The organism is Zoogloea sp., assembly GCF_041911615.1.
Classification (GTDB): Bacteria; Pseudomonadota; Gammaproteobacteria; order Burkholderiales; family Rhodocyclaceae; genus Zoogloea.
Genome location: NZ_JAYROR010000120.1, coordinates 1 through 54060 on the forward strand (window position 1 = coordinate 1; position 54060 = coordinate 54060).

Below are 54060 nucleotides of genomic sequence, written 5' to 3' on the forward strand. Positions count from 1 at the left end.
AGCCCGGCGAGGCCGTCGGGCCAGGTGAGCAGGGCGCCGTCGGGGGCATTGGCGGCCGCTCCGCCGCGGCTGGCGAAGTAGTGCAGGCCGGCCCAGGCCGAGACCCGCGCCGCGCCGGCGCCGTATTCGTCGCGGCACACGTAGTCGAGCCAGGTGTGCAGCGTCGGCGAGGCGTAGCCGCTGGCGACCAGCCAGTCGCGAAAGGTGACGCCGTCGAGGCGGCGCCAGTCGGGGTCGGCGGACGAGCGCACCAGCGGCACGCAGAACAGCCGGCGCCCGTCGCGACCGCGACGCCGGGTGAGGTCGGCGACGAAGGCCAGAAAGCGCCGGTGCTCGGCCGCCTCGGCGGGGCCGACGGCGTCGGTGGGGAGCAGGCCTTCGTGCCAGACGCCGTCGAACAGCAGGCGTTCGTCGGGGGCGTGCACCAGCGCGGTTTCGGCGAAGCGCGGGCGCGCGCCGAACGGGTCGGCTTCGATGACGCCCTGCTCGAAGAGGATTTCCCGCACCGCCGTCGATTCGAGGGACGGCAGTGGCAGGTAGTGGGCGCCGCGGGGATGGGCGAGCGGCCCGGCGGGGCTGTCGAACACGCCGCCGGCGGCGTTGCCGAAGGGCTCCGGACCGTCGAGCAGGATGAAGTCGGCGTGTCCGGCGCGGGCGAGCCGTCGCGCGGCGGTGAGGCCGGCGATGCCGCTGCCGAGGATCGCCACGTCGCAGCGCTGTTCGCCGGCCGGCGCGGGCAGCGCGGCGCCGTCCCGCAGGGCGTGGCCTTCCGCCATGCCGGGGTATCGGATGTCGAGCGGGATGCCGAGCCCGCGCAGGCGCTGACAGCCGGGCAGGGCCAGCGCGGCGAGGGCGGCGCTGCCGGCCTGCAGGACGCGGCGACGCTGCATCAGCGCACCACGTTGCGCCAGTCCTGCTCGAAGTAATGCACCAGGCGCTGGCTGTTGAGCCGGTTGGGCTCGACCGGCAGCGGACGCATGTCGGGCGGAAACTGGAACATCAGGCGGGTGGTTTCGGCGTCGAGGAAGCGGGTCGGCACGTCGTAGCGGGTGGGCGGCGCGAAGCCGGGGCGGCGGGTGGCGAGGTTGAAGCCCCACTCGCCGAAGGAGGGCACGTAGGCGTGGTAGGGGTGGGTGTGGAAGCCCGCTTCGCGCAGCGTGGCGTCGATGCACCAGTAGCTCTGCGGGGCGAACCACGGCGAGGTGGATTGCACCACCAGGGCGCCGTTTTCCGACAGGTGGCGGGCCATCAGACGATAGATCGGCACCGAGTAGAGCTTGCCGAGGCCGAAGTTGGAGGGGTCGGGAAAGTCGGCGACGATCAGGTCGAACACCTCGGCGTTCGTCTCCAGCCACTGGCCGGCGTCGGCATTGACGACGGTGACGCGCGGGTCGGACAGCGCACCGCCGTTGAGGCCGGCGAGTTCCGCGTTGTGGGTGAACAGCCCGGTCATCGCCGGGTCGAGGTCCACCAGCGTCACGTGGGTCACCTTGGCGTGGCGGAGGATCTCGCGCAGCGCCAGCCCGTCGCCGCCGCCCAGCACCAGCACGCGCTGCGCCCACGGCATCGACTGCAGCGCCGGATGCACCAGCGCCTCGTGGTAGCGGTGCTCGTCGCGGCTGGAGAACTGCAGGTTGCCGTTGATGTGGAGCCGCATGTCGTCCTTCCAGCGGGTCACCACGATGCGCTGGTAGGGGGTGGTGGTGGCGTAGATCACCTCGTCGCCGAACAGGCCGCGTTCGGCCCAGCGGGTCAGCTGCTCGGCGCCGACCAGCCCGGCGGCGAGCAGTGCCATCGTCACCAGCCCGCGGGTCAGGCGCTGGCGGGGCCGGGCGATCTCGGCGCGGTAGTGCCACAGCGTCCACAGCGCCACCGCCGCGTTGGCCATGCCGAACAGGAAGCCGGTGCGCGACAGCCCCAGTTTGGGCGCCAGCACCAGCGGAAACAGCAGCGAGACCACCAGCGCGCCCAGGTAGTCGAAGGTCAGCACCCGGCTCACCAGCTCGGAAAACTGCGCCTGGCGCCCGTGCAGCACGCGCATCACCAGCGGAATCTCCATCCCGACCAGCACCCCCAGCGCGAACACCAGCGCGTACAACACCGTGCGAAAGGGCGCCGACAGCCACGCGAAGAGCAGGAACAGCAGCGTCGCCGACACCCCGCCGACGAGGCCGACCAGCAGCTCGATGTCGATGAAGCGGGTCAGCGCGTCCTCGTCGCGGACGTACTTCGAGAGGTGCGAGCCGACGCCCATCGCGAACAGGTAGCAGCCGATGATCGACGAGAACTGCAGCACCGAGTCGCCCAGCAGGTAGCTCGACAGGGCGCCGGCGATCAGTTCGTAGGCCAGCCCGCAGGAGGCGACGACGAACACCGACAGGATCAGCAGGCGGTCGGGGACGGGCGGGGCGGGTGCGGTATCGGACATGGGCGCCGAGTCTACCCGCAAGCCTGCCCGGCCGCGCTTGCCCGGCGGGAAAAATGCTGGCTAAATGCCCGGCTGACAGTCAGGAGCCCCGGTGATGGACGCCTTCGTGAATTATCTCGCGCATCTTGTTTCGGGGCTCGGCATGGTCGGCCTCTTTGCGGCGGTTTACATGGCGGTCACCCCGTTCCACGAGCTGACGCTGATCCGCCAGGGCATCGTCGCGCCGGCGCTGTCGCTGGCCGGTGCGGTGGTCGGCTTCTCGCTCACGGTGGCCTCCAGCATCCTGCACAACGACAGCTACCCGCTCTTCCTGATGTGGTGCGCCACCGGGCTCACCGTGCAGGTCGCCACCTACGCCGTGCTGAGCCGCCTCTTCCCGCGCCTGCCCGACCAGCTCGCTGGCAACAACGTGGCCGCCGGTGCCACTGCCGGCGTGGTGTCGCTGGTGGTGGGCATCGTGAACGCCGCGTGCATGTCGTGATCCCTGAAATCGACGCAGACTACGCGCGCCGGCCTGCCCGCGCTGCGGCCACGACTGGACGATCCGCGAAGGGAAGGGCGTGCCCATGGCCGAGCAGATGCTCACCTGGGATCGCTGCCCCGGCTGCGGGGCGCCGATGAACGACGATCTGCTCGCGCTGGCCCTGGCCCGCGATGCCCAACGTAAACCGTAACAGGAGAAACCATGAGTCTCGGATCATTCATCAGGAAGCAGTTCGTCGACGTCCTGCAGTGGAACGAGGAGGACGACGGCACGCTGGCGTGGCGCTACCCCATGGAGGACTTCGAGATCCAGTACGGCGCCAGCCTCACGGTGCGCGATTCGCAGCTGGCGGTGTTCGTCAATGAGGGCCAGATCGCCGACGTGTTCGGCCCCGGCCGCTACACCCTCACCACCCAGACCATCCCGGTGCTCACCAACCTCAAGCATTGGGACAAGTTCTTCGAGTCGCCCTTCAAGTCGGACGTCTACTTTTTCAGCACCCGCCTGCAACTGGGCCGCAAGTGGGGCACGCCGCAGCCGATCACGATCCGCGACACCGATTTCGGCATGGTGCGCCTGCGCGCCTTCGGCATGTACTCGTACAAGCTGGCCGACCCGAAGCGCTTCTTCACCGAGATCAGCGGCACCCGGGCGAGCTACACCGTCGATGAACTGGAGCAGCAACTGCGCAACCTCGTGGTCGCCACCATGAGCGCCACGCTGGGCGGCGCCGAGCTGCCCTTCCTCGACATGGCCGCCAACCAGATCCTGCTCGCCGAGCGGATGCGCGCGGCGATGACGCCCACCTTCGAGCGCTACGGCCTCGCGCTGGACAACTTCGCGGTCGAGAACATCTCGCTGCCCGAAGAGCTCCAGAAAGCCATCGACACCCGCATCTCGATGGGCATGGTGGGCGACCTGGGCAAGTTCACCCAGTACCAGGTGGCGAACGCGGTGCCCCTGGCGGCCCAGAACGAAGGTGGCCTGGCCGGCGTCGGTGCCGGCCTCGCGGCGGGCGTCGGGATGGGGCAGGTGATGATGGACGCCCTGCGCGGCAGCCAGGCCCAGGCGCCGGCCCCCGCCGCCCCGGCCGCCGACGACCCCGAAGCCCGCCTCGCCAAGCTCAAGTCGCTGCTCGACAAGGGCCTCGTCACCCAGGCCGACTACGACACGGCGAAGGCCGAAATCCTGAAAAAGCTGATCGGCTGACCCGCGCCCCGCCCTGACCGTGTTCAAGCTCGCCTGTCCCAGCTGCGGCGCCGAAGTCGCCTTCCGCTCGCCCACCTCGGCGCTGGCGGTGTGCGCCTACTGCCGCAGCACCCTGCTGCGCGACGGCGAGGCGGTGCGCGACGTCGGCAAGATGTCGGCCACGCTCGAGGACTACTCGCCGATCCGCGTCGCCACCGCCGGCATCTACGCCGGGCGGCGCTTCGGCGTGGTCGGGCGCATCCAGCTGCGCTACGACGACGGCTTCTGGAACGAGTGGTATCTCGTCTTCGACGACGGCGGCACCGGCTGGTTGTCGGACGCCTCCGGCCAGTACGCCGTCACCCTCGACACTGGTCTCGCCGGCGATGCGCCGCGCTTCGCGCAGATCGTCCCCGGCGGGCTGTACCGCTGGGACGGCGTCGCCTACGCGGCGTCCGACCTGCGCACCGCCCGCTGCACCGGCGGCGAGGGCGAACTCCCCTTCCGGGTCGATGCCGGCTGGACGGCGAAGGTGGCCGACTACCGGCAGTCCCACCGCTTCCTCACCCTGGACTACTCCGACGGCGACACCCCGCGCCGCTATGCCGGCAAGGCGGTCACCCTGGCCGACCTCAAGTGCCAGTTCCTGCGTAGCGCCGCCGACATCGCCGCCAGCGCCGGCAAGCTGCCCGGCCGGGCGGCCAGCCTCGAATGCCCGGCCTGCGGGGCGTCGATCGACTGGCGCCCCGCGGTGGCGGCCCACCTCCACTGCCCCGCCTGCGGCACCGAATCCGACGCCACCGGCGGCACCGCCCAACTGCTGGAAGCGGCCCGCCGCGAGGCCCTCGTGCCCACCACCCTCGCCCTGGGCGACGCCGCCACCATCGACGGCCAGCGCTACACCCTGATCGGCCTGATGGGGCGGCGCACCACCGGCAGCGGCGAGGCATGGACCGAATACCTGCTGTTCAGCGAGGCGGCCGGCTTCCTGTGGCTGGCCGAAACCGCCACCGGCTGGCAAAAGGTCAAGGTGCTTGACGCATTTCCGGAGGCCGTCTCGGCCAGTGGCGTGCGCTTCGCCGACGCCGCCTACACCCGCACCGATGGCTACACCGCCGAGGTCACCCACGCGGCTGGCGCCTTCAACTGGCGGGTCAAGGTCGGCGACCGGGCCAGCGTCACCGAATACGCCGGCGGCCGTGGTCTCCTGGTCAGCGAGCGCACGCCGGCCGAAATCACCTGGGCCAAGTCCCAGCGCGTCACCGCCGCCAGCGTCGGCGCGTGGTTCGGCAAGCCGGCCCTGGCCGCCGCGGCCATCGCCAGCGCGGGGGACGCTGCGCCGGCCGCGCCCGCCGAGCCCTTGTACGGCCTCGCGGCCAGTTTCTCGGCGGGGCTCTTCGTCCTCAACCTGCCCATCGCGCTCTTCGGCCACAACGGCGGCGGCGTGATGTTCCTGGTGGTGATCGGCCTGGTGCTCCTGTGGGCGCCCCTGTTCAGCGACAGGTTCGGCGACGCCTTCGAGGACGGCCCATGAAGCGGGCCGGTTACATCGTCTACGCCATCCTGGTGGTCGTGGCGGTCACCCTGGTCAATCTGGGCAGCCAGTCGAGCAGCAACCAGCGCTGGAGCAGCGGCGGCTCCTCCGGCGGCAGCTGGTCGTCCGGCGGGGGCGGCCACAAGTGAGCGCCCACCCGCCCCGCGGCCGCCATCTGCTGGCCGATCTGTCCGGCGTCGCGCCCGAACGCCTCAGCGACCCCGACGCCCTCGAAGCGCTGCTGCGCGCCGCCGCCCGCGCCGCCGGCAGCACCGTGCTCGGCGGCCATTTCCACCCCTTCGGGCCCGGCCAGGGCGTGACCGGCGTGCTGCTGCTGGCCGAATCCCACCTCAGCATCCACACCTGGCCCGAGCACGGCTTTGCGGCGCTGGATGTTTTCATGTGCGGCGCCGCCCGGCCCGAGCTGGCCATCGACGCCATCGAAGCCGGCCTCGCCCCGGCCGCCTGCGTGCGTCGCGAGGTGGCACGGGGCTGAGGGCGCCGGGTCTCAGCGTTTCTTGGTCAGCATGAAGTTGCGGAAGGCCGGGGCAAACTCCGAAAGCATGATTTGCTCGTGGCCGAATAAGTGCCTCGCGCTGTCCTTCAGTTCCTCATCGACGTAATTGGCCAAGCCCAGCACCATCACCTCGCCATGACGGTTGGCGGCGGCCCCCTCCAAGCCTTGTAGCAGCGCGGAGGTAAACAAACCGTGCTTCAGGCTCGTGTGCTCGCGGGCTTCGTTGGCCGATGCCGAGATCACCGCCCGGCCGCTGAAGGAGGCAAAGCGGTTGAGCGCCTCCTTGAAAGCAGGCAGCGAGAACTTGCCCGACGCGCAGGTATCCAGCAACACCACCGCCTTGCTGGCCTTGATGTCCGCCAGCAGCTCGCGCAGGCGGCTGCCCGACAGGGATTGCGCCAGCAGCGCGGCCCGGTTGGTGTAGCGCACCTCGTAGGGCTGGTAGAGGTAATCGCCGCGGTCGTCGTGGCTGCCGTGGCCGGCCAGGTAGACCACCAGCACGTCTTCCGGCTGCGCCTCGCGGGCCACCGCCTGCAGGGCCGCCACGATGTTGTCGCGGGTGGCCTCCAGTTCGGTGAAGAGGTAAGGCCGGGCCAGCTCCACCAGCGTCGCGTCGTGGTGCCGGCGCAGGGTGTCGGCCACGCTGCGGGCGTCGTCGGCGGCGTAGCTCACCCCGTCCCGCAGGCTGGGGTCGTCATAGCGGCTCACCCCGGCCGCCACCACATACAGGCGGGGCTTGCGCAGGGGCAGCACCGTGGGCTCGGGCACGTTGATTTCCAGCGTGCGGGTCTTGGAGAGCAGGGTGTTGCCCGCTGCGTAAAAGCCCACCTCCAGCTTCACCTCGCCGGGCTGAAAGCGCAGCCGCTGGTTGAAGGGGCCGCCCGCGGGCACTTCGCGGCTGGCCGCCTGCTCCACCCCATTCACCCGGATCGACGGGCGCCCGAGGCCGCCGCTGCGGGGCGTCACCGCCACGCTCAAGTCGTATTCGCCACTGCCCAGCGGCGTTAGCGTCACTTCGCCCAGCTCGGGCGGCAGGCCCTGGGCCAGCGCCGCGCGCACGTCGCCCACCGCCTTCAGCGCCGCGGTAATGGCGGCCTCGTTGCCGTCCAGCCGGGCGGTGAGCAGCGCCGGGCGGTAAAACTGCTCGCGCAGCTGGGCTGAACTCACAAAATCGGCCGCCTGGTCGCGCCCCTGGTTGAGGGTGTAGCCGAAGAGTTTTTCCGCCTCCGGCGACGAGGCGGCAAAAAATCCCTCCGGGGCCCACGCTATCCAGCGCTCGCCGTCGGCGTGCACGAACAAGGCCAGGGCTTCACTGCCGTCCTGCGTGCGATACCAGCGAATCGTGCCATCGCCCAGGGCCGCCACCACGAAGCGGCCGTCGGCACTGAGGTTCGCCAGCCAGGCGACGCCGGGCACCGGTTTGGCCCACAGCGCCTTGCCGGTGGCGTCGAACCAGCGCAGGGTCCAGTCGGTGCCCAGCGCAAAGTGGCGGCCGTCGGCGGCTACCGCCAGGCTGCGGGACATGTCGTAGGGGGCTAGGGGCAGGGGCTGGCCGGCCAGCAGGGGGCGGGAAGTGCTGCGCCAGCCCTCGATCCTCAGGCTCTCACGGCGGGGCGGCTGGAGGTCCGGCGTCGGGTCGGCCCGCTCTAGGCGCAATTGGCGCCAGTCGAACACCCGCGGGCTTCGTTGCCAGGCACCTTGACGCCAGACCTTGTGCTCAAAGGCCAGCCGCTCGCCGTTGGCGGCCAGCCGAAAGCCCTCGAAGTTGCCCCGGTGGTCGACCAGCGGCGGGCCCTGGGTCGGGCCTATCCGCCCGGCGCCATCGACGATGCCCCAGCTGGGGTCGCCGGCGGCAAACAGCAGGCGCCCGTCGGTCAGCGGCTGCAAGTCCATCACGGCGTTGGTGGCGACTGCCCAGACGGCCTGTTGGCGGCCGCTGTCCGGATCGAAGACGCGGATCGGCCTTTGTCCGCCCACGTCATTGGTCCCCGCCGCGAACACCCGGCGCCCATCCGCCGACCACGCTACCCTGCCGAGATTGCCGTTGTAGGCGGCACTGGTGTTGAGGCCCATCAGCGGGCGCAGATTGAGGCCGGAGACGATGCGCAGCGCGGTGCTGTCTTCAAAGCCCACCGCAATGCGCGCCCCGTCCGGCGAGAAGCGGGCGAAGAAAGGTCGGCGGCCCCCGTCGCTGGGCTGGGGCGGCACGAGGCGGCGCAGGGCCGCGTCGTACAGGCGCAGCTTGCCGTCCAAGGCGGTGCTCACCAGCCGGCCGGCGGGGTCGAAATCCACGCTGTAGCTTTGGCCCCCGTAGTCCTCGTCGCGCCCCAGCTCGGCAAAGGGCGGGGTGGTGGCATGGACGCGGATGCCGCCTGCCCCCAGTGCGATGGCCAGGCGCTGGCCGTCCGGCGACCAGGCCAGGTGATGCACCACATCGGGCAGGCCGCGGATGCGCCCGAGCAGCCGGCCGTTGGTGCGGTGGAAGAGGAACACCGAGTCTTGCCCGGCGATACCGGGCGTCGTCCACCCCCCCCACCGCCACCGTCGCCGCGTCCGGGCTGATCGCCACCGCGTAGAGCTTGCCCTCCTGATTCGGCCCCACCGGCACCCGCAGGGTCTGCAGCAGGCGGCCGTCCCGAAGATCCCACACCCGCGCGGTCTTGTCGTGGGAGGCGCTGACCCCGTAGCGCCCGGCCCGGTCCACCGCGAAGCGGTTGATCGACGCGGTGTGCATTCCGACGTCCAGGGTGGGGAAGGGCTGGGTGGCGGCGGGGGCTTCTTCGGCGGCTTGGGCAGCGGCCGGGAGCAAGATGAGCAGCGCGGGCAGCAGCAGGCGGAGCAGGCGAGTGGCAGGCATGATGGTCACGCAGCGGGCATGGGGCGAGTGCCCCAAGAATACGTCGGCATCCGCCGATTTGCCACGGGGGCGATGACGCCCGCAAGGGGGGCCGCGGGGCTCGCCGCAGGCGAGGTGGGGTCGTAGAATCGGGGCTCCTTCGCAACGCCGTCAGCGCCCGCCATGACCCCCAACGCCGTCCCCCTGCCCGAGTCCTACCGTCTCCTCAACCACGGCCCCACGGTGCTGGTGGCGTCGGCCCACGGGGGGCGGCGCAACGTGATGGCGGCGGCCTGGAACATGCCGCTGGATTTCGACCCGCCGAAGGTGGCGGTGGTGATCGACAAATCCACCTTCAGCCGCGAGTTGATCGAGGCCGCCGGCGAGTTCGTGCTGGCGGTGCCCACCCGGGCCATCGCCGACAAGGTGGTGGCGCTCGGTTCCTGCTCGGGGCGCGACGGCGACAAGTTCGACGCCCTGGGCATCGACACCCTGCCGGCCGCGCAGGTGGGCGCGCCGCTGCCGGGCGGCTGCATCGGCTGGCTGGAGTGCAAGGTGATCGACGAGCCTCACATCCAGCGCACCTACGACCTGTTCCTGGGCGAGGTGGTGGCCGCCTGGGCCGACCCGGCGGTGTATGCCGCCGGGCGCTGGCATTTCGAGGCGGGTGGCGACGCCCTGCGAAGCGTCCACTACATCGCCGGCGGCGCGTTTTTCTCCACCGGCGATGCCTTCGATGTCAAGGCGTGACCCCATGACCCTGAACCTTGTCTTCGACAATTCACAACTCGCCCATATCATCGACCAAGCGATGATTTATCAATGCGCCTGCCCCGGCCAGGTGGCCCAGCATATCCTTGGTCTGCGCGAGCTGTTCCGCTACCAGACCCGTTGCCGGGCGACGCGCACCGAGGATTTCGGCATCCACGCCCGGATCATGGAATCCGTGCAGAAGACCCACGCCGAGATGGAGATCTGCCTGGCCGACGTGCTGGCCGCAGAAGGTTGGGACATGGCCACCCTCACCATGCCGGAGAGTCTGCGCAAGCTGCGGGACGACCTGTTGGCGGAGGAGTGAAAGCAGGTTTTCTGCGGGTGCTTCAATTTCGTTGTGCACCGCACAAAAAAGGCTTGCAAAAGTTTTTGCTGCGGTGCAACATGGCGCCATACCGAAACCAGTTCGGTGATCGCAAGCCCAACCCAAACTTGAGGAGATCATCATGTCCGCCACCCCCGAGCAATACGTCGCCGCCGCCAAGTCCAACGTCGAAGCCGGCCTGAACAGCGCCTCCACCTTCGTTGCCGCCGTGTTCACCGCCGTCGAGCGCGTGTCCACCCTGAACCTGGCCACCGCCCGCACCGCCTTCGACGACAGCGTCGCCTTCTCCAAGGCCGTGCTGGCCGCCAAGGACCCGAAGGCCGTCGCCGCCCTGAACCTGGGCGCCGTCACCCCCGCCGTCGAGAAGGGCGTTGCCTACGGCCGTAGCCTGTCCGTCATCGGCGGCGACACCAAGGAAGAGCTGACCAAGCTGGTCGAAGCCGAAGCCGCCATCCTCGGCAAGAACTTCGACACCGCCCTGGAAGCGCTCTTCAAGAACGCGCCGGCCGGTTCCGAAGCCGCCGTCAAGGCGGTCAAGACCGCCCTGGCCAACGCCAACTCCGCCTACGAAGGCGCCACCAAGGCCGCCAAGCAGGTTGCCGCTGCCGCCCAGGCCAGCGTCGAGAAGGCCGCCGATGTGGCCGTCGAGAGCGTCGAGAAGGGCACCAAGGCTGCCGCCTCCGCCCTGAAGGTCGCCTGAGACGCGATCGGGCGCGGTGGTCTCGAACCGCCGCGCCGTTCCCGGTAGTATCCCAAAAGGCCCCACGGGGCCTTTTTGGCATTCAGGAGGCGCCCGATGGGTCGTCGCAAGTCACCGCTGGTTTCCGCCTTGTTCAAGCTCACCCGGGCCGGGCTGCGCCAGGGCACGCGCATCGGCCAGGCCGCGGCGGAGCAGGGCATCAAGTCGGGCAACCGGCTCGCCGAGCGCGCCGGGCGGGCGCTGAAAGCCGTCGCCACGCCCACCGACGCGCCGCGTCCGGTGGCCGGCGGACGCTGGTACGAAGGCCGCTGGGGCCTCGGGCCGCTGGCGATGCGGCGCTACCGGCTGTTTGTCCCCACCGGCGGCAGCGCCCGCAAGCCCTTGCCGCTGCTCGTACTGCTCCACGGCTGCGCCCAGGACACGGCTGCCTTCGCGGCGGTGACGCGGGCCGCCGCCACCGCCAAGGCCCGCGGTTTTGCGGTGCTGATGCCCGAGCAGGCCCAGGAGGCCAATCCCCAGCGCTGCTGGAACTGGTTCGGCAGCGACCTGCGGGTCGGGGTCGAGGCGCAGATCCTGATGGCGATTGTCGACCACGCGGTGGCCGAGCATCCGCGCATCGGCGGGCCGCTGTTCGCGCTGGGGCTGTCGGCCGGCGGCGCGATGGCGCTGACCCTGGGGCTCGACTACCCGACGCGCTTCACGGCGGTGGGCAGCCATTCGGGCGCTGCGCCCCACAGTGCGCGCAACCCGCTGCAGGCCGGGCAGGCGATGCGCGGGCGTCGCTCGCCGGACGTCGATGCACTGGCGAGCCGGCTGGCTGGCCGCACGCCGCCGCCGCTGTTGCTGATCCACGGCGACCTGGACCCGGTGGTCGCCTTCGACAACGCCCGCGCCGCCGCCGAGCTGTGGCTCGACCTGCTGCCCGCCGGTGCGCCGGTCCGCGAGCAGCACACCGAACGCCAGCGCGGCGCCCGCCGCGCCCTCAGCCGCAGCGACTGGCTGCACGCCCGCCGGCCCTATGTGCGCCTGCTGCGCGTGCACGGCCTTGCCCACGCGTGGAGCGGCGGGGCCGCCGGGCAGGCGTTCTCCGATCCCAGCGGGCCCGATGCGCTGCGTCTGGCGTGGCAGTTTTTCGCGGCGGTGATGGAACGGGACGGCGCCCGGCCCGTCTGACCCGATTTGGCCGGGAGATTGTCATGTCCGACGCCGCATCCGCCGAACGCCTCCGAGACCGCGCCGCCGGCGCCGTGATGGGCGCCTTCATCGGCGACGCCCTCGCCCTCGGGCCGCACTGGTACTACGACCTCGACGCGCTGCACGCCGACTACGGGCCGTGGATCGACGACTACACCGCGCCTCGGCCCGGGCGCTACCACGCCGGGCTGAAGGCCGGGGATCCGTCCCAGGCGGGCATCCTGCTGACGCTCACGCTGCGCTCGCTGGTGGCGCGGGGTGGCTACGACGAAGCGGACTTCTGCCGCCGTCTCGACGCGGAATTCTTTCCGCAGCTCGACGGCACGCCCATGGCCGGCCCCGGCGGCTACACCAGCCAGTCGATCCGCGAAGCCTGGCGCAAGCGCGTCGTCGATGGCCAGCCGTGGGGCGCCTGCGGCGGCAACGCCGACACCACCGAAGCGGCCGAGCGCATCCTCGCCATCGCGGTGCGCTACGCCCGCCAGCCCGCCGAGCTGGCCGCGGCGGTGGGCCGCAACGCCGCGCTGACCCAGACCGACGGCACGGTGCTGGCGATGACCGTCGCCTTCGGCGCGGTGCTCGGGATGCTGGTCGAGGGGCACGCCCTCGACGGCGAGCTGTCGGGCAAGTTGATGGCGCGGGTCAAATCCGGCGAGCTGCCCTTTCATGCGGTGACGAGCGGCAACCTGGAGGCGCCGCGCCCCGGCGCCGAGGCCGATCCGGCGGGGCGCTTCCCGTCCCCGGACGCGCTGCTCGGGCCGTCGAACATCGCCCGCGCCGCCCTCGATCCGGACGTGCGCATCGAGCCGGCCTGGAAGGCGTCGCTGGTCTATGGCCTGCCCTGCGCCGTGTATCACCAGTTTCCGGCGGCGTATTACCTTGCCGCGCGCTTCGGGACGGATTTCGAGCCGGCGGTGCTGCACGCCGTCAATGGCGGTGGGCAGAACCTGGCCCGGGCGATGCTTACCGGGGCGCTGGTGGGCGCCCGCTGCGGGCTGTCGAGCATTCCGCGCCGTTTCATCGACGGGCTCGCCGACGCCGACGAGCGGGTCGGGCTGGCGGAGCGGCTGGCTGCCGCGGTTTAGGCCGCCGGGCCGCCTCAGCAGCGGCCTTTCTTGGCCTGGCCGGGCGGGCAGAAATGCGCGTCGTTGCCGCGGTCGGGGCGCGGTTCGCAGCGCCCGCGGAAGTTCTTGCGGCCTTCGTAGCGATGGCAGTTGTCGCGCCACCAGGCTTCGTCGCGCCAGCGGTCGCCGTCCCAGTAGCGGCCGTCGCGGTCGCGGTCGCCGATGTAGAGCGACACGCCGGGGGCGCGGATCGACAGGTCCAGGTCGACGGCCTTCGCCGGCGTGGCAGCCAGGATGGCCAGCAGGGTCAGGGGCAGGAGCATGGGGGCGCGCATGGGCAGTCCTCGCAAGGGTTCAAAGCGCCAACTATAAATCGAGATATGCCCGTCGGACGGGGACGACAGACTCGAAGGGCGTGCTGCACGCCGCATCCCGACGTCGTTACAATGGCGCAAAAAACTACGTCGGCATCAGGAGACAGCCCATGGCCGTGATTTTCGCCAAGACCGCCCGCGGCCACGCCGAGATCGAAACCCGCGCCGGGGGCCTCAGCCCGCGGGTGCGCCGGGTGCTGATCTTCGTCGATGGCAAGCGCCCGGTGGAGGTGCTGCGTGGCATGCTCCAGTCCGACGATCTGCAGCACACCCTCGGCCTGCTCGAGGAAGAGGGCTACATCGAGATGGTCGGCGTGGCCGGGCCGGGTGGGCGGGCGCTGCCCCTCGACGCGGTGCTGCCGTCGGCCACCACCTTCCGCCTGCATCCGCCCGGCGACGATCCGGTGCGCCTGCAGCAGGCCCGCAACTTCATGCTCAACACCCTCAACGCCTTCGTCGGCGCGCTGGGCACCAGCTCGCTGCAGGAGCGCATCGACGCGGCGCGCAACCAGGCCGAGATGCGCGCCCTGTTCGACGAGTGGTACCACGCCATCGTCAGCTCCCGCGACGGTCGGCGTCAGGCGGAACATCTGCGCGGCAAGCTGCTCGAAGTGATCTGAAGGCGCCCGCCCGGCGGGTTTCCGGCCGACGCGCCGCGGCGCTTGCCGTGGGTCAAAGACGGCGGTGTCCGCGCTTCGCTACAGTGAGGCCGCCATGGACGATTCCAGTCTCGATTTCGACATTCCCGGCCGCGAGCTCGCCGTCACCGCAGAGGCGCTCTATCTCGCCAACCTGATGATCGTGCCCGGCCTGTCCTTCCTGGCCCTGCTGTGGCTGTGGTGGCGCGAGCGCGGCCAGGCGCCCGAACTGGCCCGCGGCCACCTGCGTCAGACCGTCGCCGCCAGCCTGTGGGCGGGCGTGCTGCTGGTGATCGCCAACGGGGCCATCCTGCTGGCCGGCGGTTACGCCTCGCCGCACACCTGGATCATCGTGATCCTCTACTTCACCACCTGCCATTCGACGCTGATCTTCTGCGGCGCCATCGGGCTCGCCAAGGCGCTGGCGGGCAAACCTTTCCGCTTTCCGCTGATCGGGCCCAGGCCATGACGGCGCGGGTGATTCCGATCAAGCCCGTCGGCACCGCCGCCGCGCCGCCGGACGGCGGCCGCCAGCGGCTGCGACGCTGGGCCCAGGCCGGGTTCTTCGTGCTGTTCGTGCTGGCGCCGGTGTTCAACCTGCTGCGCTACGACCTGGTCGCCGGCCACGCCTGGCTGCTGGGGTTTGAATGGCACGCCGGGCTGGAGGATTTCTCGGCCGGGCGCATCGATGCGCTGGGTGCCGTGGGGCGGGTGATCGGCCGGGTGCTCCTGCCGATCCTCGCCACCGGCGCACTGCTGATCTGGGTGTCGTGGAAGTGGGGGCGGCTCTATTGCGGCTGGCTGTGCCCGCATTTCTCGGTGGTCGAGACGATCAACGCCTACATGCGCCGGGCCACCGGCAAACCCAGCGTGTGGGAGCCGCGCCGGCTTCCGCCCCGCGAGCCGGACGGCCGTGCGGTGCGCTACGACAAGCGCTGGTGGTTCGTCACCGTGCCGCTGGCGGTGGGGTTTGCCTTCGTGTGGGCGGTGGTGCTGCTCACCTACCTGCTGCCGCCGTTCCGGGTGTACGGCGACCTGCTCGCCGGCACGCCGACCCGCAACGAGTTCATCTTCATCACCGCCGGCACGCTGGTGCTGTCGGCCGAGTTCCTGTTCGCCCGCCACCTGTTCTGCCGCTATGCCTGCGCGGTGGGGATGTTCCAGAGCCTGGCCTGGATGGGCAACCGGGACGCGATGGTGGTCGGCTTCGAACGCGACCGCGCCGCCGACTGCGCCAGCTGCTACAGCGCCTGCGACCACGTCTGCCCGATGCGCCTCAAGCCCCGCAACATCAAGCGCACGATGTTCACCTGCACCCAGTGCGCCCAGTGCGTCAGCGCCTGCGAGACCACCCAGCAGGACAACCCGCGCGGCCCGCTGCTGCAGTGGGTGGCCGGCGAGGCGGCGCGCCACAACGAAGCGGCCTTCGCCGCGCCCCGACCCGAAAGGAAGATCCCGTGACCGGCTTCAACGACTTCGCCATCGCCCGCGCCCTGCACGTGCTCGCGGTGCTGCTGTGGATCGGCGGCGTAGCCTTCGTGACGCTGGTGCTGCTTCCCGCCTGCCGCGATCTGGCGGAGCCCGCGGACCAGCTCGCCCTGTTCGAGCGCCTGGAGCACCGTTTCGCCGCCATCGCCCGCGGCAGCGTGCTGCTGGCGGGCGCCTCGGGTCTGTGGTTGGTGTGGCGGCTGGGGGTGTGGGAGCGCTTCGCCGATCCGGCCGGCTGGTGGTGGATGCACGGGATGGTGGCGGTGTGGACGGTGTTCGCGCTGATGCTGTTCGTGCTCGAGCCCTTCGTGCTGCAGAAGGTTTTCGCCGAACAGGCCCGTCGCGATCCGGTCGCCCTGATGGCGCGCATCGCGCGCCTGCACCGCGTGCTGCTGGCGGCGAGCCTGGCGGTGCTGCTGGGGGCAGTGGCCGGCAGTCACGGCGGCTGGCACTTCGGCTGAGCGGCCGCGGGCTTCAGTGCTGACGTAGCCAGCGGACCACCGTGGCGTAGAGCCGGGACGGGTCCACCGGCTTGGCGAGAAAGTCGTTCATGCCGGCCTCGGTGCAGCGCTGACGGTCTTCGGCGAAGGCGTTGGCGGTCATCGCGACGATGGGCACGTGGCGCCCCCAGCCTTCGGCGCGAATGCGCCGGGTGGCTTCGAGGCCGTCCATCTGCGGCATCTGCATGTCCATCAGGATCAGCGCGTATTCGCCGATCACCGCCATCGCCACGGCTTCGCGGCCGTCGTTGGCCACGTCCACCGCCAGCCCCAGGTCGCCGAGCAGTTCGCGGGCGATTTCCTGATTGACCGGCTCGTCCTCGGCGAGCAGCACCCGCGTGCCGTGGAGGGCGCCCACCAGCAGGGCTTCGAGGTTGTCGGCCTCGTCGTCGGCGGGCGCGGCAGTGGCGACCGCCTTGCGCAGCCTGGCGGTGAACCAGAAGACGCTGCCCAGGCCGGGCGTCGAGTGGGCGCCCGCTTCGCCGCCCATCATCTCGGCGAGCCGGCGCGCGATGACGAGGCCGAGGCCGGTGCCGCCGTGCTTGCGGGTGGTGGTGTTGTCGCCCTGCTCGAAGGCGGTGAACAGGCCGGCGAGCACCGCGGGGGTGATGCCGATGCCGGTGTCCTCGACTTCGAAGCGCAGCAGCGTGTCGTCCGCGCCGTCCTCGAGGACGCGCAGGCGCAGCACGACGCTGCCCCGGTCGGTGAACTTGACCGCGTTGCCGGCGAAGTTGAGCAGCGCCTGGCGCAGCCGTGTCGCATCGCCGATCAGGCGTGGCGTGCCGGGCGGCACGTCGACGATGAGCTGCAGGTGCTTTTCGGCGGCACGGGTGTCGACGAGGCCGGCGGCGTCGCGCAGCAGCTCGCCCGGGTCGAGTTCGAGCTGTTCGAGCTGGAGCTTGCCGGCCTCGATCTTGGAGATGTCGAGGATGTCGTTGATGACCTGCAGCAGGTGGCGGCCGGCGGCGTCGATCTTGTCGAGCTGGGCTGTCTGGCGGGCGTCCAGGCTGGTGCGGCGCAGCAGGTGGGTCATGCCGATGATGGCGTTGAGCGGGGTGCGGATCTCGTGGCTCATGTTGGCCAGGAAGCTGCTCTTGGCGTGGCTGGCGGCTTCGGCCTCGGCGGCGCGGCGTTGCAGCTCGCCGTGCAGGACGGCGATGCGGGCGTCCAGCGCCTTGCGCTCGCGGTTGTCGACCATCGTGGTGCTGCTGAAGGCGGGGCTGCCGTCGGCGTGGCGGATCATCTCGGCGCTGACCCGCACCGGCAACACGCTACCGTCCTTGCAAACCACGTCGAACGCCACGTCGTCGATGCGCCCACTGCGGACGAAGGCCGCGAACTGCTGTTCGAAGCGGGCCCGCTCGTGGGGGGCGAGCACGTCGCGGATGTTGAGCTTGCCGACCACCTCGTCGCGGCGGTAGCCGAGCATCCGCAGCTCGGAATCGTTGATGGCGATGAAGCGCCCGGCCGGGTCGAGGGAGTGGTAGCCGCAGGGCGCCTGGTTGTAGAGGGCGTCGATCTCGGCGCTGCGCTGACGCACGAGCGCCTCGAGGTGGTTGCGGTGCTGGTCCAGTTCGGCCTCGGCGCGCTTGCGCTCGGAGATGTCGGAGTGGGTGCCGGCCATGCGCAGCGGGGCGCCGTCGGCGTCCCACTCGACGACGCGGCCGCGGGTGAGCACCCACTTCCAGCCGCCGTCCTTGGTCAGGCAGCGCAGCTCGGCCTCGTGGAAGGGCGCGCGTCCCTGGAGATGGCGCTCGATGGCGGCGGTGGTGGCGGGAAAGTCGTCCGGGTGGACGTACTTGGGCCATTCCTCCACCGACAGGTTGCGCTCGCCCTCGGCGAAACCGAGCATCGATTCGAAGCGGGCGCTGACCTCGAAGGCGCCGGTCTGCAGGTTCCACTCCCAGAAGCCCTGATTGCTGCCTTCGAGGACGCGGGCGTAGCGCGCCTCGCTGGCGCGCAGCTGGCGTTCGGCCTCGCGCTGGGGGGTGATGTCGCGCAGCGCGACGCAGATCCAGCGCTCGGCCGTTTCGGTGTCGAAGGCGCTGGCGTGAAAGGCGGCGACGAAGCTCTGTCCGTCGCTGCGGCGGCTGCGCGTCTCGCCCTGCCAGCGGGTGCCCGCCACGGCGTCGGCGAGGCCTTCGGGCGGCGTCTCCCACAGCGTGCGCCAGTTGCGGCCGAGCAGCGCGGCGGGGGTGTAGCCGAGTAGTTCGCACGCAGCCTCGTTGGCGGCCACCACCTCGCCGTCCGGGTGGCAGCACACCAGCGCCTCCGGGCTGTGCACGAACAGGGCCGACGCGACGTAGGCCGGCGGGGAGTGGGGCATGGTGGAGGCGCTCCGGGTCGTAATGGGAAGGATTTACGGCGCGGTGGGGTAAAGCTTTGACCCGGTTTGTAACATGCCGTGGCGTGCCGCACAGGCGGTGAGAAACATCTGCCCCGCGGCCGGCACCCGGCGGGGCGCGGCGCGGGGGCGACTCAACTCGAGCAGCTGACCGCCAGCCCGGCGGCCCAGTCGGGGGGCGGGGCGGCGAAGCGCTCGAACTGCGGCTGCTCGTCGAAGGGCCGCGCGAGGCAGGCGCGCACGGCTTCCACCTCGCTGAAGTCGCCGGCGCGGGCGGCGCGGATGGCGGATTCGGCGATCCAGTTGCGCAGAACGAACTTCGGGTTTGTCGCGTCCATCGCCGCCTGGCGCTCGGCGTCGGGACGGCCTTCGGCGCCGAGGCGGGCGCGCCACAGGGCGAGCCAGGCGTCCAGGGCGTCGCGGTCGAGGGCGAGGTCGCGCAGCGGGGCGTCGGCGGCGGCCCGCTCCGCTTCGTCCACGCGCGCCGGCAGGCGCCCGAGGCGGCGGAAGAACTGGGTGAAGTCGAGGCGCTGCTGCTGCAGCAGGGCGAAGGTGTCGCCGACGAAGTCCTCGTCGCCGGGCAGGGCCTGGGCGAGGCCGAGCTTGGCGCGCAGCAGGTCCATGAAGCGGGCCTCGAAAGTGGGCGCGTAGCTCGACTCGATGGTGGCCTGCACGTCGTCGGGTTCGCCGATCAGGGACGACAGGGCGTGGCCGAGGGCGTAGAGGTTCCAGTGCCCGATCTGGGGCTGGGCGCGGTAGCTGTAGCGGCCGTGGTCGTCGGAGTGGTTGCAGATGTGGCCGGCGTCGAAGGCGTCCATGAAGCCGAAGGGGCCGTAGTCGAGGGTCAGGCCGAGGATCGACATGTTGTCGGTGTTCATCACGCCGTGCATGAAGCCGACCGCCTGCCACTGGGCGATGAGGCCGGCGGTGCGCCGTGCCACGTCGGACAGCAGCGCGGCGTAGGGGTTGGCGGCGGCGCGGCAGTCGGGGCGGAAGCGGTCGATGACGTAGTCGGCGAGCTGGCGCAGTTCGGTCGGCCGGTTGCGCGCGGCCCAGTGCTCGAAGGAGCCGAAGCGGATGAAGCTGGGGGCGAGACGGGTGACGACGGCGGCGGTCTCGATCTCCTCGCGGCGCACCGGCGCCGGCGAGCCGACCACGCACAGCGCGCGGGTGGTGGGGATGCCCAGCGCGGCCATCGCCTCCGAGCACAGGAATTCGCGGATGCTCGAGCGCAGCACCGCGCGGCCGTCGGCAAAGCGCGAGTAGGGCGTCTGGCCGGCGCCTTTGAGCTGGATTTCCCAGCCGCTGCCGGGGCCCGCCACTTCGCCGAGCAGGTGGGCGCGGCCATCGCCGAGCTGCCCGGCCCAGACGCCGAACTGGTGGCCGGAGTACACCGCCGCGAGCGGTTCGCTGCCGGGCAGCAGGCGGTTGCCGGCAAAGGCCTGGGCAAACTCCGGGCGGGCGAACTCGGCGGGGTCGAGGCCGATCAGCGCGGCGGCGTCGGGGCTGGCGGCGACGAGATGGGGCTCGGGCAGCGGCTCGGGCGGCAGGCGGGTGTAGAAGGCGTCCGGCAGGCGCGCGAAGGCGTTGTCGAAGGGAAGGGTTTCGAGGGTGGCCATGGTCGGTTGGGGAGGGCTGTCGTTGTTGTGGGGGCGCTGCGGATCGGACCTGCGGGCGGCGGGCTTTGTTCCGCCGCCGTCGGCGCGGCAGGATAGCCCGAAGCGGGCCGGCGCCGGGGCGTTCGGGCAAATTGCCCGGCGACGATGGGGTAATCTGCGGGGCGCGCGGCGCCCGCCGGTGCGCGCGACCCTGCCCGCCGCCTGAGGCGGCGCTCCGTTCCCTTCCGTTCCCTTTTCCGCGCCGTGCCCGCATGAAGGATTGCCCGACCACCCCGCCCGCCGCCCCGGCCGCGGTGGACCTCAAACGCCACCTGCTGCTGCGGGTGAGCCTGTTCGCGCTGGCCGTCGGCGTGGTGGCCACGGTGGTGGTGCTCCACCAGACCCGGGCGCGCATCCGCGATCACCTGGCCCGCACCGGCGTCACGGTCGAGCGGCTGATCGCCGGCGAGGCCGACCAGTTGCGCGATGCGTTCCGGCGCAGTCTGGACGGGCTGGCCCTCACGTCGCTGGATGGCATCGGCCCGCTGCTGGGCATCTGCGTGGCCGTGGAAGATCTCTACAAGCGTCCGGTGGTGAGCCGCTGCTTTCACGACGACGGCGAGGCGCCGACGCCGGTGCGCTGGCTGCTGGCGCGACTCATCGGGCCGGAGGTCGCCTACCGCGGGGTGATCGGCCAGTACCCGGGGGTGAAGGTGGGCGAGTTCGTCGTCACGCCGGATCTCGACAGCGAGGGCCGCGCCGCGTGGGTGCAGATCCGCACCGTGCTGGGCATGAGCCTGGCGATCCTGCTGCTCAACCTGCTGATCTACCGCCCGGTGCGCCGCGCCCTGCGGCCGGCCGACCAGATCCTGGCGGTGCTGGGGCGGATGGAGGCCGGCGACCTGTCGGCGCGGATGCCGCGCCCGCGGCTGATCGAGCTGCGGCGCATCGCCGCCGGCTTCGACCACCTCGCCGCGCAGCTCCAGAAAACCCTCGCCGCCCAGCGCCAGCTCGCCCAGCGCCTGCTGGCGGTGCGCGAGGAGGAGCGCCGCCGGCTGGCCCGCGAGCTGCACGACGAATTTGGCCAGTGCCTCGCGTCGGTGGGGGCCGAGGCGGCCTTCATCGCCGCGCGGGCGGAATCCACCGATCCGTCGCTGCTGCCGGCCGCCCGGGCGGTGTCGGCGGTGACCGGTCACATGATGGAAAGCCTGCAGGGCATCCTGCACCAGCTGCGGCCGGTGGGGCTGGAGGAGTTCGGCCTGACTGCGGCCCTCGAGCAGCTGGTGGCCGGCTGGCGGCGGCGCATGCCGGGCTGCGATTTCGCCCTGACCGTGACGGGCGCCGTCGATGGGTTGCCCGACGGGCTCACGGTGAGCCTCTACCGCATCGTGCAGGAGAGCCTCACCAACGCCCTGCGCCACGGCACGCCGGGCCGGGTGGCGGTGGACCTCGCGCGGGACGCCGCCGGCTGCCGGCTGCGGGTGGAGGACGACGGCGAGGGCGATGCCCCGCCGAGCCCCGGCAGCGGGCTGGGCGTGCTGGGCATGTGCGAGCGCGTCGAGGCGCTGGGCGGGCAGTTCGCCCTCGAACCCCTGGCGCCCCGCGGGATGCGGGTGCGGGTGGATTTTTCGCCCGAGGCGCTGCAAGCCACGGAGCCCACCCATGACTGAGCACACCCGCCTACTGCTGGTGGATGACCACGCGGTGGTGCGCGAAGGCTACCGTCGCCTGCTGGAAACCCGGCCGGACCTGCAGATCGTGGCCGAGGCGGCCTCGGCCCGCGAGGCGCAGGCGCAGTTTCGCGACCACGCGCCCGACGTGGTGGTGCTCGACCTCGGCCTGCCCGACATGGGCGGGGTCGAGCTGATCCGTCGCCTGCTCCAGCGGGACGCGGGGGCGCGCATCCTGGTGTTCTCGATGCACCGGGAGCCGCTGTTCGCCACCCAGGCGCTGCGGGCCGGCGCGCTGGGCTACGTGACCAAGAGCAGCCCGCCGGACGTGCTGGTGAGCGCGGTGTACCAGGTGGCGGCGCGGCGCCAGGTAATCAGCCCGGACATCGCGCCGGAGCTGGCGCTGGCCCTCATCGACCGCCCGAAGGCGCCGCTCGCCGAGCTGGCCCCGCGGGAGTTCGAGATCCTGCGCCTGCTCCTCGACGGGCTGGGGGCCGAGGAGATCGGCGCCCGCCTGTCGATCTCGGCCAAGACGGTGCAGAACTGCCACTACCAGATCAAGAGCAAGTTGGGTGTGCGCAGCGACATCGAGCTGACCCGGCTGGCGCTGCGTCTCGGGTTGATCTGAGCCGGCTCAGGCCGTGGCGGCCGCGGCCCGCTGGGCCTCGAACAGCGCCTGCAGGGTGTCGAGCGTCAGCTCGGCGATGGTCTGGCCGGCGTCGTCGAGGATCTCGTAGAGCAGTTCGCCGGGCAGCGGCCGCATGCTGAACAGCACGATCGCGTCCTCGGCGCCGCCGCCTTCCCGGTGGGGTGTCTCGCTGGCCGGCGAGACGGTGTAGCTGCCGGTGGGGCGCACCTCGCGCAGGCGGCCGTCCAGCTCGTAGAGCCGGTGTTCGCCACGGATCACGAAGGTGTGGTTGAGGGCCTTGTGGCGGTGCAGGACGATCTGCCGGCCGGCGTCGAAGCGGAACAGCACGTCGGCGATGCGGCGCGCCATGTCTACTTCGAGGATCGAATAAGCGAAGTGGGGAAAGTCGCCGAAGGGCTGCCAGCGGATGGCGTCGAGGTCGAAGGCGTGGGGCATCGGGGTCTCCTGAAGGGTTTGGGTTTGGCCGGATGGCCGACGCCAGTAAACCCCGCCGGGGGGCGGGCCGCCGAGGTCAATCTGCCCGCCCGGGCCCGGGCAGACAGCCCGACGGGGGCGGGCCTCCCGGCGTCGGGCAAATTGCCCGTCCGATCCGGGGCAGGATGCCGCCGACGGCCCGTCGTGCCGGCCATAAAGTGGCTCGGGAGACAGGCGCCGCGGTGGCGCCGTCCGCAACCGACGGAGACCGATATGCGCGATCTGAAGCGGGTTGCCGTGCTGCTCCTGCTGCTGGCCTCCGGCGCGGCGGCCGAGGCCGGCAACCCGTTCTGCGGTGGCCCGGTGCCCCAGGCCGGCGAGCCCACCGACCTGGCCCACGTGGTGGGCGACCAGACCCTGGAATACCTCGCCGACCAGCCCGCCAGCCTGATGGTGTGCAGCAAGGGCTATCTGTTCGAGAAGTGCGGCGACCACGCGACGGCGATGAAGATCTTCGACCGCTGCATCGCCGCCGGCTACATCGGCGCGATGATCTGGAAGGCGCTGATGCTCCAGGACGGCGCCGAGGTGCCCCGCGATCTCCCCGGCGCCGCCGAACTGATGCGCCGCGCCGCCGAATCGGGCGATTCGCCCTACGCGGTGCTCGGCAAGCTCCACTACGCCAGCGCGCTCCACGAGGGCAAGGGCGTGCCGAAGGACGAGGCGGCCGCCCGGCGCTGGTTCGAGGCCGCCGCGGCCGACGGCAACCCGGACGCCATCGAGTTTCTGCGCACCGGCTACCACGTGGGCGACCGGGACGGCGCGGCGCGGGGCGTGGGCGTGCCGCCGCCGGCGCAGGCCACCCCGTTGCCGGGTGATGTGCAGGAGTCGGCCGCCCGCCCGATGGAGCGCATCGGCGCCGCTGCACCGATGGCCCACCGGCTGAGCCAGGCCCCCGTGTCGCGCCCCGCCGCGCCGCCGGTGGCGCCGAACACCGATTTGCCTCCCGCGGCCAACGCCGCGCCACCATCCGTCCGCCCGGGCTTGCGCCTCGATCCGGTGGTGCCGTCTGCCGCACGGCCGGCCTCGAACTCCGCCGGCGGCCTGCTGGCGGTGCTGCTCACCGCCTTTGCTGCCGGCGCCTTCGGTCAGGCCTGGCGCGGCCGGCGCGTCACCCCTTCCCTTGTCCTTTCCGGAGCCTGAACCATGAACCCTTCCATCGACGGCCTGATGTACGCGGCCAGCCAGCTGTTCCTGATCCCCGTGCTGGCCGCCATCGGCCTGCTCTTCGTGTATGCGTTCTACGCCCTCGGCGCCTTCCTGTGGCAGATGGCGCAGCGTCGTGCCGGCGTGGCGGCCGGTTTCGAGCTGGCGGTGGCACGCCGGGCCGACCCGTGCCTGCAGCCGGCCCAGCTGGAATCCATCGCCGTGGCGCGGCTGGAGCGGGTGCGCATCGCCACCCGGGTGACACCGATGCTCGGGCTGGTGGCGACGATGATCCCGATGGGGCCGGCCCTCACGGCGCTGGGCGAGGGTGACCTGGGCGACGTGTCGCGCAGCCTGACGGTGGCCTTCTCGGCGGTGATCCTGGCGCTGATCGCGGCGGCGCTGACCTACTGGATCGGACAGGTGCGCCGACGCTGGTACGCCGACGATCTGCTCGCCATCGAGCAGGGCGACCTGGCTGCCCGCCCCGCCGGCGAGGGCGCGCGATGAGCGGCCTGCGGCGCCGGCTGACGGAAGATGCCGACGGGGACGACCCGCTGCTGTCGGTGGTCAATTTGATCGACGTGTTCCTGGTGCTGGTGGCGGCGCTGCTGCTGGCGGTGGCGAAGAATCCGCTCAACCCCTTCACCGACGAGCGCGTGACGGTGATCCGCAACCCGGGCACGTCGGGCATGGAGGTGGTGGTGAAGGAGGGCCGCAAGATCGAGCACTTCCGCGGCGACGGGGCGAGCCAGTCGGCGGCGGGCGGCGTGCGCGCCGGCAGCGCCTACCGGATGCCCGATGGCGGGCTGGTGTACGTGCCGGAGTAGCGATGCGTGCGCCGGGGGCGCTCAGCCGAGGCTGCGCGGCACCCGGACCTCGAATTCGGCGCCGCCGTCGGGGTGGTTGCGGGCGGTGATGGTGCCCCGGTGGCCGGCGACGATTTCCTGGACGATCGCCAGACCGAGGCCGGTGCCGCCGGCCCCGGTCTTGGTGGCGCTGCTCTGCACGAACTTGTCGAAGATGTGGTGCTCCTCGCCGGTCGGGATGCCGACGCCCTGGTCGCGCACCAGCAGGGCCAGCGCCTCGTGCTTGCCGACCATCGCGTCGCGATAGGTCACGGTGATGGTGCCGCCGTCGGGCGAGAACTTGATGGCGTTGGCGAGCAGGTTCTGGAAGGCGTGGTGGAACTGCTGGATGTCCAGCGCGGCGACGGTGCTGGTGGTGTGGGTCTCGATGACCAGGTGGAGCTTCTGCTGGGCGATCAGCGCGGCGAGGTCGCCCTGGACGCGGCCGACCACCACCGCCATGTCGGCCGGGCTGAGGTTGAAGTTGACCCGCCGGGCTTCGAGCTTGGCGAGGTCGAGCAGGTCGTTCACCAGGTCGGCGAGGCGGCTGCCGCTCTGGTGGATGCGCGCGAAGTAATTGACGATCTTTTCGTTGGGCACCTGGCCGCTGCGGGTTTCGCCGAGCCGCGCGTAGGACAGGATGCCGTGCAGCGGGGTGCGGAACTCGTGGGACATGTTGGCGAGGAATTCGCTCTTGAGCTGGTTGGCCCGCTCGGCGCTTTCCTTGGCGCGTACCAGATCGGCGGTCTGGGCGGCGACGAGTTCGGAGAGGTGGTCGCGGTGGCGCAGCAGCTCGGCCTCGATCTGCTTGCGGGCCGAGATGTCCTTGGAGGTGCCGCGGTAGCCGAGGAATTCGCCGTCGGCGCCGAACACCGGCCGGCCCGCGAGACTGAGCCACGAGAGGCCCAGATTGCCGGTGCGCACGCAGTATTCGAAGTCGCGGAACTCCTCGCGGCGGGCGATGGCGGCGTGGTAGCGCGCCCATTTTTCGGTGTCGGCGAGGTCTTCCTCGAGGGCGAAGTCCTCACGCCGCCGGCCCTGCACCACGTCGATCATCTCGCCGCCGCGGGGGCCGCGGCCGAGGTAGGCGGTGAAGCGCATGTCGGCGTCGGTCTCCCAGTACCAGTCGGACGATACCGCCGAGTAGTCGCGGAAGCGCTGCTCGCTTTCCTTGAGGGCTTGTTCGCGGTCGCGCAGGGTGGTGATGTCGGAGCCGACGATCACGACGCCTTCGAGCTTGCCGCTGCGCTCGTACAGCGGTGCGGCGCGCAGCATGAAATGGCGCGTGGCCCCGCCCGGCAGATGGCTGGTGAGGCAGGTTTCCATCTCGACGCTGCCGCGCTGCAGGATGGTGCGGAACAGTACCGAGCCGGCCGGGACGCTCGGCGCGGCGGCCTGCAGCGGGGCCAGGGTCTCGGCGGCGAGGAGGGCGTCGGGCGAGGTGCCGATCAGCGTCGCCGGATCGATGCCGAGGCGGCGCCGCAGGGCGGCGTTGGCGCGGCTGATGGCGCCGAAGCGGTCGACTACCAGCAGCAGGCTGTCCATCGTGTCCATCACGTTGGTGACGAAGGCGCTCAGCCGCGCCTGTTCGGCGCTGTGCTGTTCGAGCAGGCGCGACTTGGCGCTGATCTCGTCCACCATCGCGTCCATCATGCCGGTGACGACGGTGATCTGCTGTTCGAGGGTGGTGTTGGCCTCGCGCAGGGCTTCGACCTCGGCGCGCAGGCGCTGGAGTTCGCCCCGGACGGTGCTTTCGCTGCTCGCCTGCGGTTCGGCCAGGACGACGCAGAAGTCGTCGCCCACCTGACGTACCGGCAGGCTGGCCTGTTCGTCGGCGGTGGCGATCTGCAGGCCGTGGGCGGGGCAGATCAGGTTGCCGTTGGCGTCCTCGGGGCTGTGGTCGAGGCGGTGGCCTTCGTGGGGGCAGGCGGAGGGCACGGCGACCCAGCCGCCGTCGCGGGGCACCACGAGGATGTGCAGCGGTTCGTTCTGGCCGGGCAGGGTGACGGTGCCGCACATGCGCGGGCTGCCGACCACCTGGCGCAGTTTGTGGATGGGGAGGATCAGCGGCGCGTTCACGCCCAGCGCTCCCGGATGCGGGCGGCGGCCTGCTCGACGGCGGCAGCGACGGGGGCCGACAGGCCCGGCGAGAAGGCGGCGAGGTGCGCGATTTCGGCGCCGACGAGGCGGATTGGCGGTACGCGTTCGAGGGCGGCGGGCAGGAGCCGCAGCAGGCTGCCGACTCCGGCGCCGTGGAAGCCGCTGTCCACCTCGTCGGCGGCGCCGGCGGCGATGGCGGTGGCGTCGAGTTCATGCAGCGAGCCGGGCGGGCCGAAGCCGCGTACGGCGTCGACGACGATGGCCGCGCGGCAGCCGTCGAAGCAGCCGATGGCGGCGAGTCCGGCCAGGTCGGCGCGCATCAGGCGCACGTCGGCCGGCAGCGCCGTGGCGGCGAGGCGGGCGTGCACCGCCGGGCCGAAGCCGTCGTCGCCGTGCAGTTCGTTGCCGAAGCAGACGATGTGAAGGGGCTCAGACGCCATAGCGGTGCCGTTTGCCGCTGCCCACGAAATGGACGGTGCACACCAGGCAGGGGTCGTGGGAGCGGACGATGTGGCCGATCTCGACGGGGTCGGACGGGTCGGCGAGTTCGAGGCCGATGACGCTCTGCTCCCAGTGCCCGTGCTGGCCGGCGCTGTCCTTCGGCGAGGCGTTCCAGGCGGTGGGGGTGACGATCTGGTAGCGGCTGATGCGCCCGTCCTCGACCTGCAGCCAGTGGCCGAGGGTGCCGCGGGCGGCCTGCACGAAGCCGTAGCCCTCGCCGTGGCTGAAGGCGTCGGCGGGAGGCGGGAGGTAGTGGGGCGTGTCGAGCTGGCGGGCCAGTTCGGTCAGATGGTGCTTCATCCAGTACAGCGTGTGGCCGGTGCGGCGCAGGCGCGCGAACTGCCGCAGCCAGGCGTTGGGGCCTTCGCGGCCGAGCAGGTCGGCGAGCAGGCGGTCGCCGCTGGTGAGCAGCTCGGCCAGCGGGCCGGTCTCGACCACCTTGTCGCCGTAGCGCGGGGCCTTGGCCCAGGTGTAGCGGTCGGTGTCGGGCTGATAGTCGGGCACCGTCTCGCCGATGAAGGGGTGGCGGCCGCCGGGGTAGGGGCGGTACCAGGCGTGGCGGACGTGTTCGTTGACCTGAAACTGGTCGAAGGGGTCGAGGCGGCCGTCGTCGGCGCTGTAGAGGCCGCCGGCGAGCAGCGTGGCGGGGGCGTCGTAGGGCGGCTGCCAGCGCGCCGGGTCGTGCCAGGCGCCGGCGGACAGGAAGTGGCGGGCGCCGCCGCCGATGGTGTGGAGGCCAATGGCGCGGGCGAAGCGGGTCAGCAGGCCGATGGCGCTGGTGGCGTGGGGGGCGGCGTCGAGCCAGGTGAAGAAAGCGTCGGCGCCGTCGAGGGCGAGCCAGTTGTCGAGGCTGTCGCCGATGGCTTCGCGCTCGTACCAGTCGATGGCCTGGTCGACGAGGTCGTTGCAGTCGATGAGGTCGCGTGCGGTGGCGCCGCGGGTGATGCCGCCGGGCAGCATGTACGAGGAATGGGGCCACTGCCCGCCGAAGATCGCCACCAGCTCGACGATCTTGCGCGAGGTGGCAAGCGTGGAGCGCACCACCCGCCCCTTGAGCGGCGCGAAGGCGGCTTCGGCCTCGGCGTACAGCGGCTGGGCGGCGTAGCGGGGGTTGAGGAAGTCGGGCGTGAAGAACAGGAAGCTCTGGCGCAGGTCGCTCTGGACGTTCTCGGCCATCAGGCACAGGTTGCGCACCAGGGTGGCCTGGGGCGGCACCGGCAGCCGGGCGAGCCGTTCGAGGGCCAGCGCGGCGGTGTAGAGGTGGGCGGTGCCGCAGATGCCGCAGACCCGCGGCGTGATGACGAGGCCGTCCTTGGGGGCGCGGTCGATCAGCAACTGCTCGAAACCGCGGAACAGGGTGCCGACGCAGCGGGCGTCGACCACGCGGTTGCCGTCCAGGTCCACCTGGAATTCGAGATCGCCTTCGACGCGGTTGAGGTCGATGTTGAGGGTGGTACGGGCCATGGCGGGGCTCAGGGTTCCATGTCGCGGTTCTTGATGCGCAGGGGCGCCGCGGCGTGGGCGAGGTTCTTGTAGGCGATGTAGTGGGCGCGGGAGACGCCCAGCGGCAGCGCAATGGGCACGGCGCCGATCTTTTCGGTGCGGAACAGGTCTCCGTCCCGCGGGAAGCCCGGCGAGGTGCAGCCGAAGCAGGGCACGCCGACGCGGGGCTTGCTGCTGCGCCGGTTCCACAGCTCGCTGTTGCAGTTGGCGAGGGTGTTGGGGCCCTGGCAGCCGAGGTTGAAGAACAGGCAGCCGCGGCCGCCGAAGTTGACCTCCTCGAGGTCGTACTCGTGGTACTCGTTGCGCGTGCAGCCCTGGTGGACGGTGCTGCCGTAGAAGGCGCGCGGGCGGTTCAGGAAGTCGAGTTCGAGGGGCAGGCCCTGGGCGATCATCGCCAGGCTGCGGGTGATGGTGGTCGGGTGGGTCGGGCAGCCGGCGAGGTTGATGACCGGCAGGCCGGCGCCGGAGCGCCAGTCGGGCGGCAGCAGGCCGCCGGGCGTTTCGCGGTCGAACTGCATGCCGGTGCAGTCGGTGGGGTTGGGCGGCGCGGCGGGAATGCCGCCGAAGGCCGCGCAGGTGCCCACCGCCACCACGTAACGGGCGCGCCGGGCCAGCGCCTCGGCGATCTGCAGCTTGGGGCGGCCGCGGTAGCTGTCGAACATGCCGGTGCCGTGGGGGCCGGTGATGAGGCTGCCCTCGACGCACAGGATGTCGAGGGGCTGGGTGCCGGCCTCGACGGCCGCGATCAGCGCACCGAGCGCGCCGGCGGGTTCGGCGGTGAGCGACGGGTGCCACAGGATGTCGAGGGTGCCGGCGCGGACCAGGCTCTCGACGGAAGGGCTGTCGGCGGTGAGCAACGACATGGTGTCGCCGCTGCAGGCACCGGTTTGAAGCCAGAGCAGGGTTGCCATCGTGACACTCCACCGGAACGTAGGGGTTGCACTCGGAAGTGAGCCGGCGGACGCGAACCCGGGCAGGCTCGACCGCTTCCCGGGGTTTACGTCAGTCGCGTCGGCAGGCTTTAGGCCTGTCTATACCAAAGGATATAGGTCAACCGTGTGTCAGATGCCCGAAATGGGTTCCAGTTCCGCGATCTCGGCATCGGAGAGCAGGCGCGACCGGGTGAAGAAGGCGCGCCCCTTGCCGCAGTCGAGGGAAAAGTCGCCGCCGCCGCCGGGCTGCACGTCGAGGGTGAGCTGGCTGCTGCCGTAGTACTGGAACTCCTGGTGGCCGAGCCAGAACTCGGCGCCGCCGACCTGGCCGAGGCACAGCATGGTCTGGCCGGGCGTGACTTCGCCGACCTTGTAGCAATTGGGCACGCTGCCGTCGCAGCAGCCGCCCGAGAGCAGGAACATCAGCGGGCCGAATTCGGCACGCAGTTCGTCGATGAAGGCGAGGGCGGATTCGGTGGCGACGATGCGGGGGATCATGCTCAAGCTCCGGATAAAAAAGCGGGACGGGATCGCTCCCGCCCCGCAACACCTTGCCTTACAAGAGAACGACAGGCCGCCCCGGGGCCGGGGCGGCAGGCCGGCCGGACGCGCGCCAGGCCGGCCGGTACTGCATCAGAAGAAGCCCAGCTTGTTCGGGCTGTAGCTGACCAGCAGGTTCTTGGTCTGCTGGTAGTGGTCGAGCATGACCTTGTGGGTTTCACGGCCGATACCGGATTCCTTGTAGCCGCCGAAGGCCGCGTGAGCCGGGTAGGCGTGGTAGCAGTTGGTCCATACGCGGCCGGCCTTGATGTTGCGGCCCATGCGGAAGGCACGGCTGCCGTCACGGCTCCACACGCCGGCGCCGAGGCCATAGACGGTGTCGTTGGCGATGGCGAGGGCTTCGGCTTCGTCCTTGAAGGTGGTCACGGCCAGCACCGGCCCGAAGATCTCTTCCTGGAAGATGCGCATCTTGTTGTGGCCCTTGAACAGGGTCGGCTGGACGTAGTAGCCGCCAGCCAGTTCGCCGTCGAGGTGAGCCTGGTCGCCACCGACGAGCACCTGGGCGCCTTCGCCCTTGCCGATCTCGAGGTAGGCCTTGATCTTGGAGAGCTGGTCGGCGGAAGCCTGGGCACCGATCATGGTGTCGGTATCCAGCGGGCTGCCCTGCTTGATCAGCTTGACGCGGGCGACGGCGCGTTCGATGAACTTGTCGTAGATGGATTCCTGGATCAGGGCGCGGGACGGGCAGGTGCACACTTCGCCCTGGTTGAAGGCGAACAGCACCAGGCCTTCCACGGCCTTGTCGAAGAACTCGTCGTCAGCGGCGGCGATGTCTTCGAAGAACACGTTGGGGGACTTGCCGCCCAGTTCCAGGGTGGCGGGGATCAGGCTGGTGGCGGCGGCCTGGGCGATCACGCGGCCGGTGGCGGTGGAGCCGGTGAAGGCGATCTTGGCGATGCGCTTGCTGGTGGCCAGCGGCATGCCGGCTTCGCGGCCAAAACCGTTCACGATGTTCAGCACGCCCGGGGGCAGCAGGTCGGCGATCAGCTCGACCAGCACCAGGATGGAGATCGGGGTGGATTCGGCGGGCTTCAGCACGACCACGTTGCCGGCGCCGATGGCGGGGGCCAGCTTCCAGGCGGCCATCAGGATCGGGAAGTTCCAGGGGATGATCTGGCCGACGACGCCCAGGGGCTCATGGAAGTGGTAGGCGACGGTGTTCTCGTCGATCTCGGACAGGGAGCCTTCCTGCGAGCGCAGGCAGCCGGCGAAGTAGCGGAAGTGGTCGACGGCCAGCGGGATGTCGGCGTTCAGGGTTTCGCGGATCGGCTTGCCGTTGTCGACGGTCTCGGCGTAGGCCAGCTTTTCCAGGTTGGCTTCGAGGCGGTCGGCGATCTTGAGCAGCAGGTTGGCGCGCTCGGCGGCCGGGGTGCGGCCGAACTTGTCGGCGGCGGCGTGGGCGGCGTCGAGGGCCAGCTCGATGTCTTCGGCGGTGGAACGGGCAGCCTTGGTGTAGGGCTTGCCGGTGATCGGGGTGATGACGTCGAAGTACTCGCCCTTGACCGGGGCAACCCACTGGCCACCGATGAAGTTGTCGTACTTGGACTTGTATTGAACCTTGGCGTCGGCAGAGCCGGGAAGTGCGTACAGCATGTAAGTCTCCTCCTGAATTTGGGTCGAGAACGCCTGTCGCAGCGTTGAACTCTTTTCAGCAGGGTACGTGCCAGTCCGGAATCAGCTTCGTCTATTGGGTCAAAAGTCTTACTTATCAGCGGCTTGGGTTTTCGTCAAAAAATTGTGCGGCGCAGCGTCCAGGGTGCAAAAGTGTCTTGAAATGGAGCAGGTGCTCCAAATGCCATGTGCACGGTGGAGCACCTGCCCGCCGCGTCAGCTCCCCTTCGACTGGGTGGAGCGGCTGGTGCCCGTGACGACGCCCGCCTCGTCGAAGTGGACGTTGAAGAACACGTCGGCGCTGAATTCCGGCGGCAGCCGCCAGTCCCACACCTCTTCCTTCTTGAGGGCGAACTTCTGCACCGAGCGGGGCTTGCCGAGCAGGCGGCGCACCTGGTCGCGGGTCCAGCCGGGCTGCACGCGGGCGAAGTTCTGCGGGGTGAGCACGTTCTCGAAGCTGCGCAGCACGTTGTCGGGCCCAATGGTGGCCATGAAGCATTCGGTGCCTTCGGGCTGGCGGGTGTATTCCCAGGTCACGCTGCCGTCGTCGTTGCGCCATTCGATGCCGGGCTTGCCGAGCTTGTCGCGCACGTCGTAGCCGGTGGACTGGCCGGGTTTGAGGTCGTGGGTGGTCACCGCGTCGCAGGCGGCGAGGCCGAGCAGGGCCAGCACGCCGAGTAGCAATGAGCGCAGTTTACGCATCGGTGGGTCTCCTTGGGTCGAAATGGCGCCCAACCGGCCAAAATGGCCGGGCTTGGTTACAATCGCTCCATTCTGGCATGAACACCCTTTGTGGAGGATGGACAGGTGAAAGCTCGGGTAACGATTCGGTTCGTCGCTGCGGCGACCATGGCGGCCAGTTCGCTGGCGATGGCGGAGACGGTGGTCAAGATCGGCTTCGCCGGTCCGCTCACCGGGCCCATCGCCCACGTGGGCAAGGATGAGCAGTTTGGGGCCCAGCTGGCCCTCGACGACGCCAACGCCAAGGGCGTCACCCTGGGGGGGCAGAAAGTGCGCTTCGAGCTGATGGCCGAGGACGACCAGGCCGATCCGCGCACCGCCACCACCGTCGCCCAGCGGCTCGTCGATGCCGGTGTGAAGGGCGTGGTCGGGCACGTCACCTCCGGCGCGGCGATTCCCGCCTCGCGCATCTATGAGCAGGGCGGCATCCCGTCGATCACCCCGTCGTCCACCAGTCCCAAGCTGACCCGTCAGGGCTTCAAGACCACTTACCGCGTCATCGCCAACGATCTCCAGCAGGGGGCGGCGATGGCCGGTTTCGCCGTCGATGTGCTGAAGGCCCAGCGCATCGCGGTGATCGACGATCGCACCGCCTACGGCCAGGGCCTCGCCGACGCGCTGGTGGAAAGCCTCAAGGCGCGCGGGGTGAAACCCGTCGGCCGAGAGTTCACCAACGACAAGGCCACCGACTTTGCCGCCATCCTCACCAAGCTCAAGGCCGCCAAGCCCGATGCGCTTTTCTACGGCGGCATGGACGCCCAGGGCGCGCCGCTGCTCAAGCAGATGAAGCAGCTCGGCATCACCGCAAAATACCTGGGCGGCGACGGCGCCTGCACCGCCGAGATGATCAAGATCGCCGGCGCCGCGATGAGCTCCGACGTGTATTGCACCCAGGCCGGCATTCCGATGGACAAGATGCCCGCCGGCAAGGTCTTCAACGAGCGCTTCACGAAGCGCTTCAACGTGCCGGTCCAGCTCTACGCGCCCTACAGCTACGACGCGGCGACCGCGCTCATCGAGGCGATGAAGCTCGCCAACTCGGCCGAGCCGGCCAAGTTCCTGCCGCTGATGGGCAAGGTCAGCTTCAAGGGCGTGACCGGCAACATCGGGTTCGATGCCAACGGCGACTCCCGCGAGGGCGGCGTGGCGCTTTACCAGTTCAACAAGGGCAAGTGGGAAGTGCGCCCCTGAGGCGCCCACGGGCGCCGTGCGGCCAGATGGCCCTGAAGTTGCTTGATCGCAGTCAATTGCACTGAACCGCTCTCATCTGAGGAGAAAAACGCATGAAAATCACCCTTGTCGCTCTCGCCGTGCTCGGTCTTGGTGCATCCGCCGCGCAGGCCCAGGAAGTGGTCAAGATCGGTGCCGCCGCGCCGCTCACCGGCACCCAGTCGCACCTGGGCAAGGACATCGAGAACGGCGTGCGCCTCGCCGTGGAGGAATACAACGCCAAGGGCGTGACGCTCGGCGGCAAGAAGGTGAAGTTCGAGGTGATGGCCGAGGACGACGCCGCCGATCCGAAAACCGCCACCAACGTCGCCCAGCGCCTCGTGGACGCGGGCGTCAAGGGCGTGGTCGGCCACCTCAATTCGGGCGCCTCGATCCCCGCCTCGCGCATCTACAACGACGGTGGCGTGCCGCAGGTGTCGCCGGCCTCGACCAACCCCAAGCTCACCCAGCAGGGCTTCAAGGCCACTTTCCGCACCATCGCCAACGACGTGCAGCAGGGCCTCGGCATCGGCCGCTTCGCCGCCACCAGCCTGGGCAAGAAGGTCGCCGTCATCGACGATCGCACCGCCTACGGCCAGGGCCTCGCCGACGAGGTGGAGAAGGCCGTCAAGGCCAGCGGCGGCACCGTGGTGACGCGCGAATTCACGAGCGACAAGGCCACCGACTTCCTCGCCATCCTCACCCGCATCAAGGCCAAGAGCCCCGACGTGATCGTCTACAGCGGCATGGACACCCAGGGCGGCCCGATGCTCAAGCAGATCAAGCAACTGGGCATCGGCGCCAAGTTCATCACCGGCGACGGCGGCTGCACCGGCGAGATCATCAAGCTGGCGGGCGACGCGATCGGCCCCAACGCGTACTGCACCCAGCCCGGCCTGCCCCTCGAGAAGATGCCGGGCGGCAAGGATTTCAACGCCCGCTTCAAGAAGCGCTTCAATGCCGATGTGCAGATCTACGCGCCCTACGCCTACGACGCCGCCTCGGCGATCATCGAGGCGATGAAGGCCGCCAACTCGTCCGACCCCGCGAAGTACGCGCCGGCCATCGCCAAGGTCAACTTCCCCGGCGTGATCGGGACGGTCGCCTTCGACGCCCGGGGCGACATCAAAGATGGCGCGGTCACCGTCTACCAGTTCAAGGCCGGCAAGTGGGACGCCGTGCACTGAGCCACGCCTGAATCTGCCGGGCTGGCCGGACGCGTGGCGAGTGCCGCGGCTGTCCCGGTCGGCCGCGGCGGCGGCGTGCGCCGGCACCGGGCGCCTGGTCTCCCTCGAGGGCGGGCGCCGTGCCGGAGCCTTTCTCCCTTCTTCCGGGCTGCATCCATGGAAACCCTCCTCCAACAAACCGTGAACGGCCTCGTGGTCGGTAGCGTGTATGCGCTGATCGCCTTGGGCTACACGATGGTCTATGGCATTCTGGGCCTCATCAACTTCGCCCACGGCGACGTGCTGATGGTCGGCGCGCTGGTCGCCCTCGAGGCGATCCGCCTGCTCCAGACCCACTATCCCGAACTCGGCCTGGTGCCGACGCTGCTCGCCGGCCTCGGCGCGGCCGTGGTGGCGTGCATGATCCTCGGCTACACCATCGAGCGCACCGCCTACCGCCGCCTGCGCAATGCCCCGCGGCTGGCGCCGCTGATCACCGCCATCGGTGTCTCTTTCCTGCTCCAGACCATGGCGATGATCATCTGGGGCCGCAACTACCACACCTTTCCGCAGCTGGTTTCCACGACGCCCATCGAGCCGGTGGCCGGCGTGTTCATCACCCCGGTGCAGATCGTGATCCTCGCCGTATCGGCGGTGCTGATGATCGGCCTCGTGCTGCTGGTCAATAAAACCCGCCTCGGCCGTGCCATGCGCGCCACCGCCGAGAACCACCGCGTCGCCAGCCTGATGGGTGTCGATACCAACAAGATCATCGCCGCCACCTTCATCATCGGCTCGGCGCTGGCCGCGGTGGCGGGCGTGATGTACTCGTCCAACTACGGCATCGCCCACTACGCGATGGGCTTCATGCCCGGCCTCAAGGCCTTCACCGCGGCGGTGCTGGGCGGCATCGGCAACCTCGCCGGGGCGATGCTCGGCGGCATCGTGCTGGGGCTGGTCGAGTCCATCGGCGCCGGCTACATCGAGGACATGAGCTTTGGCTTCCTCAACTCGAGCTACCAGGACATCTTCGCCTTCATCATCCTCGGCATCGTGCTGATCTTCCGGCCCACCGGCCTGCTCGGCGAGCGTGTCGCCGACCGCGCCTGACCGAGGACAACTCCGAACCATGAACGAACTCGCCCTCGCCATTCCCTGGCTCGGCAAGCGCAACCCGGCGGCGGCCCGCTGGGTGGTGCTCGCCATCGCCTTCGGCGCCCCCTTCTTCGCCATGCTGTTCGGCAAGACCTGGGTGCGCATCCTCGACTTCGCCATGCTCTACGTGATGCTGGCGATCGGCCTCAACCTGGTGGTGGGCTTCGCCGGCCTGCTCGACCTGGGCTACATCGCGTTCTACGCGGTGGGTGCCTACACCTTCGCCTTCCTGGCCTCGCCGCACTTCGAGCTCCACCTGCCGTTCTGGCTGGTGCTGCCGCTGGGGGCGGGCTTTGCCGCGCTGGCCGGGATCATCCTGGGCCTGCCCACGCTGCGCCTGCGGGGCGACTACCTCGCCATCGTCACGCTGGGCTTCGGCGAGATCGTGCGGATCTTCATGAACAACCTGAACCACCCGGTCAACATCACCAACGGGCCCCAGGGCATCAACATGATCGACCCGCTGGTGCTGTTCGGCTGGGACATCTCCAAGCCGCTGAAGATCGGCGACGAGATCACGGTCAATTCCCTGCTGCTGTACTACTACGTGTTCCTCGCCTTCGTGGCGCTGTCGGTGCTGCTGGTGCAGCGCCTGCAGGTGTCGCGGGTCGGTCGGGCGTGGGCGGCGATCCGCGACGACGAGCTGGCCGCCAAGGCGATCGGCATCAACACCCGCAACATGAAGCTGCTGGCCTTCTCGCTCGGTGCCACCTTCGGCGGCGTGTCGGGCGGGCTGTTCGCGGCCTTCCAGGGCTTCGTGTCGCCGGAGAGCTTCTCGCTGATGGAATCCATCGCCGTGCTCACCATGATCGTCTTCGGCGGCATGGGCAACCTGGCCGGCGTGATCGTCGGCGCCATCGCCCTCACCGCGCTGCCCGAGGTGCTGCGATACGTGGCGGTGCCGGTGCAGCAGACGCTGTTCGACAAGGTCATTCTCGACCCCGAGGTGCTGCGGATGCTGCTGCTGTCCCTGGCGATGATCTTCATGATGCTGCTGCGCCCGGCCGGGCTGATCCCCGCCCACAGCCGCTATTCGAAGCCGGAGCTCGTGGTGGGCAAGGAGGGCAAGGCGTGATCACCCTCCTCGAGGCAAAGAACATCACCAAGCGCTTCGGCGGCCTCACCGCCCTGTCCGACGTGTCGCTGACCATCCGCAAGGGCGAGGTCTATGGCCTGATCGGCCCCAACGGCGCCGGCAAGACCACCTTCTTCAACGTACTCACCGGCGCCTACGTGCCCGAAGAGGGCGAGCTGGTCTTCAACGGCACCGAGCTGCCCACCGGCAAGCCGCACCTGGTGGTGGCGGCCGGCATCGCCCGCACCTTCCAGAACATCCGCCTGTTCCGCGAGATGACCGCGCTCGAAAACGTGATGGCCGGCCACCACATCCGCTCCCGCGCCAACCCCTTCTCGATCCTGCTGCAGACGCGCCAGGCGAAGGAAGAGGAACACCTCATCACCGAACGCGCCTTCGAGCTGCTCCGCTACGTGGGCATCGAGCGCTTCGCCGACACGGTGTCGAAGAACCTCTCCTACGGCGACCAGCGCCGCCTCGAGATCGCCCGCGCGCTGGCCACCGAGCCGCAGCTGCTGGCCCTCGACGAGCCCGCCGCCGGCATGAACGCCACCGAAACCGCCAAGCTCCGCGAGCTCGTCCAGACCATTCGCCACGACGGCGTGACGGTGCTGCTGATCGAGCACGACGTGAAGCTGGTGATGGGCCTGTGCGACCGCCTCGCCGTGCTCGACTTCGGCCGCAAGATCGCCGAGGACGTGCCGGCCGAGGTCCAGAAGAACGACGCCGTGATCGCCGCCTACCTGGGCGGCCACGGCACCGCCAAGGCGGAGGCGAAGGCATGAGTACCCCGATCCTGCAACTGCGCGACGTGAAGATCGCCTACGGCGCCATCGAGGCGGTCAAGGGCATCAGCCTCGAACTCGCCGCCGGCGAGCTTGTCTCGCTGATCGGCGCCAACGGCGCCGGCAAGACGACCACCCTCAACGCCATCGCCGGCACCCTGCCCGTCGCCGGTGGCGAACTGCGCTACGACGGTCGCCGCATCGAGAAGCTGCCGGCCCACAAGCGCCTGCGCCAGGGGCTCGCGCTGGTGCCCGAAGGCCGCGGCATCTTCACCCGCCTCACCGTCGAGGAAAACCTGCGCATGGGCGCCTACTGCCGGCGCGACGACGAGGCCATCGAGGCTGACATGGAGCGCGTGTTCACCATGCTGCCGAGGGTCAAGGAGCGCCTCCAGCAGGTGGCGGGCACGCTGTCCGGCGGCGAGCAGCAGATGGTCGCCATCGGCCGGGCGCTGCTGTCGCGGCCCAAGCTGCTGCTCCTCGACGAACCCTCGATGGGGCTCGCGCCGCTGGTGGTCGAGAAGATCTTCGAGGTGATCCGTTCGGTGGCCGCCGAGGGTGTGACCATCCTGCTCGTCGAGCAGAACGCCAATCTGGCGCTGGAGTTCTCCCAGCGCGCCTACGTGATGGAATCGGGCCGCATCACCCTCACCGGCAGTGGCGAAACCCTGCTGGCCGATCCGAAGGTGCGCGCCGCCTACCTGGGCGAGGTCTGATCCGCGCCATCCGGTGCGCTGTTGTCGGATTTCTTTACACCAAACCCCATTGTGGGTAATCCGGTGGGGCTGAATGCCGTGCTGTGTGCGGTTTGTCACAGTCTGGCGCGCTAGTTGCTAGTGTTGGTTCCGACGCCTTCGGCATTCATGTCGAAGGCCTAGAACAATAACGACACCCGCAACGCCAACATGCCCGTCGCCCTCAAAACCGGCCCAAACCGCCTTGTTCCCACCGCCCTTGCCGCCCTGTGCGCCGCCGTGCTGGCCGTGCTGCCGGTGCAGGCGGAAACCCTCTCCGCGGCCGATGTCGTCGCGCGGGTGAGCACCGTCGGTGCCACAGGGTTCAGCGTGGGGCCGGTGGCCGGCGTCAATGTGGTGCTGGGGCTCGATGCGGGCGAAACGCCGTTTGTCGGCGGCGGCGTGCCGGTAGCGGCCAGCGCCGAAGTCAGCGAACCGGCGCTGGGCATGCTGGTGGCCCTCGGGCTGGGGCTGCTGGCCTTGTCGCGGCGGCGCCTGGGGCGCACGGGCAAGCCGGCTCCGCTGATCGAAAAGCTGACGAAAGGCCTTTTCCGGTCTAGGCTTTAACCAGTTCCCCGCGCGGTTTCCTCTTGATCATGTCGCTTCTGTCGGTCGGCGCGGTGCCGGCCCGTTCCTCTTCGGGTGCAAGCCTGTCGGCGGCAGCCGCGTCGCGCGGCGCCACTGCGCCGATGTCGGACGCCGAGCAGCGGACGGTGGATCAGCTCAAGGCGCGCGATCGCGTCGTGCGTGCCCACGAGATGGCGCACATGGCGGCCGGCGCCGGGCTCATCACGCACGGCGCCAGCTTCACTTACCAGACCGGTCCCGACGGCAGGCGTTATGCCGTCGGCGGCGAAGTGGGCATCGACGTCTCGCCGGGCCGCAATCCCGCCGAAACCCTGGCCAAAGCCGAGCGCATCCGTGCCGCCGCGCTGGCGCCGGCCGAGCCGTCGGGCCAGGATCGCCAGGTGGCCAGTGAGGCCGATCGCATGGCCGTCGAGGCGCGCATGGCGATCGGCGCAGGCGAGGGCGATGGCGCGACGGCCGGCGATGCCGGCGCGTCCCAAGCCACCCCCGCGCAGGATCTGGGCCTCCGCTATGCCGCGGCGGCGGGCGGTACCGCGCCCCGCGGCAACCGCATCGATACCTACGCCTGAGCCGCGCCGGCGGTGTGGGCGCACCACTCCACGAGATGCCAGCGTCGCGGCGCGATCGGCCACAGCGCGTAGGCGTGGGGCCGATTGCCGTCGAGGTGGAAGGTGCCGTGATCGACCACCGTCAGTTCGCCGCCGGCCCAGAAGCGCGCCAGGGTTGCGTCCAGCGGTTCGGCGGTCGTGGGCGCACAGGCGGCAGTGCGCGCGGGCGGGGTGGTGGTGGAGATCACGTCGTGGTAGCTGGCCCAGGCGTGGTCGGCGAGGTGCCGGGCGAGGAGCGTCGCCCAGTCCGCGCAGGGGGCGCTGCACTGGCCCAGCACGTTGGAAAACAGGACCGCCGTATCGGGGAAGCGTGCCGCCAGCCGGGCCAGACCGTCGGGCGTCGCCAGGGCGTCGAGCCGGTCGAAGTGCAGCGCCACCGCGTCCGGCCGGCGGCTTAGCAGCCAGCGGGCGAGCGGGTCGGGCTCGAGCGCGGTGACCGTCTCGAAGCGCGCGAGAAAACCCGCCGGCAGCGCGTAGCCGGCGTTGGGGCCGACGATCAGCAAGTGGCGTCGCGTGGGCTGCCAGCCGTCCAGCCAGTCCGCGACGCAGGCGTGAAAGCCGGCCCACCGCCGGCGATGGCGCGCGGCGCGCAGGTGGTAAATCAGCCCGCCGCTCGGGTCGAGCAACTGGTCGCGAAGCGTGGGGGCGAGCGGTGGTGGCATGGCCTGCCGATTATGCCGCAGGCGCGGTGCGCTGCTGGTCAGAGGGGAGCGGGAATGCGATCCTTCGGGCTTTCGTCCTTGCCCGGAGTTGCCCATGAAAGATCCCCTCCACGAAGAACAACTCGCCTCCGAACCGGTTTTCCAGGGCCGTATGCTGAAGGTGTTCCGCGACGACGTGAGGCTGCCCGACGGCAGCGTCGGGGTGCGCGAGTACGTCAAGCATCCGGGTGCGGTGGTGGTGATTCCGCTGTGCGCCGACGGCCGGTTGATCTTCGAGCGGCAGTTCCGCTATCCGCTGGGGCGGGCCTTTCTCGAACTGCCGGCGGGCAAGATCGACCCGGGCGAGGACATCCTCGCCTGTGCCCGGCGCGAACTCCAGGAAGAAACCGGCTACGCCGGCGACGACTGGGCGCATCTGGGCGTGATGCACCCGTGCATCGGCTATTCGGATGAGCGCATCGAGATCTTCATGGCGACCGGCCTGCGTCACGTGGGACACGCCTGGGATGAGGGCGAGTTCCTGGAGATCACCTACCTCACCCTGGCCGAGGCGCGTGCAGCGGTGTTCGACGGGCGCATCACCGACGCCAAGACCATCACCGCGTTGTACTGGGCCGAACGGGCGCTCGACGGGCGCTGAGTCTCAGCGGCGGCGCGGCGTGGCCAGCAGGCCCGCCATGCAGGCGTGGAGCATCGCGGCGTTGATGAGGTGCCAGCCCAGGTGGGTGCCCAGGGGCCACGCCGCGCACACCCGCATGTCGATGGCCCGGCAGATCAGGCTCAGCACGAACAGCGCGGCGGCCCGGTTCAGCCAGCGGGCCGTGGTGGCGGCGCGGGCGCGCACCCGGGCGGCGCAGTACAGCAGCAGCGCGAACGGCGGAAGGTAGATTTCCGAGCCGTTGATGGGGAGCGGCGGCAGCAGTCGGGTGGCGCCCACGAATCCGCCCGCGGCCAGCAGGAACAACGCGACGCCGCCCCAGGCGGCCCGCTCGCCGCGCCCCAGGAGGCGGACCTGGAAGCGCTGGAAATACACCACCACGAAAATCGCGATGAAGCCGATGTCGAGCAGCGCCGCCCAGCGCGTCGCGACGGTGTGGAACACCAGGCTGCCCAGGCCGACGGCCGCGATCAGCCCGATCAGCAGCCGCGTGTCGCGGGCGCCGCCGCGTCCGGCCCGCTGCCACAGCAGCAGCGCCACCGCCAGGAAGGCGAGGTTGCTGAGGGCGTTCGCGGGTTCGGACCACAGCTCGGGGCCGGTGCGCTCGCAGTAAACGTCGATGTGTTCGTGCCAGTTCATGGGGTTGCTCCGGCGTGGCGGTGGAAGCGCAGCCACCACAGCGCGGCAAAGCCGAGCCCGACGGCGAGGTTGGCCACCATGCCGGCGGCGAGGCCTTGCACCGAACCCCACAGGGCCGGCGCCACGATGCCGGCGGTGAGCGAACCGACCAGCATCTGCAGGAAGCTCTGGCAGCTCGCGGCGAGCCCGCGGTGGGTCGGGAAGTGGTCGAGGGCGAGCAGGGTGAGGCTGGGCATCGCCACGGCCATGCCGAAGGTGTAGAGCATGACCGGCAGCACCGACTGGGGCAGGCCCGGCGGCAGGGTGTGGGCGACGGCCAGGTTGAGCGCCGCCGCGGTCACCATGATCGCCAGCGCGATGGCGATGGTGCGCGCGGGGGTGAGCCGGCCGGCGAGGCGGGCGGAGGTGGCCGAGCCGAGCATCATGCCGCTGACGGTGGGGATGAAGAACCAGCCGAAGCCCGTTTCGGGCAGGCCCAGGTGCTGGATCAGGAACACCGGGGCCGACAGCACGTAGAGGAAGAAGCCGTTGAAGTTGAAGCTCACCGCGAAGGTCAGCATCAGGAAACCGGGCGAGGTGAACGCGCTCCCGTAGCGCCGCGCCAGCGGGCCAGGGTGGAGCGGATGGCGGGCTTCGGGCGGGAGGGTCTCGGGCAGCTTCCAGATCGTGAGCGCGGCAAGCACCAACCCCAGCAGGGCCAGAAAGACGAACACCGCGCGCCAGCCGAAGGCGCTGAAGATCCAGCCGCCGAGGATCGGGGCGAGCGCCGGGCCGAGGGCGAAAGCCATGCTCACGTGGCTCATCAGGCGTTGGGCGGCCGGGCCTTCGTGGAGGTCGCGCACCACGGCGCGCCCGACCACCATCCCGGCGCCGGCGCTCATGCCCTGCAACGCGCGGCCGATCAGCAGCACCTCGATGCTGCCGGCGAACACGCACAGCACCGACGCCGCCGCGAACAGCAGCATCGACACGACGATCACCCGCTTGCGTCCGAGGGCGTCGGAGATGGCGCCGTGCCACAGCACCATCACCGCCATCGGCAGCATGTAGGCGGTGAGGGTCTGCTGGGTCTGGACGGCGCTGGCGCCCAGATCGGTGCCGATGGCGTGCAGGGCCGGGAGATAGGTGTCGATCGAGAATGGACCGACGGTGGCGAGCGCCGCAAGCAGCGCCGCCAGTTGGATGTAAGGCATGGGGGCTTTCATGGCCGGGGTGGCGTTCGACACCCCGGGGGCGGCGGGGTTCTTACTCGACGGCCTGGACCTTGCTCACGAAGTAGCCGGTTTCGCCGAAGCAGGTGGACGGGATGCCGAGGTGCTGCTCGTAGCTGATGGCGACGCGCTTGCCCATGACGGCGTTGATGTCGGCGGCGACTTTGTCGTCGCGCACGGTGAACTGGAAGATTTCGGGCAGGCTGCCGGGAATCGCGACGATCGCCAGCTCCCCTTCCCAGGTCTTGCACAGCCAGCCCTTCTGGGAAAACTTCTGGACGTAACCGGCGCGCTCGCCCGACGAGTAACTCCAGCTCAGCACCAGCCAGGTGTAGGCCGCGGCCAGCGCGGCCAGCAGAACGATGAAGCCGATGAACCAGGCCAGCCAGTTCTTGGCGCGGGGCGCGCCGGCGGAGGGAGTCGATGCCACGGTGATGCTCCTGCAGGATTAGACGAATTCGGTGAGGCCGCGACGGCTCTGGATGGCTTCGGCGACATGGGCGGCCTGGATGCCGGCGGCTTCTTGCATGTCGGCGATTGTACGCGCGACTTTCAGGATGCGATGGTAGCCGCGGGCCGACAGGCGCAGGCGTTCGACGGCGGTGCTTAACAGTTTGTGACCTGCGGCGTCGGGCTGACACCAGCGCTCGATCTCGGCACCGGCGAGGCGGGCGTTGGGCTTGCCCTGGCGGACCTGCTGGATCGCCCAGGCGCGGGCGACCCGTTCGCGCACCGGGGCCGAGGCTTCGCCCGTCGGCGCCGCCTGCAGGTCGGTGACCGGCAGGGCCGGTACTTCGAGGAGCAGGTCGATGCGGTCGAGGAGCGGGCCGGAGAGCTTGCCCCGATAGCGCGCGACCTGGTCGGGCGTGCACCGGCAGCGGCCGTCCGGGTGGCCGTGGTAGCCGCAGGGGCATGGATTCATCGCGCAGATCAGCTGGAAGCGGGCCGGGAACTCGGCCCGGCGGGCGGCGCGGGAAATCGTGATGTGGCCGGTTTCGAGGGGCTCGCGCAGGGCTTCGAGGACGCGGCGGTCGAACTCGGGCAGCTCGTCGAGGAACAGCACGCCGTGGTGGGCGAGGCTGATCTCGCCCGGCCGCGGCGTGCTGCCGCCGCCTACCAGCGCGGCGGTGGACGCCGAGTGGTGCGGCGCGCGGATCGGGCGGATACCCCAGCGTTCGGGACGGAAGCTGCCCTCGACCGAATGCACCGCGGCGCTCTCGAGGGCTTCGGTGTCGTCCATCGGCGGCAGCAGACCGGGCAGGCGCTGGGCGAGCATCGACTTGCCGGTGCCCGGCGGGCCGTAAAACAGCAGCGAATGCTGACCGCTGGCGGCGACTTCGAGGGCGCGCCGGGCCTGGACCTGGCCTTTGACGTCGGCCAGGTCGGGGTAGTCCGGTGACTGGGCGAGGGGCGCGCCGGCGTAGGCGGCGATGGCGGTGTGCCCGCACAGATGGGCGGCCACCGCGAGCAGGCTGGGCGCCGGCAGGATGGTGAGGTCGCGCACCAGGGCGGCTTCGGCGGCATTGGCGGCTGGGAGGATCAGCACCCGGCCGCGTTCGGCGGCCTGGCGCGCCAGGGCGAGGGCGCCGCGCACCGGGCGCAGCTCGCCGGAGAGCGACAGTTCGCCGGCGAATTCGTAGTCGCCGAGCCGGTCGGCGGGGATCTGACCGGAGGCGGCGAGGATGCCGAGGGCGATCGGCAGGTCGAAGCAGCCGCCTTCCTTGGGCAGGTCGGCGGGGGCCAGGTTGACGGTGATGCGACGCTGGGGAAATTCGAACTGGCCGGTTTGCAGCGCGGCGCGCACCCGGTCGCGGGCTTCACGTACTTCCACGTCGGGCAGACCGACCAGGGTGAAGGCGGGCAGGCCGTTGGCGAGGTGAACCTCGACGCTGACTTCGGGGGCGGCGAGGCCGACGAGGGCGCGGCTGCTGAGGACGGCCAGGCTCATGATGATTTCCGCATAAAAGGCGGAGTTTACCGGGCGGCTCTGTAAATTCCTACAGCGGCGTGCGGGTTCAGCGCCCGACCGGCAGGGTCAGCTGGGGGCCGGGGCCGGTCTTGCCGGCGAGTTCGAGGCGCGACAGCTCGACCAGCAGCGAAAACGTGGACTTGGTGTCCTGGTCGGCCTCATCCACGTAGAACCACTGGCCCTTGTAGCGCACCGCGACGTGGGCGGTGGTCGGGCGTTCGGCGCTGCTCTTCACGTGGAACAGGTCGCGCATGATCTCGTGCCAGTCGTATTCGCGGCCGGCGGCGTCGCGGGTGACGGTGGCGAGGCCGCGGGCGCGGTGCTCGGGCGGCACGTCCACGCCGTGGCTCACGTAGTACAGCGCCTGCAGCAGCGAGCGGGTCTCCAGATCGAGGCTGGTGGCGCCGCCTCGGGGCAGGGCCGAGCGGAAGGGAATCAGGGCTTCCTGGGTGATCTTCAGTTCGGTGGCGCCTGGGCGCAGGTGGAAGGCGTCCTCGAAGGCGCGCATCTCGGGTGCGTTGATCTCGTCCGGGTCGAGGCGCATCACCGGCACGCTGACCTTGCGGATCAGCCGCCAGCCGCGGCCGCCAGGCGTGGGTCGGTATTCGAGACCGTGCTTGGTGGCTTCGAGGAGGTCGGCGGCGGAGACGGCGCCCGCCGGGAGCGAGCCGCCGACCTGTTCCTCCTGCTCGGCCAGGCCAAACACGATGGCGCCCCGGTCCTGCAGGGCCTGGAGGGCGGCGACGCCGCGCAGGAAATCGCTTACCGGCGGTGCCTGGCGCGGCGTGGGGCCGCTGGCGGTCTGGGCGTTGGGCACCCAGTTGAGGTTTTCGAGGTAGAGCCGGAAGACCTTGGAGATCGGCCAGGTGGTCTTGGCCAGGTAGATCACGCCGTCGAGCGGCAGCGGGGTGAACAGCTTGCGGGTGAAATCCTGGTCGTCGAGCGGGGTGAGGCTGATCGTCGGGCGGTCGGCGATCATCGCCTGGGCCTGGGGCAGCACCGCGCTGAAGCTGGCGCGGCTGGCGTCGCCGCCCACGGCGGCAAAGAAGGGCAGCAGGCCGACGCTCTGGCTGCGCTCGAACTGGGCGGCGATGGCCGACACCGCGAGGCTGCTGGGCGTGTCGGTGTAGCGCAGGCGCACGATGTTGAGGAGGAGCTGCTCTTCGGTGGTGCGCTTGACCACCTCGTTGTATTGCAGGCGGGCGTCGTCGAGGCTGGCCGGGCCGAGGCTGGCGCAGCCGCCGAGCGCGAAGCCCAGGCAGGCGGCTAGCGCCAGGCGACCGAGGGGGACGCGAAGCATCATGGCGCGGGACGGGAAGACGGAGCCCGCAGCGTGAGCGCCGCGGGTTACAGCCGTGCGGCTCATTCCTTGAAGGCTTCGACCGCGATCAGCAGGCGCACGTCGTCGCCCACCGACGGGATGTACTTGGTCATCCCGAACGCCGAGCGCTGGAGGGTGCCGCTCAGGTCGGCGCCGCAGGTCTCGCGCTTGTTGAGCGGGTGGGGCGCGCAGCGGAAGCGGTTGATGGCGAGGCTCAGCGGGCGAGTGACGCCGAGCAGGGTGAGCTGGCCTTCGGCGGCCACCGGGCGGGCGCCGTCGAAGACGATGCGTTCGGCCTTGAAGGTGATCGCCGGATGCTCGGCGGTGTTGAAGTAGTTCTCGCCGCGCATGTTCTCGCTCCACTTGGCGAAGCCCATGTCGATCGACGCGGCGTCGATGCTCACGTCCACCGCGCCCTGGCGGGCGTCGAGGTCGAGCACGATGCGCCCGGCGGTCTTGTTGAAGCGGCCGCGCTGGGTCGAGAAGCCCAGGTGATCCACCTCGAACACCGGGAAGGTGTGGTTGGGGTCGATGGTGTAGCCCACCGGCGCGGCGAAAGCGGGGGCGGCCAGGGCGAGGGCGAGCAGCAGAGGGGCGGCGAGGCGGGGGGCGGTCATGGCGTCTCCGGCGTGGCGGGCACAAGGAAGAGGGCGCCGTGGCGCCCTCCGGGTCAGTCGGGGCGGACGGCTTATTCGGCGGCGGGCGGGCGGCTCGCCAGCTCCGCCTCGAGGCGGGCGACGCGATGTTCCAGGTCGGCGAGCTTTTCGCGGGTACGGGCGAGCACCTCACGCTGCACCTCGAATTCCTCGCGGGTCACCAGATCGAGCTTCGAGAAGCCGCTGGCGAGCAGCGCGCGGGCGTTCTTTTCGAGATCCTTGGCGGGGCTGTTGGCGAGGAGTTCGGAGACTTTGGCACCGATGTCGTCGAGGATTTTCGGATTGGTCATGGCTGCGTTCCTCACGGGGAAAAGATAAAAGCGGGTCGATGTCGAGTTTAGCACCGGGACGGGGCACCGGCTTGGACCGCCTCCTGCACCAAAACTGCGCCCCCGAATGGTGCATGATTCCAAACTGGTGCGTCCGGAAGAATTCTTGCGATGCAGCAAAAATCGATTCCTTGATCCAGTTCAATGTTTTTAAAGCATTTTTCGAACTGGCACGTGGTTTGCTAAATCGAAATCACCAAACTTTGACCACCAGGAGATTCCCATCATGCGCAAGACCGTCATTGCTTCCGCCCTGATCGCCGCCGGCGCTGTCCTGCCGACCCTCGCTGTGGCCGACGAAGCCGCTCCGGCGCCGGAGCACACCTACACCAGCAACGTCACGGTGGCCTCCGAGTACATCTACCGCGGCATCGGCCAGACCAACCGCAAGCCGGCCATCCAGGGCGGTTTCGACTACGCGCATTCGAGCGGCCTGTACCTGGGCACCTGGGGTTCGAACGTGTCGTGGCTGGCCGATTCCGACCCGAAGATCAGCAGCAGCCTGGAGTGGGATTTCTACGGCGGTTACAAGAACACCATCGGCGACTTCGGTTACGACGTCGGTCTGCTGCAGTATTTCTACCCGGGTTCCGGCTACGGCAACAACCCGAACACCCTCGAAGGCTATGTCGCCGGTTCGTGGACCTTCCTGACCCTGAAGTATTCCCACGCCTTCTCCGACCTGTTCGGCTGGGTGGGCTCGAAGAATTCCGGCTATCTCGACCTTTCCGCCACCTACGAAGTCGTGCCGACCGTGAACCTGGTCGCCCACGTGGGTCGCCAGAAGGTCAGCGGCAGCACCTCCGGCGGTGCCAGCTACACCGACTGGAAGGTCGGCGTGACCAAGGACTTCAGCGGCACCGTGGTCGGCCTGAGCTACATCGACACCAACGCTTCCGAGGCCTGGTACACCAACCCCACCTCGAACAAGGACATGGGCAAGGGCCGCGTGCTGCTCTCCGTGACCCGCACCTTCTAATTTCCGCTAACGCGCGGCGGCCCCGGCGGGCCGCCCGGCAGAGGACCCCAAAATGAAACTCGTTACCGCCATCATCAAACCCTTCAAGCTCGACGAAGTCCGCGAGGCCCTGTCCGCCATCGGCGTGCAAGGCATCACCGTGACCGAGGTGAAGGGTTTCGGCCGCCAGAAGGGCCACACCGAGCTGTACCGTGGCGCGGAATACGTGGTCGATTTCCTGCCCAAGGTGAAGATCGAGGCGGCGGTCAATACCGCCATCCTGGATCAGGTCATCGAAGCCATCGAAAAGGCTGCCAGCACCGGCAAGATCGGCGACGGCAAGATCTTCGTGTTCGACCTCGAACAAGCCATCCGCATCCGTACCGGCGAGTCCGGTGCCGACGCGCTGTAAGGAGCGGGCCATCATGAAAAAACTCTTCGCAGCCCTGCTGGCCACCGTGGCGGTCAGCTTTGCGGGCTCTGCGCTGGCCCAGGACAAGGCCGAGGCGCCTGCCGCCGCGCCCGCCGTGACCGCGCCGGCCCCCGCTGCCGACGCCAAGCCCGCCGAAGTCCCGGTTGCCGCCAAGGTCGCCGAGGCGCCCGCTGCCGAGGCCAAGCCGGCCGAAGCCGCCCCTGCCGAAGCCGCCCCGGCGCCCGTCCCCAACAAGGGCGACAACGCCTGGCTGCTGGTCTCCACGGCCTTCGTGATCCTGATGTCGATCCCCGGCCTGGCCCTGTTCTACGGTGGCCTGGTGCGCGCCAAGAACATGCTGTCGGTACTCCTGCAGGTGTTCTCGGTGTTCTCGCTGATCAGCGTGCTGTGGGTGCTGTACGGCTACTCCATCGCCTTCACCGAGGGCAGCGCCTTCTTCGGCGGGCTCGACAAGGTCTTCCTGAAGGGCATCACCCCCGACTCGATCGCCGCCACCTTCACCAAGGGCGTGGTCATCTCCGAGTTCATCTACGTGGCCTTCCAGGGCGCCTTCGCGGCGATCACCGTGGGCCTGATCCTCGGCGCCTTCGCCGAGCGCATCAAGTTCTCGGCCGTGCTGCTGTTCTCGGTGATCTGGTTCACCTTCAGCTACCTGCCGATCGCCCACATGGTCTGGTTCTGGGCGGGCCCGGATGCCTACACCTCCGCCGAAGCGGCCGACGCCGCCAACGCGACGGCCGGCTTCCTGTTCCAGAAGGGCGCCCTCGACTTCGCCGGCGGCACCGTGGTGCATATCAACGCCGCCGTGGCCGGCCTGGTCGGTGCCTTCATGATCGGCAAGCGCATCGGTTTCGGTCGTGAATCCTTCGCGCCGCACAGCCTGACCCTGACCATCGTCGGTGCCGCGCTGCTGTGGGTGGGCTGGTTCGGCTTCAACGCCGGCTCCGCCCTCGAAGCCAACGGCGTTGCCGCCCTGGCCTTCGTGAATACCTGGGTCGCCACCGCCGCCGCCGCCTTCTCCTGGCTGATGGCCGAGTGGATCATCAAGGGCAAGCCGAGCGGCCTCGGCGCTGCGTCCGGTGCGGTGGCCGGCCTCGTGGCGATCACCCCGGCGGCGGGCTTCGTCGGCGTGGTGGGCGCGGTGGTCATGGGCCTGCTGGCCGGTGTCGTGTGCCTGTGGGGCGTCAATGGCCTGAAGCGCATGATCGGCGCGGACGACTCCCTCGACGTGTTCGGCGTGCATGGCGTCGGCGGCATCCTCGGCGCCATCCTGACCGGCGTGTTCGCGGCCCCGTCCCTCGGCGGCTCCGGCATCTGGGACTACGTGGCCAACAAGGTCGCCGACGGCTACTCCATCGCCGACCAGGTCATCACCCAGGCCACCGCCGTCGGCATCACCATCGTGTGGTCCGCCGTCGTCGCCTTCATCGCCTACAAGCTGGTGGACATGTTCATCGGCCTGCGGGTGCCCGAAGACGAAGAGCGCGAAGGCCTCGACATCACCTCCCACGGCGAAAGCGCCTATCACCAGTAAGCGGCTTTCGACCCGCAGTCCCCGCGAACGGGCGCCTTCGGGCGCCCGTTTTGCGTGGTGGGGGATGCAAGGCCGCCACGGTGCGCGACAACCTGCTAGTCTGCGGCGTTTTTCCCTTCGATGGACGCGGGCCGGTTCCGGCGCGGCCGACACACCATGGACAAGTACGAACAGTTCAAGATCGAGCAGGACAGCCTGCTCAAGGCGCTGGCCGAGAACGGCCCCAGCGAGAACCTGATGCACCGCATGCAGGCCCTCTACAAGGATGCCTGCGCGGTCATCGCCCTCGGCCCATGCACCGCCGTGGAGCGCGACCCCGCCGACGCGGGCCGCGAATACGCCGACGAGCAGGACTTCGCCGCCTACGTCGAGGCCTACGTGATCGCCGTGCAGAGCGGCGAGCTGGCGCGCATCTTCAACATGGAGTCATGGGGTCGGGTGGCTTTCGAGTATGAGACGGTGGACGTGGACGGCCGGCTGTGCCCCGGCGTGCGGGCGAGCTGGAGCAACAAGATCGCCTTCCTGGCCGGCGGCAAGGACGGCGCCTTCGACGCCCAGCTCGACGTGATGGCCGAAGCCCTCGCCGAGCGGCTCGGCGCCCGGTGGTATCGCTGGCAGGTGCGGCTGGTCTGACCCCCGGGGGGGCGGCGATGGTGCGTTTTCCCTTGTCCCGCCGACAAGCGTATATTCCGGGCCTCGTCTCCCACCCTCATCCCTGATCGGTCCGACCGCGTGCCGGGCCGTGCGTGACATGCCCCTGCCCAGCTTCGACCCCGCCGACTACGGCGCCCAGCTCGCCGCCAAGGTGGCGCGCTACAAGGCCGATTTTGCCGCCTTCGGCCTGCCCGACCCCGCCGTCTTCGAATCCGCCCCGCAGGCCTACCGGCTGCGCGCCGAGTTTCGCATGTGGCACGACGGCGCGCGGGTCGACTACGCGATGTTCGACCCCGCCGATCCGAAGCGCGTCCTCACCCTCGACGCCTTCCCGCCGGCCGCCCCGCCGATCGCCGCCGCGATGCCGGTGCTGCGCGAGCGCCTGATGGCCAGCGAGCCCCTCAAGCGCAAGATCTTCCAGGTGGAGTTCCTCGCCACGCTTTCCGGCGAGCTGATGATCAGCCTGGTCTATCACCGCCCGCTCGACGACGCCTGGCAGGCCGCCGCCGAGGCCCTGGCCGCCGACATGGGCGTGCAGCTCATCGGCCGCAGCCGCAAGCAGAAGATCGTCATCGGCCGCGACTGGCTGCGGGAGGAATTCGAGCTCGACGGCCGCCAGCTCAAATACAAGCAGGTCGAAGGCAGCTTCACCCAGCCCAACGGCGGCGTGAATCGCCAGATGCTCGGCTGGGCCCGCGCCCAGGCAGCCGGCATCGGCGGCGACCTGCTGGAGCTGTATTGCGGCAACGGTAACTTCACCATCGCCCTGGCGCCGCTGTTCGGCCGCGTGCTGGCCACCGAGATGAGCAAGCCTTCGGTCCATGCCGCCCATTTCAACCTCGAAACCAACGGCGTCACCAACGTGACGATGGTGCGCATGGCCAGCGAGGAGATCAGCGACGCGCTGGCCGGCGGCCGCGAATACCGCCGCATGAAGGGCGTCGATCTGGCGGGCTACGCGTTTTCCACGCTCTTCGTCGATCCACCCCGCAGCGGCCTCGACGCCGGCACCGTGGCGCTGGCCCGGGGCTTCGAGCACGTCCTGTACATCTCCTGCAATCCCAATACCTTGCAGGAAAACGTCGCGGCGCTCCACGACACCCACGAGATCGCCGCCGCCGCGGCCTTCGACCAGTTTCCCTACACCCATCACCTCGAGTGCGGCCTGCTGCTCAAGCGCCGCGCCACCGCCAAGGAACACCCATGAGCAGCCTGCCCAAGTGCCCCCAATGTTCGTCCGAGTACACCTACGAGGACGGCGACAATTTCGTCTGCCCCGAATGCGCCCATGAGTGGCCGAAGGTTGCGCCCGTCGAGGCGGCCAAGGTGGTGCGCGACGCCAACGGCAACGTGCTGCAGGACGGCGACAGCGTCACCGTCATCAAGGATCTGAAGGTCAAGGGCTCGTCCTCGGTGGTCAAGGTTGGCACCAAGGTCAAGAACATCCGTCTGGTGGATGGCGACCACGACATCGACTGCAAGATCGACGGCTTCGGCGCGATGCAGCTCAAGTCGGAGTTCGTCAAGAAAGCCTGAACGCCGCGATGGGCCTGCTCGACTGGCTGTTCGGCGCGCCCCGCGGGGCGTGCGCCGGTGACGCCCGCCGCGACGAGGCGCTCGCGCAGCTCATCGACGCCGTCGACCCGCGCCTGCGCCTCGTCGGCACGGCGCGCGAGCGCTTGTGCCCGGCCGTCGCCACCGCGCTCGACTACGCCGACGGCGTCGCGGCCAGCCTCGCCCCTTGCGTGGACACCCGTCCGGCCGCCTGGGCCGCAAGCCCGGTGCTGCGCGCCTTCTTCGTGCGTCCGGCCGACGTGGCCGAGACCCTCGCCACCAGCCAGGATCTGCAGGATTTCCTCGCCTCGCCGGTCGCTATCGACGTGGCCCAGGTGTATTGCGTGATCGCTGCCACCCGCAGCGAGCAGACCGTGCTCGGCCCCGCGCTCGACGGGGACATCCTGCGCCAGGACGTGCAGCAGACGGCCGTCAGCTTCCGGCACTTCCGGCTGTTCGCGTTCTCGGCCAGCGATGGGGCGATGCGCCGTCGGGTCGCTGACATCGTGCTCGAAGGGCTGGTGCTCGCCGCCCTGCGTCGGGTGGCCGAACGGCAGCAGGAGGGCGAGCGCCTGGCCTTCGCCCAGCGCTTGCTGGCGGGCCGCCTGCAACTCATCGAACAAAGCCGCGCCGGCCTCGACGCCCTCGAGCCGGATTCCTGGCGCGGGCGCGACATCGACAGCCTGCGCGCCCGCCTGGCCGCCAACTCGGCCGAGCTGCACGCCCTCGAGGCGGCCGGCAACGGCCTCGAGGCCACGCTGCAAGCGCTGGTGAACACCCTGTCGGCGCCCGACGCGGTGATCCACGCCGAATCCCTGCAGCTCTCCCTCGACGCGATGAACATCGTCGTGCCCTCCGACAGCCCCGGCGCCCGCCCGGTGCCGCTGCTGGAGTTCTCCACCGCCACCCCCGGCGCCTCGCGCCGGGTGGCCTTCGCCGCCAGCTTCCCCCGCGATCTCGTTGCCGAACGGCGGCTCGACTGGGATGCCGGGATGCGGATGCTGTAGGTCACGGCAGGCGCGCATCGCATAGCGATGCCGCCCGGACGGCGAAGCGTCAGCCTTGGGGCGGATCAGGACCGCCAGCGTGCCGGCCACGCCACGCATCTTGTCGATCCCATCGCTCGTGGGGCGCGGCCCATGCTTCATGGGATGCCGCCCATGCTTCATGGAGCCGGCTAGATGGCTCATCTTTTTCATCCCATCGCTTATCTTTTGTAAAAGATAAGCGATGGTGCGCCGCCCATGCTTCTCATGATAGTCAAGATGACTGATGGGGCGCGCTCCGGTAAGGATCTAGACTATCGTGTAAGCGATCTTTTTCCCTACGCCGGGGTAGAGGTGGCGCATAAGTGTCCGGGGCAGGCGTCGTGGCGCGTCCAGCCACGGCCCGTCAGGCAACAAAAAGCCGGCCTCGCGGGCCGGCTCAAAATGCTGTGTC

At 69.9% G+C, this 54060-nt stretch carries 57 protein-coding genes and 1 pseudogene; 35 read left to right on the forward strand and 23 right to left on the reverse strand.

The window, feature by feature from the left end:
- Positions 1-890, reverse strand: an 890-nt coding sequence (locus ACE3P2_RS15395) for an NAD(P)-binding protein (protein WP_374266017.1), incomplete at its 3' end; no start/stop codon positions are given.
- Positions 890-2428, reverse strand: coding sequence for a polyamine aminopropyltransferase (locus tag ACE3P2_RS15400; protein ID WP_374266019.1), 1539 nt, complete (start codon positions 2426-2428; stop codon positions 890-892). The genes ACE3P2_RS15400 and ACE3P2_RS15395, both read right to left, overlap by 1 nt.
- Positions 2429-2522: 94 nt before the next feature.
- Between ACE3P2_RS15400 and ACE3P2_RS15405 the strand changes: the two genes are divergently transcribed.
- From ACE3P2_RS15405 to speD, 5 genes are all read left to right on the forward strand, one after another.
- Positions 2523-2909, forward strand: coding sequence for a DUF350 domain-containing protein (locus ACE3P2_RS15405; protein ID WP_374266020.1), 387 nt, complete (start codon positions 2523-2525; stop codon positions 2907-2909).
- A 204-nt stretch (positions 2910-3113) separates the two neighbouring features.
- Positions 3114-4121, forward strand: coding sequence for an SPFH domain-containing protein (locus ACE3P2_RS15410; RefSeq protein WP_374266022.1), 1008 nt, complete (start codon positions 3114-3116; stop codon positions 4119-4121).
- A 19-nt stretch (positions 4122-4140) separates the two neighbouring features.
- Positions 4141-5634, forward strand: coding sequence for a DUF4178 domain-containing protein (locus tag ACE3P2_RS15415; RefSeq protein WP_374266024.1), 1494 nt, complete (start codon positions 4141-4143; stop codon positions 5632-5634).
- Entirely contained in the window at positions 5631-5783 is a 153-nt protein-coding gene (locus ACE3P2_RS15420) for a hypothetical protein (protein WP_374266026.1), read from the forward strand. Before ACE3P2_RS15415 ends, ACE3P2_RS15420 begins: the two co-directional genes overlap by 4 nt.
- Entirely contained in the window at positions 5780-6130 is a 351-nt protein-coding gene (speD, locus tag ACE3P2_RS15425; protein ID WP_374266028.1) for an adenosylmethionine decarboxylase, read from the forward strand. Before ACE3P2_RS15420 ends, speD begins: the two co-directional genes overlap by 4 nt.
- Positions 6131-6142: 12 nt before the next feature.
- Here the strand turns inward: speD and ACE3P2_RS15430 are convergent, their stop codons facing one another.
- A complete protein-coding gene (locus ACE3P2_RS15430) occupies positions 6143-8644 on the reverse strand; it encodes a caspase family protein (RefSeq protein ID WP_374266030.1) in 2502 nt (833 codons plus the stop codon).
- Between the two features lie 160 nt (positions 8645-8804).
- Positions 8805-9008 (reverse strand): annotated as a pseudogene (locus ACE3P2_RS15435) (hypothetical protein); the annotation flags it as partial.
- A 162-nt stretch (positions 9009-9170) separates the two neighbouring features.
- Between ACE3P2_RS15435 and ACE3P2_RS15440 the strand changes: the two are divergent.
- From ACE3P2_RS15440 to ACE3P2_RS15460, 5 genes are all read left to right on the forward strand, one after another.
- Entirely contained in the window at positions 9171-9737 is a 567-nt protein-coding gene (locus tag ACE3P2_RS15440; RefSeq protein WP_374266032.1) for a flavin reductase family protein, read from the forward strand.
- Positions 9738-9741: 4 nt separating this feature from the next.
- Positions 9742-10065 carry a hypothetical protein gene (locus ACE3P2_RS15445; protein ID WP_374266034.1) on the forward strand — a complete coding sequence of 108 codons (324 nt, stop codon included), beginning with the start codon at positions 9742-9744 and terminating at the stop codon, positions 10063-10065.
- A gap of 142 nt (positions 10066-10207) precedes the next feature.
- Positions 10208-10786, forward strand: a complete 579-nt coding sequence (locus tag ACE3P2_RS15450; protein ID WP_374266036.1) for a phasin family protein — start codon at positions 10208-10210, stop codon at positions 10784-10786.
- A gap of 96 nt (positions 10787-10882) precedes the next feature.
- The gene (locus ACE3P2_RS15455) at positions 10883-11959 is read left to right on the forward strand and encodes a PHB depolymerase family esterase (RefSeq protein ID WP_374266038.1); all 1077 of its coding nucleotides are present in this window, start codon (positions 10883-10885) and stop codon (positions 11957-11959) included.
- Positions 11960-11982: 23 nt separating this feature from the next.
- Positions 11983-13065: an ADP-ribosylglycohydrolase family protein gene (locus ACE3P2_RS15460; protein ID WP_374266040.1), complete on the forward strand. Its 1083-nt coding sequence runs from the start codon at positions 11983-11985 to the stop codon at positions 13063-13065.
- Positions 13066-13079: 14 nt separating this feature from the next.
- Here ACE3P2_RS15460 and ACE3P2_RS15465 read toward each other — a convergent pair whose 3' ends face one another.
- Positions 13080-13379, reverse strand: coding sequence for a DUF2502 domain-containing protein (locus ACE3P2_RS15465; RefSeq protein WP_374266042.1), 300 nt, complete (start codon positions 13377-13379; stop codon positions 13080-13082).
- 149 nt (positions 13380-13528) lie between these two features.
- On the opposite strand from ACE3P2_RS15465, the gene ACE3P2_RS15470 reads away from it, so the two are divergent.
- The 4 genes from ACE3P2_RS15470 to ACE3P2_RS15485 all read left to right on the forward strand — a co-directional run bounded on the left by ACE3P2_RS15470 (position 13529) and on the right by ACE3P2_RS15485 (position 16005).
- Positions 13529-14038 carry a hypothetical protein gene (locus ACE3P2_RS15470; RefSeq protein WP_374266044.1) on the forward strand — a complete coding sequence of 170 codons (510 nt, stop codon included), beginning with the start codon at positions 13529-13531 and terminating at the stop codon, positions 14036-14038.
- Positions 14039-14132: 94 nt separating this feature from the next.
- Entirely contained in the window at positions 14133-14525 is a 393-nt protein-coding gene (locus ACE3P2_RS15475; protein WP_374266046.1) for a hypothetical protein, read from the forward strand.
- Complete coding sequence (locus ACE3P2_RS15480) at positions 14522-15517, forward strand: 4Fe-4S binding protein (RefSeq protein WP_374266048.1); 996 nt, start codon at positions 14522-14524, stop codon at positions 15515-15517. Before ACE3P2_RS15475 ends, ACE3P2_RS15480 begins: the two co-directional genes overlap by 4 nt.
- Complete coding sequence (locus ACE3P2_RS15485; protein ID WP_374266050.1) at positions 15514-16005, forward strand: hypothetical protein; 492 nt, start codon at positions 15514-15516, stop codon at positions 16003-16005. Before ACE3P2_RS15480 ends, ACE3P2_RS15485 begins: the two co-directional genes overlap by 4 nt.
- Positions 16006-16018: 13 nt before the next feature.
- On the opposite strand, the gene ACE3P2_RS15490 is transcribed toward ACE3P2_RS15485, so the two are convergent.
- Both ACE3P2_RS15490 and ACE3P2_RS15495 read right to left on the reverse strand, forming a co-directional pair.
- Positions 16019-18370, reverse strand: a complete 2352-nt coding sequence (locus tag ACE3P2_RS15490; protein WP_374266052.1) for a PAS domain S-box protein — start codon at positions 18368-18370, stop codon at positions 16019-16021.
- 152 nt (positions 18371-18522) lie between these two features.
- Complete coding sequence (locus tag ACE3P2_RS15495) at positions 18523-20007, reverse strand: YdiU family protein (RefSeq protein ID WP_374266054.1); 1485 nt, start codon at positions 20005-20007, stop codon at positions 18523-18525.
- A gap of 251 nt (positions 20008-20258) precedes the next feature.
- Here ACE3P2_RS15495 and ACE3P2_RS15500 point away from each other — a divergent pair, with 251 nt between their 5' ends.
- A complete protein-coding gene (locus ACE3P2_RS15500) occupies positions 20259-21656 on the forward strand; it encodes a HAMP domain-containing sensor histidine kinase (protein WP_374266056.1) in 1398 nt (465 codons plus the stop codon).
- Positions 21649-22284, forward strand: a complete 636-nt coding sequence (locus ACE3P2_RS15505; RefSeq protein ID WP_374266058.1) for a response regulator — start codon at positions 21649-21651, stop codon at positions 22282-22284. The genes ACE3P2_RS15500 and ACE3P2_RS15505 overlap by 8 nt, the downstream gene beginning before the upstream one ends.
- A 6-nt stretch (positions 22285-22290) precedes the next feature.
- Here ACE3P2_RS15505 and ACE3P2_RS15510 read toward each other — a convergent pair whose 3' ends face one another.
- Positions 22291-22740 (reverse strand): cupin domain-containing protein, encoded by a 450-nt coding sequence (locus ACE3P2_RS15510; RefSeq protein ID WP_374266060.1) that lies wholly within the window; start codon positions 22738-22740, stop codon positions 22291-22293.
- A gap of 252 nt (positions 22741-22992) precedes the next feature.
- On the opposite strand from ACE3P2_RS15510, the gene ACE3P2_RS15515 reads away from it, so the two are divergent.
- Genes ACE3P2_RS15515 through ACE3P2_RS15525 form a run of 3 tightly spaced genes read left to right on the forward strand, consistent with a single transcriptional unit; the run spans position 22993 to position 24755 of the window.
- Complete coding sequence (locus ACE3P2_RS15515; protein WP_374266062.1) at positions 22993-23922, forward strand: tetratricopeptide repeat protein; 930 nt, start codon at positions 22993-22995, stop codon at positions 23920-23922.
- Positions 23923-23925: 3 nt separating this feature from the next.
- Positions 23926-24435 carry a MotA/TolQ/ExbB proton channel family protein gene (locus ACE3P2_RS15520; protein WP_374266064.1) on the forward strand — a complete coding sequence of 170 codons (510 nt, stop codon included), beginning with the start codon at positions 23926-23928 and terminating at the stop codon, positions 24433-24435.
- Positions 24432-24755, forward strand: a complete 324-nt coding sequence (locus ACE3P2_RS15525) for a DUF2149 domain-containing protein (protein ID WP_374266066.1) — start codon at positions 24432-24434, stop codon at positions 24753-24755. Before ACE3P2_RS15520 ends, ACE3P2_RS15525 begins: the two co-directional genes overlap by 4 nt.
- 21 nt (positions 24756-24776) lie before the next feature.
- On the opposite strand, the gene ACE3P2_RS15530 is transcribed toward ACE3P2_RS15525, so the two are convergent.
- The 7 genes from ACE3P2_RS15530 to bamE all read right to left on the reverse strand — a co-directional run bounded on the left by ACE3P2_RS15530 (position 24777) and on the right by bamE (position 32683).
- The gene (locus tag ACE3P2_RS15530; protein ID WP_374266067.1) at positions 24777-26852 is read right to left on the reverse strand and encodes an ATP-binding protein; all 2076 of its coding nucleotides are present in this window, start codon (positions 26850-26852) and stop codon (positions 24777-24779) included.
- A complete protein-coding gene (locus tag ACE3P2_RS15535) occupies positions 26849-27313 on the reverse strand; it encodes a hydrogenase maturation protease (RefSeq protein ID WP_374266069.1) in 465 nt (154 codons plus the stop codon). Before ACE3P2_RS15535 ends, ACE3P2_RS15530 begins: the two co-directional genes overlap by 4 nt.
- Positions 27303-28838, reverse strand: coding sequence for a nickel-dependent hydrogenase large subunit (locus ACE3P2_RS15540; protein WP_374266071.1), 1536 nt, complete (start codon positions 28836-28838; stop codon positions 27303-27305). The genes ACE3P2_RS15535 and ACE3P2_RS15540 overlap by 11 nt, the downstream gene beginning before the upstream one ends.
- 8 nt (positions 28839-28846) lie before the next feature.
- On the reverse strand, positions 28847-29788 hold the full coding sequence (locus ACE3P2_RS15545; RefSeq protein WP_374266073.1) for an NADH:ubiquinone oxidoreductase: 942 nt from the start codon (positions 29786-29788) through the stop codon (positions 28847-28849).
- A 150-nt stretch (positions 29789-29938) separates the two neighbouring features.
- On the reverse strand, positions 29939-30307 hold the full coding sequence (locus ACE3P2_RS15550; RefSeq protein ID WP_374266075.1) for a DUF779 domain-containing protein: 369 nt from the start codon (positions 30305-30307) through the stop codon (positions 29939-29941).
- 135 nt (positions 30308-30442) lie between these two features.
- Positions 30443-31963 (reverse strand): aldehyde dehydrogenase, encoded by a 1521-nt coding sequence (gene adh, locus ACE3P2_RS15555; RefSeq protein WP_374266077.1) that lies wholly within the window; start codon positions 31961-31963, stop codon positions 30443-30445.
- 234 nt (positions 31964-32197) lie between these two features.
- Positions 32198-32683 carry an outer membrane protein assembly factor BamE gene (bamE, locus tag ACE3P2_RS15560; RefSeq protein ID WP_374266079.1) on the reverse strand — a complete coding sequence of 162 codons (486 nt, stop codon included), beginning with the start codon at positions 32681-32683 and terminating at the stop codon, positions 32198-32200.
- A 147-nt stretch (positions 32684-32830) separates the two neighbouring features.
- Here bamE and ACE3P2_RS15565 point away from each other — a divergent pair, with 147 nt between their 5' ends.
- From ACE3P2_RS15565 to ACE3P2_RS15600, 8 genes are all read left to right on the forward strand, one after another.
- On the forward strand, positions 32831-33913 hold the full coding sequence (locus tag ACE3P2_RS15565) for a branched-chain amino acid ABC transporter substrate-binding protein (protein ID WP_374266081.1): 1083 nt from the start codon (positions 32831-32833) through the stop codon (positions 33911-33913).
- 92 nt (positions 33914-34005) lie between these two features.
- Complete coding sequence (locus ACE3P2_RS15570; protein ID WP_374266083.1) at positions 34006-35118, forward strand: branched-chain amino acid ABC transporter substrate-binding protein; 1113 nt, start codon at positions 34006-34008, stop codon at positions 35116-35118.
- 156 nt (positions 35119-35274) lie between these two features.
- A complete protein-coding gene (locus ACE3P2_RS15575) occupies positions 35275-36207 on the forward strand; it encodes a branched-chain amino acid ABC transporter permease (RefSeq protein ID WP_374266085.1) in 933 nt (310 codons plus the stop codon).
- A gap of 19 nt (positions 36208-36226) precedes the next feature.
- Positions 36227-37327 carry an ABC transporter ATP-binding protein gene (locus ACE3P2_RS15580; protein WP_374266086.1) on the forward strand — a complete coding sequence of 367 codons (1101 nt, stop codon included), beginning with the start codon at positions 36227-36229 and terminating at the stop codon, positions 37325-37327.
- Positions 37324-38112, forward strand: coding sequence for an ABC transporter ATP-binding protein (locus ACE3P2_RS15585; protein ID WP_374266088.1), 789 nt, complete (start codon positions 37324-37326; stop codon positions 38110-38112). The genes ACE3P2_RS15580 and ACE3P2_RS15585 overlap by 4 nt, the downstream gene beginning before the upstream one ends.
- Positions 38109-38828, forward strand: coding sequence for an ABC transporter ATP-binding protein (locus tag ACE3P2_RS15590; RefSeq protein ID WP_374266090.1), 720 nt, complete (start codon positions 38109-38111; stop codon positions 38826-38828). Before ACE3P2_RS15585 ends, ACE3P2_RS15590 begins: the two co-directional genes overlap by 4 nt.
- 189 nt (positions 38829-39017) lie before the next feature.
- On the forward strand, positions 39018-39413 hold the full coding sequence (locus ACE3P2_RS15595; protein ID WP_374266092.1) for a hypothetical protein: 396 nt from the start codon (positions 39018-39020) through the stop codon (positions 39411-39413).
- A 29-nt stretch (positions 39414-39442) separates the two neighbouring features.
- Entirely contained in the window at positions 39443-40003 is a 561-nt protein-coding gene (locus tag ACE3P2_RS15600) for a putative metalloprotease CJM1_0395 family protein (RefSeq protein ID WP_374266094.1), read from the forward strand.
- Here ACE3P2_RS15600 and ACE3P2_RS15605 read toward each other — a convergent pair.
- Positions 39994-40704 (reverse strand): hypothetical protein, encoded by a 711-nt coding sequence (locus tag ACE3P2_RS15605; protein WP_374266097.1) that lies wholly within the window; start codon positions 40702-40704, stop codon positions 39994-39996. The genes ACE3P2_RS15600 and ACE3P2_RS15605 overlap by 10 nt on opposite strands.
- A 94-nt stretch (positions 40705-40798) precedes the next feature.
- Here ACE3P2_RS15605 and ACE3P2_RS15610 point away from each other — a divergent pair, with 94 nt between their 5' ends.
- Positions 40799-41344, forward strand: a complete 546-nt coding sequence (locus ACE3P2_RS15610) for an NUDIX domain-containing protein (protein WP_374266099.1) — start codon at positions 40799-40801, stop codon at positions 41342-41344.
- 3 nt (positions 41345-41347) lie between these two features.
- Here the strand turns inward: ACE3P2_RS15610 and ACE3P2_RS15615 are convergent, their stop codons facing one another.
- The 7 genes from ACE3P2_RS15615 to ACE3P2_RS15645 form a co-directional block, all read right to left on the reverse strand.
- Positions 41348-42001 (reverse strand): hypothetical protein, encoded by a 654-nt coding sequence (locus ACE3P2_RS15615; RefSeq protein ID WP_374266101.1) that lies wholly within the window; start codon positions 41999-42001, stop codon positions 41348-41350.
- Positions 41998-43206 (reverse strand): multidrug effflux MFS transporter, encoded by a 1209-nt coding sequence (locus ACE3P2_RS15620; RefSeq protein WP_374266103.1) that lies wholly within the window; start codon positions 43204-43206, stop codon positions 41998-42000. The genes ACE3P2_RS15615 and ACE3P2_RS15620 overlap by 4 nt, the downstream gene beginning before the upstream one ends.
- A 40-nt stretch (positions 43207-43246) precedes the next feature.
- Complete coding sequence (locus ACE3P2_RS15625) at positions 43247-43642, reverse strand: hypothetical protein (protein ID WP_374266105.1); 396 nt, start codon at positions 43640-43642, stop codon at positions 43247-43249.
- Positions 43643-43660: 18 nt separating this feature from the next.
- Positions 43661-45160: a YifB family Mg chelatase-like AAA ATPase gene (locus ACE3P2_RS15630; RefSeq protein WP_374266107.1), complete on the reverse strand. Its 1500-nt coding sequence runs from the start codon at positions 45158-45160 to the stop codon at positions 43661-43663.
- A 67-nt stretch (positions 45161-45227) separates the two neighbouring features.
- Positions 45228-46484: a hypothetical protein gene (locus tag ACE3P2_RS15635; protein ID WP_374266109.1), complete on the reverse strand. Its 1257-nt coding sequence runs from the start codon at positions 46482-46484 to the stop codon at positions 45228-45230.
- Between the two features lie 59 nt (positions 46485-46543).
- Positions 46544-47119, reverse strand: coding sequence for a YceI family protein (locus tag ACE3P2_RS15640; RefSeq protein ID WP_374266111.1), 576 nt, complete (start codon positions 47117-47119; stop codon positions 46544-46546).
- A 71-nt stretch (positions 47120-47190) separates the two neighbouring features.
- The gene (locus tag ACE3P2_RS15645; RefSeq protein WP_374266113.1) at positions 47191-47448 is read right to left on the reverse strand and encodes an accessory factor UbiK family protein; all 258 of its coding nucleotides are present in this window, start codon (positions 47446-47448) and stop codon (positions 47191-47193) included.
- Between the two features lie 265 nt (positions 47449-47713).
- Here ACE3P2_RS15645 and ACE3P2_RS15650 point away from each other — a divergent pair, with 265 nt between their 5' ends.
- The 7 genes from ACE3P2_RS15650 to ACE3P2_RS15680 all read left to right on the forward strand — a co-directional run bounded on the left by ACE3P2_RS15650 (position 47714) and on the right by ACE3P2_RS15680 (position 53627).
- Positions 47714-48466: a TorF family putative porin gene (locus ACE3P2_RS15650; RefSeq protein WP_374266115.1), complete on the forward strand. Its 753-nt coding sequence runs from the start codon at positions 47714-47716 to the stop codon at positions 48464-48466.
- A 52-nt stretch (positions 48467-48518) separates the two neighbouring features.
- Entirely contained in the window at positions 48519-48857 is a 339-nt protein-coding gene (glnK, locus tag ACE3P2_RS15655) for a P-II family nitrogen regulator (RefSeq protein ID WP_374266117.1), read from the forward strand.
- Positions 48858-48870: 13 nt separating this feature from the next.
- A complete protein-coding gene (gene amt / locus ACE3P2_RS15660; RefSeq protein ID WP_374266119.1) occupies positions 48871-50412 on the forward strand; it encodes an ammonium transporter in 1542 nt (513 codons plus the stop codon).
- Positions 50413-50568: 156 nt separating this feature from the next.
- Entirely contained in the window at positions 50569-51045 is a 477-nt protein-coding gene (locus ACE3P2_RS15665) for a hypothetical protein (protein ID WP_374266121.1), read from the forward strand.
- A 118-nt stretch (positions 51046-51163) separates the two neighbouring features.
- Entirely contained in the window at positions 51164-52273 is a 1110-nt protein-coding gene (trmA, locus tag ACE3P2_RS15670) for a tRNA (uridine(54)-C5)-methyltransferase TrmA (protein WP_374266123.1), read from the forward strand.
- Positions 52270-52602: a zinc ribbon domain-containing protein YjdM gene (locus ACE3P2_RS15675; RefSeq protein WP_374266125.1), complete on the forward strand. Its 333-nt coding sequence runs from the start codon at positions 52270-52272 to the stop codon at positions 52600-52602. Before trmA ends, ACE3P2_RS15675 begins: the two co-directional genes overlap by 4 nt.
- An 8-nt stretch (positions 52603-52610) precedes the next feature.
- A complete protein-coding gene (locus ACE3P2_RS15680) occupies positions 52611-53627 on the forward strand; it encodes a hypothetical protein (RefSeq protein WP_374266127.1) in 1017 nt (338 codons plus the stop codon).
- Positions 53628-54060: the final 433 nt, after the last annotated feature.

Coding starts and splice junctions, on each gene's coding strand:
- ACE3P2_RS15640 (WP_374266111.1), bottom strand. CDS start 47,119: ATGACCGCCCCCCGCCTCGCCGCCCCTCTGCTGCTCGCCCTCGCCCTG.
- bamE (WP_374266079.1), bottom strand. CDS start 32,683: ATGCGTAAACTGCGCTCATTGCTACTCGGCGTGCTGGCCCTGCTCGGC.
- ACE3P2_RS15455 (WP_374266038.1), top strand. CDS start 10,883: ATGGGTCGTCGCAAGTCACCGCTGGTTTCCGCCTTGTTCAAGCTCACC.
- ACE3P2_RS15510 (WP_374266060.1), bottom strand. CDS start 22,740: ATGCCCCACGCCTTCGACCTCGACGCCATCCGCTGGCAGCCCTTCGGC.
- adh (WP_374266077.1), bottom strand. CDS start 31,963: ATGCTGTACGCACTTCCCGGCTCTGCCGACGCCAAGGTTCAATACAAG.
- ACE3P2_RS15450 (WP_374266036.1), top strand. CDS start 10,208: ATGTCCGCCACCCCCGAGCAATACGTCGCCGCCGCCAAGTCCAACGTC.
- trmA (WP_374266123.1), top strand. CDS start 51,164: ATGCCCCTGCCCAGCTTCGACCCCGCCGACTACGGCGCCCAGCTCGCC.
- ACE3P2_RS15460 (WP_374266040.1), top strand. CDS start 11,983: ATGTCCGACGCCGCATCCGCCGAACGCCTCCGAGACCGCGCCGCCGGC.
- ACE3P2_RS15605 (WP_374266097.1), bottom strand. CDS start 40,704: ATGCCACCACCGCTCGCCCCCACGCTTCGCGACCAGTTGCTCGACCCG.
- ACE3P2_RS15620 (WP_374266103.1), bottom strand. CDS start 43,206: ATGAAAGCCCCCATGCCTTACATCCAACTGGCGGCGCTGCTTGCGGCG.
- ACE3P2_RS15405 (WP_374266020.1), top strand. CDS start 2,523: ATGGACGCCTTCGTGAATTATCTCGCGCATCTTGTTTCGGGGCTCGGC.
- ACE3P2_RS15440 (WP_374266032.1), top strand. CDS start 9,171: ATGACCCCCAACGCCGTCCCCCTGCCCGAGTCCTACCGTCTCCTCAAC.
- ACE3P2_RS15540 (WP_374266071.1), bottom strand. CDS start 28,838: ATGGCCCGTACCACCCTCAACATCGACCTCAACCGCGTCGAAGGCGAT.
- ACE3P2_RS15610 (WP_374266099.1), top strand. CDS start 40,799: ATGAAAGATCCCCTCCACGAAGAACAACTCGCCTCCGAACCGGTTTTC.
- ACE3P2_RS15410 (WP_374266022.1), top strand. CDS start 3,114: ATGAGTCTCGGATCATTCATCAGGAAGCAGTTCGTCGACGTCCTGCAG.
- ACE3P2_RS15445 (WP_374266034.1), top strand. CDS start 9,742: ATGACCCTGAACCTTGTCTTCGACAATTCACAACTCGCCCATATCATC.
- ACE3P2_RS15545 (WP_374266073.1), bottom strand. CDS start 29,788: ATGGCAACCCTGCTCTGGCTTCAAACCGGTGCCTGCAGCGGCGACACC.
- ACE3P2_RS15580 (WP_374266086.1), top strand. CDS start 36,227: ATGAACGAACTCGCCCTCGCCATTCCCTGGCTCGGCAAGCGCAACCCG.
- ACE3P2_RS15400 (WP_374266019.1), bottom strand. CDS start 2,428: ATGTCCGATACCGCACCCGCCCCGCCCGTCCCCGACCGCCTGCTGATC.
- ACE3P2_RS15575 (WP_374266085.1), top strand. CDS start 35,275: ATGGAAACCCTCCTCCAACAAACCGTGAACGGCCTCGTGGTCGGTAGC.
- ACE3P2_RS15470 (WP_374266044.1), top strand. CDS start 13,529: ATGGCCGTGATTTTCGCCAAGACCGCCCGCGGCCACGCCGAGATCGAA.
- ACE3P2_RS15505 (WP_374266058.1), top strand. CDS start 21,649: ATGACTGAGCACACCCGCCTACTGCTGGTGGATGACCACGCGGTGGTG.
- amt (WP_374266119.1), top strand. CDS start 48,871: ATGAAAAAACTCTTCGCAGCCCTGCTGGCCACCGTGGCGGTCAGCTTT.
- ACE3P2_RS15480 (WP_374266048.1), top strand. CDS start 14,522: ATGACGGCGCGGGTGATTCCGATCAAGCCCGTCGGCACCGCCGCCGCG.
- ACE3P2_RS15645 (WP_374266113.1), bottom strand. CDS start 47,448: ATGACCAATCCGAAAATCCTCGACGACATCGGTGCCAAAGTCTCCGAA.
- ACE3P2_RS15490 (WP_374266052.1), bottom strand. CDS start 18,370: ATGCCCCACTCCCCGCCGGCCTACGTCGCGTCGGCCCTGTTCGTGCAC.
- glnK (WP_374266117.1), top strand. CDS start 48,519: ATGAAACTCGTTACCGCCATCATCAAACCCTTCAAGCTCGACGAAGTC.
- ACE3P2_RS15630 (WP_374266107.1), bottom strand. CDS start 45,160: ATGAGCCTGGCCGTCCTCAGCAGCCGCGCCCTCGTCGGCCTCGCCGCC.
- ACE3P2_RS15500 (WP_374266056.1), top strand. CDS start 20,259: ATGAAGGATTGCCCGACCACCCCGCCCGCCGCCCCGGCCGCGGTGGAC.
- ACE3P2_RS15570 (WP_374266083.1), top strand. CDS start 34,006: ATGAAAATCACCCTTGTCGCTCTCGCCGTGCTCGGTCTTGGTGCATCC.
- ACE3P2_RS15590 (WP_374266090.1), top strand. CDS start 38,109: ATGAGTACCCCGATCCTGCAACTGCGCGACGTGAAGATCGCCTACGGC.
- ACE3P2_RS15475 (WP_374266046.1), top strand. CDS start 14,133: ATGGACGATTCCAGTCTCGATTTCGACATTCCCGGCCGCGAGCTCGCC.
- ACE3P2_RS15680 (WP_374266127.1), top strand. CDS start 52,611: ATGGGCCTGCTCGACTGGCTGTTCGGCGCGCCCCGCGGGGCGTGCGCC.
- ACE3P2_RS15525 (WP_374266066.1), top strand. CDS start 24,432: ATGAGCGGCCTGCGGCGCCGGCTGACGGAAGATGCCGACGGGGACGAC.
- ACE3P2_RS15520 (WP_374266064.1), top strand. CDS start 23,926: ATGAACCCTTCCATCGACGGCCTGATGTACGCGGCCAGCCAGCTGTTC.
- ACE3P2_RS15650 (WP_374266115.1), top strand. CDS start 47,714: ATGCGCAAGACCGTCATTGCTTCCGCCCTGATCGCCGCCGGCGCTGTC.
- ACE3P2_RS15565 (WP_374266081.1), top strand. CDS start 32,831: ATGGCGGCCAGTTCGCTGGCGATGGCGGAGACGGTGGTCAAGATCGGC.
- ACE3P2_RS15495 (WP_374266054.1), bottom strand. CDS start 20,007: ATGGCCACCCTCGAAACCCTTCCCTTCGACAACGCCTTCGCGCGCCTG.
- ACE3P2_RS15615 (WP_374266101.1), bottom strand. CDS start 42,001: ATGAACTGGCACGAACACATCGACGTTTACTGCGAGCGCACCGGCCCC.
- ACE3P2_RS15665 (WP_374266121.1), top strand. CDS start 50,569: ATGGACAAGTACGAACAGTTCAAGATCGAGCAGGACAGCCTGCTCAAG.
- ACE3P2_RS15635 (WP_374266109.1), bottom strand. CDS start 46,484: ATGATGCTTCGCGTCCCCCTCGGTCGCCTGGCGCTAGCCGCCTGCCTG.
- ACE3P2_RS15675 (WP_374266125.1), top strand. CDS start 52,270: ATGAGCAGCCTGCCCAAGTGCCCCCAATGTTCGTCCGAGTACACCTAC.
- ACE3P2_RS15550 (WP_374266075.1), bottom strand. CDS start 30,307: ATGATCCCCCGCATCGTCGCCACCGAATCCGCCCTCGCCTTCATCGAC.
- ACE3P2_RS15595 (WP_374266092.1), top strand. CDS start 39,018: ATGCCCGTCGCCCTCAAAACCGGCCCAAACCGCCTTGTTCCCACCGCC.
- ACE3P2_RS15465 (WP_374266042.1), bottom strand. CDS start 13,379: ATGCGCGCCCCCATGCTCCTGCCCCTGACCCTGCTGGCCATCCTGGCT.
- ACE3P2_RS15515 (WP_374266062.1), top strand. CDS start 22,993: ATGCGCGATCTGAAGCGGGTTGCCGTGCTGCTCCTGCTGCTGGCCTCC.
- ACE3P2_RS15600 (WP_374266094.1), top strand. CDS start 39,443: ATGTCGCTTCTGTCGGTCGGCGCGGTGCCGGCCCGTTCCTCTTCGGGT.
- ACE3P2_RS15535 (WP_374266069.1), bottom strand. CDS start 27,313: ATGGCGTCTGAGCCCCTTCACATCGTCTGCTTCGGCAACGAACTGCAC.
- ACE3P2_RS15420 (WP_374266026.1), top strand. CDS start 5,631: ATGAAGCGGGCCGGTTACATCGTCTACGCCATCCTGGTGGTCGTGGCG.